Source organism: Ideonella benzenivorans, from assembly GCF_020387415.1.
In the GTDB taxonomy this organism is placed as follows: Bacteria; Pseudomonadota; Gammaproteobacteria; order Burkholderiales; family Burkholderiaceae_C; genus Ideonella; species Ideonella benzenivorans.
Map to the genome: position 1 here is coordinate 422,511 of NZ_JAGWCB010000008.1, position 55,882 is coordinate 478,392.

52 protein-coding genes and 1 tRNA gene (2 of these 53 only partly in view) are annotated in these 55,882 nt (G+C 68.1%); 26 read left to right on the top strand and 27 right to left on the bottom strand.

Translation table 11 applies throughout. The features are described 5' to 3' along the window. Nucleotides 1-8: the 5' portion of an ATP-binding protein gene (locus tag KGA65_RS07595; RefSeq protein ID WP_225862536.1), read on the bottom strand. It extends 883 nt beyond the left edge of the window; only the first 8 of its 891 coding nucleotides appear in the window; it begins with the start codon at nt 6-8; the stop codon falls past the left edge of the window. Between the two features lie 268 nt (nt 9-276). Between KGA65_RS07595 and KGA65_RS07600 the strand changes: the two genes are divergently transcribed. The 3 genes from KGA65_RS07600 to bioC all read left to right on the top strand — a co-directional run bounded on the left by KGA65_RS07600 (nt 277) and on the right by bioC (nt 4,912). Then, a complete protein-coding gene (locus tag KGA65_RS07600; RefSeq protein WP_225862537.1) occupies nt 277-2,571 on the top strand; it encodes a TonB-dependent receptor in 2,295 nt (764 codons plus the stop codon). Between the two features lie 31 nt (nt 2,572-2,602). Continuing rightward, nucleotides 2,603-3,292 carry a 2'-5' RNA ligase family protein gene (locus KGA65_RS07605; protein ID WP_225862538.1) on the top strand — a complete coding sequence of 230 codons (690 nt, stop codon included), beginning with the start codon at nt 2,603-2,605 and terminating at the stop codon, nt 3,290-3,292. 81 nt (nt 3,293-3,373) lie between these two features. Beyond that, nucleotides 3,374-4,912 (top strand): malonyl-ACP O-methyltransferase BioC, encoded by a 1,539-nt coding sequence (gene bioC / locus KGA65_RS07610; RefSeq protein WP_225862657.1) that lies wholly within the window; start codon nt 3,374-3,376, stop codon nt 4,910-4,912. A 9-nt stretch (nt 4,913-4,921) separates the two neighbouring features. Here the strand turns inward: bioC and KGA65_RS07615 are convergent, their stop codons facing one another. From KGA65_RS07615 to mltG, 7 genes are all read right to left on the bottom strand, one after another. Continuing rightward, a complete protein-coding gene (locus tag KGA65_RS07615) occupies nt 4,922-5,149 on the bottom strand; it encodes a hypothetical protein (protein WP_225862539.1) in 228 nt (75 codons plus the stop codon). A 150-nt stretch (nt 5,150-5,299) separates the two neighbouring features. Then, nucleotides 5,300-5,962: an ankyrin repeat domain-containing protein gene (locus tag KGA65_RS07620; protein WP_225862540.1), complete on the bottom strand. Its 663-nt coding sequence runs from the start codon at nt 5,960-5,962 to the stop codon at nt 5,300-5,302. Then, on the bottom strand, nt 5,959-6,765 hold the full coding sequence (locus tag KGA65_RS07625) for a TatD family hydrolase (protein ID WP_225862541.1): 807 nt from the start codon (nt 6,763-6,765) through the stop codon (nt 5,959-5,961). Before KGA65_RS07625 ends, KGA65_RS07620 begins: the two co-directional genes overlap by 4 nt. 28 nt (nt 6,766-6,793) lie before the next feature. After that, nucleotides 6,794-7,162 (bottom strand): PilZ domain-containing protein, encoded by a 369-nt coding sequence (locus KGA65_RS07630; protein WP_375142619.1) that lies wholly within the window; start codon nt 7,160-7,162, stop codon nt 6,794-6,796. 33 nt (nt 7,163-7,195) lie between these two features. Then, nucleotides 7,196-8,215: a DNA polymerase III delta subunit-related protein gene (locus KGA65_RS07635; RefSeq protein ID WP_225862543.1), complete on the bottom strand. Its 1,020-nt coding sequence runs from the start codon at nt 8,213-8,215 to the stop codon at nt 7,196-7,198. Further along, nucleotides 8,209-8,862, bottom strand: a complete 654-nt coding sequence (gene tmk / locus KGA65_RS07640; protein WP_225862544.1) for a dTMP kinase — start codon at nt 8,860-8,862, stop codon at nt 8,209-8,211. Before tmk ends, KGA65_RS07635 begins: the two co-directional genes overlap by 7 nt. Then, complete coding sequence (gene mltG, locus KGA65_RS07645) at nt 8,859-9,848, bottom strand: endolytic transglycosylase MltG (RefSeq protein WP_225862545.1); 990 nt, start codon at nt 9,846-9,848, stop codon at nt 8,859-8,861. The genes tmk and mltG overlap by 4 nt, the downstream gene beginning before the upstream one ends. A 70-nt stretch (nt 9,849-9,918) precedes the next feature. Here mltG and ygfZ point away from each other — a divergent pair, with 70 nt between their 5' ends. From ygfZ to KGA65_RS07660, 3 genes are read left to right on the top strand one after another with little or no spacing between them, the layout of a single operon-like run. Then, a complete protein-coding gene (ygfZ, locus tag KGA65_RS07650; protein ID WP_225862546.1) occupies nt 9,919-10,881 on the top strand; it encodes a CAF17-like 4Fe-4S cluster assembly/insertion protein YgfZ in 963 nt (320 codons plus the stop codon). Beyond that, nucleotides 10,878-11,237 (top strand): DUF4936 family protein, encoded by a 360-nt coding sequence (locus tag KGA65_RS07655; RefSeq protein WP_225862547.1) that lies wholly within the window; start codon nt 10,878-10,880, stop codon nt 11,235-11,237. The genes ygfZ and KGA65_RS07655 overlap by 4 nt, the downstream gene beginning before the upstream one ends. Beyond that, nucleotides 11,225-12,055 carry an NRDE family protein gene (locus KGA65_RS07660; protein ID WP_225862548.1) on the top strand — a complete coding sequence of 277 codons (831 nt, stop codon included), beginning with the start codon at nt 11,225-11,227 and terminating at the stop codon, nt 12,053-12,055. Before KGA65_RS07655 ends, KGA65_RS07660 begins: the two co-directional genes overlap by 13 nt. Before the next feature lie 15 nt (nt 12,056-12,070). Here the strand turns inward: KGA65_RS07660 and KGA65_RS07665 are convergent, their stop codons facing one another. Next, the gene (locus KGA65_RS07665; protein ID WP_225862658.1) at nt 12,071-12,985 is read right to left on the bottom strand and encodes an alpha/beta hydrolase; all 915 of its coding nucleotides are present in this window, start codon (nt 12,983-12,985) and stop codon (nt 12,071-12,073) included. 226 nt (nt 12,986-13,211) lie between these two features. Between KGA65_RS07665 and KGA65_RS07670 the strand changes: the two genes are divergently transcribed. Beyond that, nucleotides 13,212-14,549, top strand: a complete 1,338-nt coding sequence (locus tag KGA65_RS07670; RefSeq protein ID WP_445666954.1) for an ammonium transporter — start codon at nt 13,212-13,214, stop codon at nt 14,547-14,549. 54 nt (nt 14,550-14,603) lie between these two features. Further along, nucleotides 14,604-14,933 (top strand): hypothetical protein, encoded by a 330-nt coding sequence (locus KGA65_RS07675; protein WP_225862550.1) that lies wholly within the window; start codon nt 14,604-14,606, stop codon nt 14,931-14,933. Between the two features lie 90 nt (nt 14,934-15,023). Here the strand turns inward: KGA65_RS07675 and aceA are convergent, their stop codons facing one another. Next, entirely contained in the window at nt 15,024-16,340 is a 1,317-nt protein-coding gene (aceA, locus tag KGA65_RS07680) for an isocitrate lyase (RefSeq protein ID WP_225862551.1), read from the bottom strand. A gap of 333 nt (nt 16,341-16,673) precedes the next feature. Between aceA and speB the strand changes: the two genes are divergently transcribed. Both speB and KGA65_RS07690 read left to right on the top strand, forming a co-directional pair. Next, nucleotides 16,674-17,600, top strand: coding sequence for an agmatinase (gene speB / locus KGA65_RS07685; RefSeq protein WP_225862552.1), 927 nt, complete (start codon nt 16,674-16,676; stop codon nt 17,598-17,600). Nucleotides 17,601-17,693: 93 nt separating this feature from the next. After that, complete coding sequence (locus KGA65_RS07690) at nt 17,694-18,227, top strand: hemerythrin domain-containing protein (RefSeq protein ID WP_225862553.1); 534 nt, start codon at nt 17,694-17,696, stop codon at nt 18,225-18,227. 18 nt (nt 18,228-18,245) lie between these two features. On the opposite strand, the gene KGA65_RS07695 is transcribed toward KGA65_RS07690, so the two are convergent. Continuing rightward, on the bottom strand, nt 18,246-18,725 hold the full coding sequence (locus KGA65_RS07695; protein ID WP_225862554.1) for an Lrp/AsnC family transcriptional regulator: 480 nt from the start codon (nt 18,723-18,725) through the stop codon (nt 18,246-18,248). A 193-nt stretch (nt 18,726-18,918) separates the two neighbouring features. Here KGA65_RS07695 and KGA65_RS07700 point away from each other — a divergent pair, with 193 nt between their 5' ends. The 12 genes from KGA65_RS07700 to KGA65_RS07755 all read left to right on the top strand — a co-directional run bounded on the left by KGA65_RS07700 (nt 18,919) and on the right by KGA65_RS07755 (nt 32,885). After that, complete coding sequence (locus tag KGA65_RS07700; RefSeq protein ID WP_225862555.1) at nt 18,919-20,214, top strand: NAD(P)/FAD-dependent oxidoreductase; 1,296 nt, start codon at nt 18,919-18,921, stop codon at nt 20,212-20,214. 17 nt (nt 20,215-20,231) lie between these two features. Continuing rightward, a complete protein-coding gene (locus tag KGA65_RS07705; RefSeq protein ID WP_225862659.1) occupies nt 20,232-21,044 on the top strand; it encodes a gamma-glutamyl-gamma-aminobutyrate hydrolase family protein in 813 nt (270 codons plus the stop codon). A gap of 109 nt (nt 21,045-21,153) precedes the next feature. After that, entirely contained in the window at nt 21,154-22,521 is a 1,368-nt protein-coding gene (locus KGA65_RS07710; RefSeq protein ID WP_225862556.1) for a glutamine synthetase family protein, read from the top strand. Nucleotides 22,522-22,571: 50 nt separating this feature from the next. After that, complete coding sequence (locus KGA65_RS07715) at nt 22,572-23,987, top strand: aspartate aminotransferase family protein (protein ID WP_225862557.1); 1,416 nt, start codon at nt 22,572-22,574, stop codon at nt 23,985-23,987. A gap of 156 nt (nt 23,988-24,143) precedes the next feature. Beyond that, on the top strand, nt 24,144-25,265 hold the full coding sequence (locus tag KGA65_RS07720; RefSeq protein ID WP_225862558.1) for a polyamine ABC transporter substrate-binding protein: 1,122 nt from the start codon (nt 24,144-24,146) through the stop codon (nt 25,263-25,265). Nucleotides 25,266-25,281: 16 nt separating this feature from the next. Next, nucleotides 25,282-26,397 (top strand): ABC transporter ATP-binding protein, encoded by a 1,116-nt coding sequence (locus tag KGA65_RS07725; protein WP_225862559.1) that lies wholly within the window; start codon nt 25,282-25,284, stop codon nt 26,395-26,397. A 13-nt stretch (nt 26,398-26,410) separates the two neighbouring features. After that, a complete protein-coding gene (locus tag KGA65_RS07730) occupies nt 26,411-27,349 on the top strand; it encodes an ABC transporter permease (RefSeq protein ID WP_225862560.1) in 939 nt (312 codons plus the stop codon). Beyond that, nucleotides 27,349-28,194, top strand: coding sequence for an ABC transporter permease subunit (locus tag KGA65_RS07735; protein WP_225862561.1), 846 nt, complete (start codon nt 27,349-27,351; stop codon nt 28,192-28,194). Before KGA65_RS07730 ends, KGA65_RS07735 begins: the two co-directional genes overlap by 1 nt. 53 nt (nt 28,195-28,247) lie before the next feature. After that, complete coding sequence (locus KGA65_RS07740) at nt 28,248-29,615, top strand: DUF3138 family protein (protein ID WP_225862562.1); 1,368 nt, start codon at nt 28,248-28,250, stop codon at nt 29,613-29,615. A gap of 87 nt (nt 29,616-29,702) precedes the next feature. Then, complete coding sequence (locus KGA65_RS07745) at nt 29,703-31,193, top strand: aldehyde dehydrogenase (RefSeq protein WP_225862563.1); 1,491 nt, start codon at nt 29,703-29,705, stop codon at nt 31,191-31,193. A 10-nt stretch (nt 31,194-31,203) separates the two neighbouring features. Further along, nucleotides 31,204-32,559, top strand: a complete 1,356-nt coding sequence (gene glnT / locus KGA65_RS07750; RefSeq protein WP_225862564.1) for a type III glutamate--ammonia ligase — start codon at nt 31,204-31,206, stop codon at nt 32,557-32,559. 56 nt (nt 32,560-32,615) lie between these two features. Then, the gene (locus KGA65_RS07755; RefSeq protein WP_225862565.1) at nt 32,616-32,885 is read left to right on the top strand and encodes a hypothetical protein; all 270 of its coding nucleotides are present in this window, start codon (nt 32,616-32,618) and stop codon (nt 32,883-32,885) included. A 22-nt stretch (nt 32,886-32,907) separates the two neighbouring features. On the opposite strand, the gene KGA65_RS07760 is transcribed toward KGA65_RS07755, so the two are convergent. From KGA65_RS07760 to KGA65_RS07780, 5 genes are all read right to left on the bottom strand, one after another. Beyond that, a complete protein-coding gene (locus KGA65_RS07760; protein WP_225862566.1) occupies nt 32,908-33,297 on the bottom strand; it encodes a c-type cytochrome in 390 nt (129 codons plus the stop codon). Nucleotides 33,298-33,313: 16 nt separating this feature from the next. Further along, nucleotides 33,314-34,660, bottom strand: coding sequence for a cytochrome c1 protein (locus KGA65_RS07765; RefSeq protein ID WP_225862567.1), 1,347 nt, complete (start codon nt 34,658-34,660; stop codon nt 33,314-33,316). 52 nt (nt 34,661-34,712) lie between these two features. Next, complete coding sequence (locus KGA65_RS07770; protein ID WP_225862568.1) at nt 34,713-35,273, bottom strand: cytochrome b; 561 nt, start codon at nt 35,271-35,273, stop codon at nt 34,713-34,715. A 93-nt stretch (nt 35,274-35,366) separates the two neighbouring features. Continuing rightward, nucleotides 35,367-36,776, bottom strand: a complete 1,410-nt coding sequence (locus KGA65_RS07775) for a sensor histidine kinase (RefSeq protein ID WP_225862569.1) — start codon at nt 36,774-36,776, stop codon at nt 35,367-35,369. Then, entirely contained in the window at nt 36,773-37,444 is a 672-nt protein-coding gene (locus tag KGA65_RS07780) for a response regulator (protein WP_225862570.1), read from the bottom strand. Before KGA65_RS07780 ends, KGA65_RS07775 begins: the two co-directional genes overlap by 4 nt. 56 nt (nt 37,445-37,500) lie before the next feature. Here KGA65_RS07780 and KGA65_RS07785 point away from each other — a divergent pair, with 56 nt between their 5' ends. Continuing rightward, nucleotides 37,501-38,412, top strand: a complete 912-nt coding sequence (locus tag KGA65_RS07785; RefSeq protein ID WP_225862571.1) for a DMT family transporter — start codon at nt 37,501-37,503, stop codon at nt 38,410-38,412. A 20-nt stretch (nt 38,413-38,432) separates the two neighbouring features. Here KGA65_RS07785 and dusA read toward each other — a convergent pair whose 3' ends face one another. Continuing rightward, on the bottom strand, nt 38,433-39,491 hold the full coding sequence (gene dusA, locus KGA65_RS07790) for a tRNA dihydrouridine(20/20a) synthase DusA (protein ID WP_225862572.1): 1,059 nt from the start codon (nt 39,489-39,491) through the stop codon (nt 38,433-38,435). Nucleotides 39,492-39,622: 131 nt separating this feature from the next. Here dusA and KGA65_RS07795 point away from each other — a divergent pair, with 131 nt between their 5' ends. Next, nucleotides 39,623-41,719, top strand: a complete 2,097-nt coding sequence (locus tag KGA65_RS07795; RefSeq protein ID WP_225862573.1) for a phosphocholine-specific phospholipase C — start codon at nt 39,623-39,625, stop codon at nt 41,717-41,719. Between the two features lie 5 nt (nt 41,720-41,724). On the opposite strand, the gene KGA65_RS07800 is transcribed toward KGA65_RS07795, so the two are convergent. The 8 genes from KGA65_RS07800 to rimP form a co-directional block, all read right to left on the bottom strand. Beyond that, the gene (locus tag KGA65_RS07800) at nt 41,725-42,846 is read right to left on the bottom strand and encodes an enoyl-CoA hydratase/isomerase family protein (RefSeq protein ID WP_225862574.1); all 1,122 of its coding nucleotides are present in this window, start codon (nt 42,844-42,846) and stop codon (nt 41,725-41,727) included. Nucleotides 42,847-42,924: 78 nt separating this feature from the next. Continuing rightward, nucleotides 42,925-43,839 (bottom strand): DMT family transporter, encoded by a 915-nt coding sequence (locus tag KGA65_RS07805; RefSeq protein ID WP_225862575.1) that lies wholly within the window; start codon nt 43,837-43,839, stop codon nt 42,925-42,927. Further along, complete coding sequence (typA, locus tag KGA65_RS07810) at nt 43,836-45,665, bottom strand: translational GTPase TypA (RefSeq protein ID WP_225862576.1); 1,830 nt, start codon at nt 45,663-45,665, stop codon at nt 43,836-43,838. Before typA ends, KGA65_RS07805 begins: the two co-directional genes overlap by 4 nt. Then, on the bottom strand, nt 45,662-46,630 hold the full coding sequence (gene truB / locus KGA65_RS07815; protein ID WP_225862577.1) for a tRNA pseudouridine(55) synthase TruB: 969 nt from the start codon (nt 46,628-46,630) through the stop codon (nt 45,662-45,664). The genes typA and truB overlap by 4 nt, the downstream gene beginning before the upstream one ends. A gap of 7 nt (nt 46,631-46,637) precedes the next feature. Beyond that, a complete protein-coding gene (rbfA, locus tag KGA65_RS07820; protein ID WP_225862578.1) occupies nt 46,638-47,003 on the bottom strand; it encodes a 30S ribosome-binding factor RbfA in 366 nt (121 codons plus the stop codon). A gap of 86 nt (nt 47,004-47,089) precedes the next feature. Then, nucleotides 47,090-50,011 (bottom strand): translation initiation factor IF-2, encoded by a 2,922-nt coding sequence (gene infB / locus KGA65_RS07825; RefSeq protein ID WP_225862579.1) that lies wholly within the window; start codon nt 50,009-50,011, stop codon nt 47,090-47,092. Nucleotides 50,012-50,072: 61 nt separating this feature from the next. After that, nucleotides 50,073-51,551, bottom strand: a complete 1,479-nt coding sequence (nusA, locus tag KGA65_RS07830) for a transcription termination factor NusA (RefSeq protein ID WP_225862580.1) — start codon at nt 51,549-51,551, stop codon at nt 50,073-50,075. Beyond that, nucleotides 51,548-52,102, bottom strand: a complete 555-nt coding sequence (gene rimP / locus KGA65_RS07835) for a ribosome maturation factor RimP (protein WP_225862581.1) — start codon at nt 52,100-52,102, stop codon at nt 51,548-51,550. The genes nusA and rimP overlap by 4 nt, the downstream gene beginning before the upstream one ends. Nucleotides 52,103-52,292: 190 nt before the next feature. Here rimP and fabI point away from each other — a divergent pair, with 190 nt between their 5' ends. After that, a complete protein-coding gene (gene fabI / locus KGA65_RS07840; protein ID WP_225862582.1) occupies nt 52,293-53,093 on the top strand; it encodes an enoyl-ACP reductase FabI in 801 nt (266 codons plus the stop codon). Between the two features lie 59 nt (nt 53,094-53,152). On the opposite strand, the gene KGA65_RS07845 is transcribed toward fabI, so the two are convergent. Further along, entirely contained in the window at nt 53,153-55,411 is a 2,259-nt protein-coding gene (locus KGA65_RS07845) for an Orn/Lys/Arg family decarboxylase (RefSeq protein ID WP_225862583.1), read from the bottom strand. Nucleotides 55,412-55,598: 187 nt separating this feature from the next. Between KGA65_RS07845 and KGA65_RS07850 the strand changes: the two genes are divergently transcribed. Beyond that, nucleotides 55,599-55,689 (top strand) — tRNA-Ser (locus KGA65_RS07850). A 71-nt stretch (nt 55,690-55,760) separates the two neighbouring features. On the opposite strand, the gene KGA65_RS07855 is transcribed toward KGA65_RS07850, so the two are convergent. Continuing rightward, nucleotides 55,761-55,882, bottom strand: the 3' end of a protein-coding gene (locus tag KGA65_RS07855) for a Fur family transcriptional regulator (protein WP_225862584.1). 256 nt of this gene lie beyond the right edge of the window; the window shows 122 of its 378 coding nt (coding positions 257-378); the start codon falls outside the window, past its right edge — the gene reads right to left on this strand; its stop codon occupies nt 55,761-55,763.

The following is a 55,882-nucleotide window of genomic DNA, read 5'->3' on the forward strand; positions in this document are numbered from 1 at the left end:
GTGGTCATGGCGGCGTGTCGAAATAGACGGCCCTGGTTTCATTGCAAAGCACATGCCGCCGTCCGCCCCGCTCACCCCACGGTCCCCTGCCCCATCCTGGTACACGCCACCGGCCGATTGCGCCAGAAGGAGACAGCCGCTGGCTTTCCCGGAACGGGCAGACCCTGAGATCGTGGGACAGCGGGGCTGGGCCGGTGCCGGGAAGATTTCCCTGTTGCGCCGGCGGCCCCCTTGATAGCGTGCCCCACCATCAAAACCAGAACACGGAGACGTCCCATGCGCTTGTGTCCTTGGCCGCTCAGGCCCCTGGCCTGGGCCACCGGCCTGGCCTGCTGCCCGCTGGCGCAGGGCCAGGAGCCGCCCTCCTCGCCCCCCAGCCCCGCCGTCCAGACCCTGGTGGTCGTCGGCACCACCCCGGTGCCGGGTGGCGGGGTGCCCAAGGACCAGGTGCCGGCCCATGTGCAGACGCTGGACGCCAGCCAGTGGCGCCAAACTCAGAGCCTGAACCTGCCGGAGGCGCTGGCCACCCAGCTGCCCAGCGTCAGCGTCAACGAGACGCAGGGCAACCCCTATCAGCTGGCGCTCAATTTCCGCGGCTTCAGCGCCAGTCCCTTGTTGGGCACTCCGCAGGGCCTGTCGGTCTACCTGGACGGCGTGCGCGTCAACGAGCCGTTTGGCGATGTCGTCAACTGGGACATGATCCCGACCACCGCGCTGGCCGATCTGGCGCTGCTGCCGGGCTCCAACCCCTTGTTCGGCCTGAACACGCTGGGCGGCGCGCTGGTGCTGAACACCAAGAGCGGCGACACCGACCCCGGTGGTGAGTTGGAAGTGCAAGGCGGCTCGTTCGGGCGGCGCAGCACAGCGCTGAGCTACGGCCGTGCGCTGGGCGACCATGGCCACGTTTATGGCGCCTTCAGCAGCTTCGACGAGGATGGCTGGCGGGACGACTCCCCGTCCCGCGTGCGCCAGTGGTTCCTGAAGGGCGGTCAACGCTGGGGCGACGCCTCCTGGACGCTGAGCCTGAACCACGGCCAGAGCACGCTGATCGGCAATGGCCTGACCCCGGAAGCGATGCTCGCCCAGGACCGCCAGCAGATCTACACCCGCCCGGACCAGACGCAGAACCGCATGACCTTGCTGACCTTCAACGGCATGCGCCGCGGGGACGGCGGGCTCACGCTGAGCACCACGGCCTACCTGCGCCGCCTGCGCGCCTCGACCCTGAACGGGGACTTGAACGACGACCTGGACGAGGAGGACCCGAACACCGGCGTCGAGCACCGCACCCGAACCTGGGACCACAGCGAGGGCCTGTCCGCGCAGCTGGCGGGGTCCGTCGGGGCCCACGCGCTCACGCTGGGGGTGTCCTATGACCAGGCCCACAACCGCTTCGAGCAATCCAGCGCGGAGGGCATGCTGGACGCCAGCCGCGCCGTGAGCGAGCTGGAAGCCGCCGAGGTGGACGCCAAGATCCGCGGCAGCAGCCGCACCGCCAGCCTCTACGCCTCGGACCTGATCCACCTGGCGCCCGCGCTGCAGCTGACGCTGTCGGGCCGCTACAACCAGACCCGGGTGCGCACGATGGACGTCGGGCGCGCCACCCTGGGGCTGGACACGCAGCTGGACAGCCAGGGCCGCTACGTCAAGTTCAACCCCGCGGCGGGCCTGACCTGGCAGATCAGCCCGGCCCTGACGGCCTTCGGCGGCTTCAGCCAGGGCAACCGCGCGCCCAGCCCGATCGAGCTGGGCTGCTCCGACCCGGACCACCCCTGCGTGCTGCCCAATGCGTTGCAGAGCGACCCGCCGCTGCGGCAGGTGGTGGCCCGCACCTGGGAGACGGGTCTGCGCGGCCAGCTGTCGCCGGACCTGCACTGGAGCGCGGCCGCCTACCGCACGGACAACCGCGACGACATCCTGTTCATCAGCAACGGGCATGCCGCGGGCTATTTCGCCAATGTCGGCAACACGCGCCGGCAAGGGGTCGAGCTGACGCTGTCCCGCAAGAGCGATGTGCTGGACTGGCAGCTGGCCTACAGCTTTCTGGACGCCACCTTCCGCACGCCGGCCTGCCTGCTGTCCGAGTCCAACAGCAGCGCCGAAGCCAGCGCCGCCTGCACCGGAGAGGGCGAAATCGCCGTGCGGCCGGGCAAGCAGCTACCCGGCCTGCCCCGGCACAGCCTGAAGCTGACGCTGGAAGTGCGCCCCCTGCCCCGCTGGCGCGTGGGCACCCAGCTGGCCGCCTATTCCAGCCAATGGGTGCACGGCAATGAAAACCAGGCCCAGCAGGCCGACGGGGTGGCTTACTTCGGCTCTGGCAAGGTGGCGGGCTACACGCTGGTCAACCTGACGACGAACTACGAGATCGTCGACGGGCTGGAGCTCTTCGCCAAGGTCGCCAACCTGTTCAACCGCCAGTACGCCACCGGTGGGCAACTGGCCGTCAATGCCTTCGATGCCCACGGCAGCCTGCTGCCTGCCGCGGATTGGCACAACGCGCAGTTCGTCGCGCCGGGGGCGCCCCGGGCCCTATGGGTGGGCGCGCGCTGGCGGTTCGGCGGCGAACTCTGAGAGACTCCCCCTCTCCGCTCATCGCCACCCCATGCCCGCCCTGACCCTGCCCAGCCAGCAGCGTGACTTCATCGAATGGCACCGCGGCCGGCCCCATTTCGCCGTCTGGGCGGTTGCCCTGGACGCGCAGCCTGGTCTGGACCAGCGGCTGGCCCAGGTGCAGGCGGCGCTGGCCCCGTGGCTGCTGCCCGGCTACCGGCGGCAGCCCCACATCACGCTGCACATCTGCGGCTTTCCGGTGCGCCAGGCGCAGGCGCCCGACGACTTCGACCTGGCCCGGTTGCAGGCCCAGGCCAGCGCCTTGGCCGAGGCGCTGCCGGCCCCGTTCACCCTGCAGCTGGGCGGCGCCTTCAGCTTTGCCTCGGCGGCCTGCCTGGCGGTGCGCGACGACGCCAGCCACTTGGCCCGGCTGCGCCGCGCCCTGTCCGACGCCGTCCCCGAGGCCGACGCCACGCCCTACGTGCCCCATGTGACGGCGGGCCTGTACAACGGCGCCTGGCCTCTGGCGCAGGTCCATGAGCGGCTGGCGCCACTGTCCCTGGCCCCCGAGCTCGCGGTGACCGTGCGGGCGCTGAGCTGGATGTGCTACGACAGCGCGGTGGTGGGCGGGCCGTTGCGCCCTCTGCTGCAGGTGGCCTGCGGTCCCGGTCCAGCTGCGGTCGAGCACTCGGCGGCGCTGGCCGCGGTCTTCCAGCCGCCCTCCCCCGGCGCCGCGGGCTGAGCCTCAGCGCTTGGCCCTGGCTGCGGGCGTGCCTCCCGGCTTGGGGCACACTAGCGCGCCATGGCGTTGAAGGTGCACGTGATGGGCGACCCCGGGTCGCCCGCTTTGTTCTGTCTCCACGGATTTGCGGCCAATGCCCAGGTGTGGCGCCCCCTGGCCGAGTCCCTGGCGGGGCGGATGTGCGTCTACGCCGTCGATCTGCCCGGGTGCGGCGAGTCCCCCGCCCAGGAGGACCTGTCGCTGGAAGCCTTGATCGAGGCCCTGCTGGCGGTGGCGCCCCCATCGGCGCTCTGGGTGGGTTGGTCGCTGGGCGGCATGCTGGCCTTGCAGGCGGCCCAGCAGGCGGGGCCGGCGCGCGTGCGGAGCGTGGTGTCGGTCGCGGCCTCGCTCAAGTTCGTGGCCAGCCCGGACTGGCCCCACGGGGTGCCGCCCGCCGTGTTCGAGGGCTTTGTGGCCGGCACGGACGATGCCCCGGCCCTGCTGCGGCGTTTCGCCGCCCTGGAGCTGATGGGCGACCCCGCGCTGCGCCGTCATCTCAAATGGCTGCAGCAGGAAGCGCAGCAGCCGCAGCCCACCACCGGCACCTTGCGCCAGGAGCTGGCCTGGCTGGCGGCCCTGGATCTGCGGGCCACCGCCCCGGGGCTGGAGCAGCCGGTGCTGCACCTGCTGTCGGGCCAGGACGCCGTGCTGCCAGTGGCCTGCGCCGCCGCGCTGCGCCGCTGCTGCCCTTCGCAGCGTGTCGAGGTGCTGCCGCAGGCCTGCCATGCCAGTCCGCTGACCGAGCCCGCCGCGCTGGCCCAGGCCATCGCCACACTGGCGCGCCCTCGCGCGGCGGCCCTGCAGGCCAGCGTGGCCCGCGCCTTCAGTCGGGCGGCCACCGTCTATGAAGAGCGGGCCCTGCTGCAACGCCGCCTGGCCCAACGCCTGCTGGCGCGTCTGCCCACGGCGGCTGAGTCTGTCGACGCGGTGCTGGACCTGGGCTGCGGCACCGGCTACTGCCTGCCCGCGCTGCAGCAAGCCTATCCCGCCGCGCGGGTGACCGGGCTGGACCTGGCCCCCGGCATGCTGGCGCAGGCCCGACTGCAGCATGGCGAGCGTTATGAATGGGTCTGCGCGGCGGCGGAACAGATGCCGCTGCCCGATGCCAGCGTGGACCTGGTGTTCTCCAGCCTCGCCATCCAGTGGTGTGAGAGTTTCCCGGCCGTGCTGGCCGAGGTGCACCGGGTGCTGCGGCCGGGCGGCCGCTTCATCGTCAACACCCTGGCCGAGGGCACGCTGCAGGAAATTGCGGCGGCCTGGGCCCACGTGGACGACCGGGAGCATGTGCACCGCTTCCCGCCCGAAGCCCAGATGCGGGCCGAGGTGTCCGCCACGCAGTGGCAGATGGAATGGAGCGAGTGTTTCGACGAGGTGGATGCCCACCCGGACGTGCGCCGGCTGGTCGATTCCATCAAGGGCGTCGGGGCCCACCACATGCGCCAGGCGCGGGCGGGGCTGGGGGGACGCCGCGCGCTGCAGGCCTGGATGCAGGCCCTTGAGGCCTACCGCACGCCGGCCGGGCTGCCGGCCCGCTACCGGGTGCTGGCCCTGGGGCTGCGCAAGAAGCCTCAGGCCGCCTGAGCGGGGCGATCAGGCTTGGCTGTCGTCCAGGATGTCGTCCTCGGGCTCGCTGTCGATGGCGTCATCGTAGGCGCTCAGATCGGCCTGCTGGATCTTCGGGATCAGCGGGCGGTCCAGCGGGCGGCACACGCGCCGCTTCAGGCCATCCAGACGCTCCGAGCGTTCCACCGCCCGCAGGATCGAATCCGGCTGGGTCAGCATCAGGAAGGGATTGGCGATGACTTCTTGATGGCGCATGGTGTGGTCTCCGTCAGGAGGCTCCAGGTGTGGAACCCATGGCCTGTACTGTAGGCAGGCCCCCCGTGCGGCAGAAGTCGGCCCGGCGACAAGCCGCGTGTCAGAAGTTGCCTGACAACTGTGTCGGCGTGTGACCGCGGGGACGCCGGTTCAGTGGCCCTGCCAGCGCGCGGACTGCACCGCTTCGCGCAGCTCGTCGGCCAGCCCGTCCCGACCGGCGGACAGGGCGTAATCGGCCGCCTGCCGGTTGCCCTGGTTGCGCGGCCGCGGGTCCGCCCCGCGGCGCAACAGCAGCCGGGTGGTATCGATGGTGCCGAAACCGGCGGCCATCATCAGCGGCGTGTTGCCATTGGGCGCCACCGCCTCCAGGTCCGCGCCCTGGCTGAGCAGCAGCTCGATCGCCTCGGCCTGCCCGCCGGCGGCGGCATAGTGCAAGGGCGTCCAGCCGCGGCGATTCACCTGCGCGCCCATGGCCATCAGCTGGGCCATCAGCGCCACATGGCCCTTCATCGCCGCCATCATCAGCGGCGTCTCGCCGGCCGGGTTGGGCGCGTCGAAGGCAATGCCCGGCGCGGCCAGCAGCACCGCCGCGACCGCCAGCGAGCCCTCGCGCAGCGCCAGGTACAGGCCGCTCTGCCCGCGGGGGCTGAGGGTGTTCACGTCGAAGCCCTCGGCCAGCATCTGGCGCACATCCCGCGCCAGGTCCAGTTCGATGTAGCGGAACCAGTCCACCGTGTCGCCGGCCCGGGCGATGCCGGTCACGCCCCCGGTGACCAGCCACAGGCCGCCTTGCAGCAGGTGTCGGCGCTTCATGCGGCGGCCCCCTGCCCCGGGGTCGTCACCCCGAACAGGTCCTGGAAGTTGCGGGTGGTGGCCTCGGCCACGGCCGCCACGCTGATCCCGCGCTGCTTGGCCAGCTCGGCCGCCACATGCGGCACCAGGGCTGGCGTGTTGGTCTTGCCGCGGAACGGCACCGGAGCCAGATAGGGGCTGTCGGTCTCGATCAGGCAGCGGTCCAGCGGCACCAGCCGGGCCACCTCGCGCAAGGCCTCGGCATTGCGGAAGGTCAGGATGCCCGAAAAGGAGATCAGGAAACCCAGGTCCAGGGCGGCCCGGGCCACCTCGCGGGTTTCGGTGAAGCAGTGGAAGACGCCGCGCGGCGCCGGGCCGGAGCGGGCGGCCTCCCGCAGCAGGGCCAGCGTGTCCTCGCTCGCGCTGCGCGTGTGGATCACCAGCGGCAGGCCGCTGGCCTGCGACGCGCGGATGTGGACCTGGAAGCGTTCGCGCTGCCAGGCCATGTCGGCCACGGTCCGGCCTTCCAGCCGGTAGTAGTCCAGGCCGGTCTCGCCAATGGCGATCACCTTCGGGTGGGCCGCCCATTGCAGCAGGGCGGCCTCGCTGATCTCGGGCTCGTCTTCCGTCTCAGGGTGCACACCAGCGCTGGCCCACCAGGCCGGATCGGTCTCGGCCAGGGCCACCACGCCAGCGATTTCGTCGGCGCGGGTGCTGATGCACAACGCCGCCCCCACGTCCGCCTCCGCCATGGCATCGCGGATGCGCGGCAGATCCGCCAGCAGTTCAGGAAAGGTCAGATGGCAATGGGAATCGACGAACATGGTGCAGCGGCCCCCGGGCCGCGAAACGTCAAAGGGTCTGCGTGGGTTTGGATGACGACAGCGAGGTGCCCAGGATCTCTTCGATCCGGATCTTCAGCGCGCGGGTCTTCTCGTCCCCGGGAAAGCGCACGCCCACCCCTTGCGTCCGGCCGCCGGAGGCATTGGCCGGGGTGATCCAGCCCACCTTGCCGGCCACCGGATAGCGCTGCGGATCCCCCGGCAGCGACAGCAGCAGGTAGATGTCGTCGCCCAGCTCGTACTCCCGCGTGGTGGGCACGAACAGCCCTCCTTCGGTGAAGAACGGCATGTAGGCGGCGTAGAGAGCACCTTTCTCCCTGAACACCAGCTGGATCACGCTCGGGCGGCCAGACACGGCCGCGGGGGCGCCCAGCGGCATTCCGGTGCTTCGACTGTCGGAATCGCTCATGGATCAAGTGTAGCCACGCCGGCCTGCGGGCGGATGGATGGCCAGCCGCCCCTGGGTCAGCAGGGCTTCGATCAGCAAGGGGCCCTGCCAGGGATGGTCGGCATGGCGCTGCACCCGGGCCAGTTCACGGCTCCAGTCGGCCAATGCGCGCCAATCGGTCACCGGCGGCAGGCTGTCGGCCGGGAAGTAGCGCGGCGTCGCGCCGGTCGCGCTGGCCATCAGGTCGTGGCAGAGCTGCTGCAGCGCCCGCAGGGCCCGCGGCACCGGCCAAGTGGACAGCCAGCGGGCATCGGCCTGCAGCAGCTGCTGCGGCAAGCTGGCCCATTGCGCCCCGGTCACGCCCTCCTGCGCCAGTTCCTGCGCGGCCAGCGGCTCGCCCCCGGCGGCCTGCAACAGGGCCGCCCCGTCCTTCACGCCCTGCCGTTCCAGCCAGTCCAGCGCCTGCGGCGCCGAGGGCGGCACCAGGCGCAGTCGCTGACAGCGGCTGCGCAGCGTGGGCAGCAGATGCTCCGGGTCTTCGACCGCCAGGATGATGCGCATCCCCTGCCCCGGCTCCTCCAGCGTCTTCAGCAAGGCATTGGCCGACACGGTGTTCATCGCGTCGGCCGGGAAGAACACCAGCACCTTGCCGCGCCCGCGGCCGGAACTGCTGTGGGCCCAATCAATGGCCTGGCGCACCGCCTCGACCCGGATGTCGCGGCTGGCCTTCTTCTTCGACTTGCCTTCGCTGTCCGCCACCTCGCCGTCGCCGTCCTCGCCGCCCCACTGGAGCTTCTGGGCCCAGGCTTCCGGCAGCACGACCTTCAGATCGGGATGGGTGTGGGCCTGCGCCAGGTGGCAGCTGGGGCAGTGGTCACAGGGGCCGGGGGGTTGTTCGCACAGCCAGGCCTGGGCCAGGCGCAGCGACAGCTCGAACAGCCCGGAGCCCATGCCGCCGTGCAGGATCAGCGCATGGCCCCGCTGGCCATCACGCCAGGTGGCCAGTGGCTCGGCCAGCCAGGGCAGATCCTGCTCGGTCAGCATGGGCGGTCCCCGTCCCGGCCAGCAGCAGTCACCGAGCCCGCGCGCGCCAGCACCGTGGCCAGCACGGCCTCGCGCACGGTCTGCAGGCTGTGGCTGGCGTCAATGCGCGCGAAGCGCGTGGGCGCCGCCGCGGCACGGTCCGCGTAGCCGGCCCGCACCCGCTCAAAGAAGGCAATGTCTTCGCTTTCCAGCCGGTCGGGCGCACGGGCACCGGCCCGGCGCGCGGCGGCCACCTCGGGCGCCACGTCGAACCACAGCGTCAGGTCGGGCTGGCGGCCCTGCTGGACCCAGGCTTCCAGCTGACTCAGCACGGCCAGGTCAAAGCCGCGGCCCGCGCCCTGGTAGGCAAAGGTGGCGTCGGTGAAACGGTCGCACAGCACGGTGCGCCCCTCGGCCAGCGCGGGCTCGATGCAGCGCACCAGATGGTCGCGCCGGGCCGCGAAGACCAGCAAGGCCTCGGTCAGCGCATCCATGCGCTGGTGCAGGAACAGGTCCCGCAGTTGTTCGGCCAGTTCGGTGCCCCCCGGTTCGCGGGTACGCAGCAGCCGGTGGCCTGCACGTTCCAGCGCGTCGGCCACGGCCTCGATGTGCGAGGACTTGCCGGCGCCGTCGATGCCTTCGAAGGTGATGAAGCGGGCCGCGCTCACCAGCTGCCCCCACGTTGATACTGGTTCACCGCTCGATTATGGTCCGCCAGGTTGCTGCTGAAGGCGCTGCTGCCATCGCCCTTGGCCACGAAGTAGAGTGCAGCCGACTGGGCCGGCTGGGCGGCCGCCTGCAAGGCCTGCCGGCCCGGCATCGCGATGGGGGTGGGCGGCAGGCCGCGCCGCACATAGGTGTTCCAGGGGCTGTCGGCCTGCAGGTCCTCGCGCCGCAGGTTGCCGTCAAAACGCTCGCCCAGGCCATAGATCACCGTCGGGTCGGACTGCAGCGGCATGCCGATCCGCAAACGGTTGCTGAACACGGCCGCGATCATCGGCCGGTCCTCGGGCTTGCCGGTTTCCTTCTCGACCACCGAGGCCAGCACCAGCAGATCGGCAGGCGTCTTGAGCGGGGAGTTGGCAGCCCGCCCGTCCCAGGCCTGGGCCAGCATCTTCTGCATCGTCAGATGGGCGCGCCTGAGCACGGTGATGTCGCTCACGCCGGGGCTGTAGGCATAGGTGTCCGGAAACAGCCAGCCCTCGGCCGAGCGGCCCTCGATGCCCAGCAGCGCCGCCACCTGGGCGTCGCTCAGGGCGTCCACCGTGTGGCGCAGATGGGGCGCCTTGGCCAGGGCCTCGCGCACCTGGCGGAAGTTCCAGCCCTCGATCACCCGCAGCATCTGCAGGATCTGGTCGCCGCGCACCATGCGGTCCAGCAACCCAGCGGCGCTGACACCGGCCTCGATCTCATAGCTGCCGGCCTGGATGCGGCGGGCCTGGCCGGACCAGCGGAACCACTCATACAGCAGCCAGGGGGGGACATCCACACCGGCCTGGACCCACTGCCGGGCGATCTCGCGCGTCGGGGTGCCGGGCTCGATCGACAGTTCGACCCGCGCACTGCGCAGCGGCAGCGGCCGCTCGACCCACCAGAGGCCCAGCCCGGCCAGAACGGCCAGCCCCAGGACCAGCGACGTGACAACTCTCTTCATGAACGATGGCGGCGCTGGCCGCGAGACCCCGAAACCTGCTCAAGCATGGGCCGCGATCATAATCGGCCGCATGACTGCCACCACCGCCGCCGCAGCGTCCAGCGCCCCCGTCACCGCCAGTTTTTCCGGTGCCACGCCCCTGACCGATTGGGGCCTGATCCATGCGCGCGGCGCGGACACGATCACCTTTCTGCAAGGGCAGCTGACCAACGAGCTGGCCGCAGCCGGCGCCGGCGAAGCGCGGCTGGCCGGGTACTGCTCCGCCAAGGGCCGTTTGCTGGCCAGTTTCGTGGCCTGGCAGGCCCAGGGCGCCGAGGACTGGCTGCTGGCCTGCAGCGCCGATGTGCGGCCCGCGGTGCTCAAACGGCTGTCGATGTTCGTGATGCGGGCCCAATGCAAGCTCACGGCGGCCGATGAGGTGGTGCTGTGGGGCCTGGCGGGCCCTGCCGCGCAGGCCTGGCTGGGCGACGCCCTGCCCGCCCGCGCCTGGGCGGTCACCCGCCCGGCCGGGGCACAGGTCATCCGTCTGCCGGACGTGGCGGGCGCGGTGCGTTGCCTCTGGGCCGGCCCGGCGGACCAGGCCCCGGCCCAACTGCCCTTGCTGAGCGAAGAGGGCTGGCGCTGGCTGGAGGTCCGCAGCGGCGTGGCCCGCATCGTCGCCGCCACCAGTGAGGCCTTTGTGCCGCAGATGGTCAACTTCGAACTCGTGGGCGGCGTGAACTTCAAGAAGGGCTGCTATCCCGGCCAAGAGGTTGTGGCCCGCAGCCAGTACCGGGGCACCCTCAAGCGCCGCGCGGCGCTGCTGAGCAGCCCGGCGGCGATGCAGCCAGGGCAGGAGATCTTCCTCGCCGACGAGCCGACGCAACCGGCCGGCCAGGTGGTGTTGGCCGCCGCGCTGCCGGGCCAGCCGACGCTGGGGCTGGTGGAGGTCAAGCGGGCGGCCCTGGGCGGCGTGCTGCACCTGGGGGCCGCCGACGGCCCGACGCTGAGCGTGCAGCCCCTGCCCTACGACGTGCCCAGCGATGAGCCATGAATCCCGCGTCGGGACGATGCGCCGCGTCCGCGCCTGACGTCGCCCCGGAATGGTTCATCTATTATCAGATCGCCCCGCCTGACCTGCCGCGGGTGCAGGCGGCCGTGGTCGCGTTCCAGCAGCAGTTGCGCCAGGACTGGCCCGGCCTACAGGCACGCTTGTTGCTGCGCCCCACGGCACACGAAGGACGACTGACCCTGATGGAAATCTACCGGTTCGGGCCCTCCGCCCGGCCCTCCCAGCCTGCCAACATCGCCAGCCGGCTCACGCCTGCCATCGAGCAGGCCGCCCGCGGCATCGCCCCCTGGCTGCAGGGCGAACGCCATGTCGAGGTGTTTCAGCCATGTGCCTGGTAGCCCTGTCGCTGGGACAAAGCCGCCGCTATCCGCTGGTGATCGCGGCCAACCGGGACGAGTACCTGGACCGTCCCGCGGTTCCGCTGGACTGGTGGCAACCCTGGCTGGACGGCCCCCGGGTGCTGTCGGGGCAGGATCTGCAGGCCGGTGGCACCTGGATGGGCGCCACCGCCGAAGGCCGCGTGGCGCTGGTCACCAACGTGCGCCAGCCCTTCACGCCCGAGGCCCAGGCTCCCTCGCGGGGCACCATCGTGCTGAACTGGCTGCGCGGCGACCTGCCGGCCGAGCGCTTCTGGCCCCGGACGGCGCTGACCGGCTATGCCCCCTTCAACCTGCTGGCCGCCGATTTCCCGGCGGGCGAATTCTTCTGGACCAGCAACATGCAGCCCCACCCGCAGCGTCTGACGCCGGGTCTGTATGGCCTGAGCAATGCCGCACTGGACACCCCCTGGCCCAAGGTGCTGCGGCTCAAGCAGGCCCTGGGTCAGGCGGTCCGGCAGGAGGCCCCGCTGCCCGCATTCTGCGAGACCTTGTTTGCGGCGCTGGCCGATCCGACGCCGGCCGCCGATGTGGACCTGCCCTACACCGGGGTGCCCCAGGCCACCGAGCGCATGCTCTCCGCCGCCTTCATCCGCAGCCCGGATGGGCGCTACGGCACGCGCTGTTCCACGCTGCTGATCTGCGAGGCCCGCGCGGACGGTGTCGTGCTGCACATGCTCGAGCGTCAGCACCAACCTGAGGTGGCCCAGCGCAGCTTCCAGATGACCCCATGGCCGCCGGGCGGTCTCCCGCTCCCGGGCCTCGCCGCCCGCCGCTGACCGAGCCGCCCGGCCTCAGCCCAGCAGCGCCTCGCGCAGCACCTGGGCCGCCGCGGCCTGGGCCAGTTCCGATTCGGGCAGCACCCGCCCCAGCTTGATGAAGTCGTGGGTCACGCCACGGTAGAGCTCCAGATCGACGGGCACGCCCGCGGCCCGCAGCCGGTCCGCATAGGCCACACCTTCGTCCACGAGCGGATCGCACTCGGCCAGCACGAAGCAGGCCCGGGCCACGCCGTCCACGTCCGGGGCGAGCAGGGGGGCGAAGCGCCAGTCGGTGCGGTGGGCGACATCGATGTACTGGTCGAAGAACCAGCGGATGCTGTCGGATTCCAGCAGGAAGCCGTTGGCGAACACCTCGTGCGAGCGGGTGTCGCAATGGGCCGTGGTGCCCGGGGTGATCAACAGTTGCAGGGCCAGCGGCAGGCCGGCATCGCGCGCCAGCAGCGCACACACCGCCGACAGGGTGCCACCGGCACTGTCGCCGCCCACAGCCAGCCGACGGCCATCCAGCCCCAGTTGGGTCGCCCCCTCCCCCGCCAGCCATTGCAGGGCACCGAAACTGTCCTCCACGGCACAGGGAAAGCGGTGCTCCGGTGCCAGACGGTAATCGAGCGACAGCACGGCCACGCCGGCGCGCAGCGCGAACTGCCGGCACAGGCTGTCGTGCGTGTCCAACCCACCGATCACGAAGCCGCCGCCATGCAGGTACAGCATCACCGGCAGCCGCTCATGGGACGGGGCGTAGAGCCGCGCCGGGCAGTTCACCCCAGCCCCCACCGGCACCGTCACCGCCTGCACCCGTGCCAGCGGGGCCCGCGGGAAGTCCAGCACCTCGGCGGCCACACCATAGGCGGCCCGGGCCATCTCGGGCGAAAGCGTGTGGAACGGGGGGCGATGGGCACGACGGATGCGGTCGAGCAGCCCCGCCATCTGGGGCGTCAAGGAGGCAGAGGACACGGAAAGCGACTTCGGGTTCACAACAGGGCCCGACAGGATACCCCGCAGCGCCCAAGCGTCCGTCATGTTCCGTTATGGTGCAGAAAGCCCAACGCACGGCAGCCCCCGACGGGCCCGGAAATTGCAGCACATTCCCTTACGAACACAAGGACGTTGTATGGGACTGGCAGGACGGAAGTGGTGGCCGGGGGCCATCGGCATGATGTTGGGCGTGCCCGCTGCATCGGCCTGGGCGCAAACCGCGGCAAGTGCCAGCGCGGCCGCGTCTTCGGCGGCAGCGACCTCGGCCGCCGCCACGGGCCTGCCTGCCCTGGTGCCCACCAGCCAGATCAGCGCCGGTGACACCGCGTGGATGATCAGCGCCACCACCCTGGTGCTGCTGATGACGCTGCCAGGCCTGGCCCTGTTCTATGCCGGCATGGTGCGCAAGAAGAACATCCTCGGCACGATGGCCCAGGTGCTGGCGGTGTCCGCCCTGGTCACGCTGCTGTGGTTCGTGGCGGGCTACAGCCTGGCCTTCATGCCCGGCTCGGCCTGGCTGGGCGGCACCGAATCGATGTGGCTGGCCACGCTGCAGTTCGACAAGCTGCACAACCTGGTCTCCGTCCATCCGCTGGCTGCCACGGTGCCCGAGGCCGTGTTCAGCATGTTCCAGCTGAGCTTCGCCGTGATCACCCCGGCGCTGATCGTTGGCGCCTTCGCCGAGCGCATGCGCTTTGCCGGCCTGCTGTGGTTCATGGCGCTGTGGACCTTGCTGGTCTACGCCCCCGTGGCGCACTGGGTCTGGTCGCCCGACGGCTGGCTGGCCCAGCGCGGCGCGCTGGACTTTGCCGGCGGCACCGTGGTGCACATCAACGCGGGCGTGGCGGGCCTGGCCGCGGCCTTCATCCTGGGGCCCCGGCGCGGCTACGGGCAGGTGGCCCTGATGCCGGCCAACCTGGGCTACACCATGGCCGGCGCCTGCCTGCTGTGGGTGGGCTGGATGGGCTTCAACGGTGGCTCGGCCGCGGCGGCCGATGGCCGAGCCGGCATGGCCATGCTGGTGACCCAGTTGGCGGCGGCCGCGGCAGCGCTGAGCTGGATGCTGGCCGAATGGATCGTGCGCCGGACCCCCACCCTGCTGGGCCTGAGCAGTGGCGTGGTCGCTGGCCTGGTGGCCATCACCCCCGCCTCGGGTTTTGTGGGCCCGTCGTCCGCGGTGCTGATCGGCGTGGTGGCCGGGGTGGGCTGCTACTGGGGTGCCACCGGGCTCAAGCGCATGCTGGGCGTGGACGACTCGCTGGACGTCTTCGGCGTGCATGGCGTCGGTGGCGTCATCGGTGCGCTGATGACTGGCTGGCTGGCCGACCCGCGCATCGGCGGGGTGGAGGGCTCGGTGGCCACGCAGGCCCTGGCCGTGGTGGCCACGCTGCTCTACAGCGGCCTGGTGTCGGCGGTGATCCTGTGGGTGGTGGATTTCGTGATCGGCCTGCGCATCACCGACAAGCAGGAGCAGGAAGGTCTGGATCTGAGCCAGCACGGCGAGCGGGTGGAGTGAGCCCGCGCCAAGTTGGCGCACGGTGACGATGTCGTTGGAACTGGAGGTGTGGAGATGCTGGAAAGCGAAAAGCTGGCCGTGGCCGCTCACCTGCATGTGGTGATGCGGCGCAAGATCGGCCGGGTCACGGATGTCGAGTGGATGATCCGCAGCCCGGAATACGCCCGCGAAGTGATCCGCCTGGCCCTGGCCGAGGCCGCCCACCCCGAACTGGTGGAGTGGGGGCAACGGCTGCAAGCGGTGCTGTTCCCGGCCCTGGCCGCCCCAGGGGCGGCTCCGGCTGCCGCCAGCGACAAAGGGCCGCACTCGGGCTTCGAAGACAGCCGCCTGGGACGCACTGCGGCGCGCCCAGCGTCGGCGCGCTACGTCAGCAGCCTGCGCTGACCACGACCGTCCAGAAAAAAGGCCCGACCGCTTGTGGCGGCCGGGCCTGGCTTGCTCCGCAGGTCACGCGGAGCAGGGCCGATTCGGGGATCAGTGGAACTGTTCTTCTTCGGTCGAGCCGGTCAGGGCCTTCACGCTGGAAGAGCCGCCCTGGATCACGGTGGTCACATCGTCGAAGTAGCCGGCGCCGACTTCCTGCTGGTGCGACACGAAGGTGTAGCCCTGCTCGCGCGCCTTGAATTCCGGTTCCTGGACCATCTCGGTGTAGTGCTTCATGCCTTCGCCGCGGGCGTAGGCGTGGGCGAACTGGAAGGTGTTGAACCAGTTGATGTGGATGCCGGCCAGCGTGATGAACTGGTACTTGTAGCCCAGCGCCGAGAGATCGTCCTGGAAGCGCGCGATGGTGCGGTCGTCCAGGTTCTTCTTCCAGTTGAAGGACGGCGAGCAGTTGTAGCTCAGCAGCTTGCCCGGGCAGGCGGCGTGCACGGCCTGCGCGAACTCACGGGCGAAGCCCAGGTCCGGCGTGCCGGTTTCGCACCACACCAGGTCGGCGTAAGGCGCATAGGCCACGCCACGGCTGATGGCCTGCTCCAGACCGTTCTTGACGCGGTAGAAGCCTTCCTGGGTGCGCTCGCCGGTGCAGAAGGGCTTGTCGTTGGCGTCGTGGTCGCTGGTCAGCAGGTTGGCGGCTTCAGCGTCGGTGCGGGCAAGGATCAGGGTGGACACACCCATGGTGTCGGCGGCGAAACGCGCGGCGATCAGCTTCTCGATGGCTTCCTGGGTCGGCACCAGCACCTTGCCACCCATGTGGCCGCACTTCTTCACGGCGGCCAGTTGGTCTTCGAAGTGCACACCCGCGGCGCCGGCGGCGATCATGTTCTTCATCAGTTCGAAGGCGTTCAGCACGCCGCCGAAACCGGCTTCCGCATCGGCCACGATGGGCAGGAAGTAGTCGATGAAGCCTTCGTCACCGGGGTTCACGCCACGCGACCACTGGATCTCGTCGGCGCGCTTGAAGGTGTTGTTGATGCGGCGGACCATGGTCGGCACCGAGTCGTAGGCGTACAGCGACTGGTCGGGGTACATGGTTTCGGAGGTGTTGCCGTCGGCGGCGACCTGCCAGCCCGACAGGTACACGGCCTCCAGGCCGGCCTTGGCCTGCTGCATGGCCTGACCGGCGGTGATCGCGCCGAAGGCGTTCACGTAGCCCTTCTTGGCGCCGCCGTTGACCTTCTCCCACAGCTTCTGGGCACCGGCCTGGGCCAGGGTGTATTCAGGCTGCAGGCTACCGCGCAGACGCACCACGTCGGCGGCGCTGTAGCCGCGCTTCACGCTCTTCCAGCGGGGGTTCTCAGCCCAGTCCTTTTCGAGGGCGGCGATTTGCTGTTCGCGGGTCAGTCGGGTCATCTCAAGCTCCTTTAAAAGCAATCCAGGAAGGGGACACGTTGGGATGAAGCGTACGCCCGTGCTCTGCGCCGAGGAAGACTTATGTCTTATATAAGACTAAAATCTTTATCAAAGAAATTCAACGGGTTACGAACAACTTTTCTCAATGCGGTAAGGCGTTTTCCGTGATGAAAAATTTTGCTGCACTGCACGACACCCTCTTTCCACGATGTGGTCAAGCGCTTTCGTGTTGCGAAAAACAAGGGCTTCGACGCCCCCACCGCCGCCGCTAACATCGCGCCCGCGCAGCCCGCCTCAGGATGGCCAAGGCGCTGCGCCCTCCCGGAGACGCCCATGTCCGGATTCCCCTATCTCACCCAGAGCGGCTTCATCGGTGCCGCCCCCGCCCACCAGCAACCCTTCGCCATTGCCGGCATTGCCTGGGACGGTTCGGTCACGAACCGCCCCGGGGCCCGCTTCGGCCCGCGCGCGATCCGCCAGGCCAGCCAGATGCTGTGCGACGCCACCCATCCCTGGTTCGATGTCTCGCCCACGGCCCAGCTGGGCGACGCTGGCGACCTGGAGCTGCCCAACACCAGCCTGGAAGCCATGCGCGCGGCCCTGATGCCGCAGATCGCCCCCCTGCTGGCCCGCCACCACATGGTGTGGCTGGGCGGCGACCACTCCATCACCCTGCCCTTGCTGCGCGCCTACCGGGAACATCTGGGTGAACCGCTGGCCGTCATCCACTTCGACGCGCACTGCGACACCTGGGAAGACCATTTCGGCGAGCCCAGCGGCCACGGCACCTGGGTCTACGAGGCGCTGCAGGAAGGCCTGGCCCGTCCGGAGTGCTTCATCCAGATCGGCATCCGTTCCTCCGGCGTGCGGGAAGCCCGCGACCACGTGCGCGAACAGGGCGGCGAGATCTTCACGGCCCGTGCGCTGCGGGGGCTGGAAAGCCCGACCCAGCTGGCCCCCGTGCTGGGCGCCATCCGGGATCGGCTGGCGGCCCACGGCAACCCGCCCGTCTACCTGAGCCTGGACATCGACTGCCTGGACCCGGCCTTTGCCCCCGGCACCGGCACCCCAGAGCCCGCCGGCCTGAGCAGCGCCCAGGTGTTCACCCTGCTGGAGGAGCTGGCCGATCTGCCCTTCGTCGGCATGGACTGCGTGGAAGTGGCCCCCCCCTACGACCATGCCGAGCTGACCAGCCTGGTGGCCGCGCAACTGGTCTGGACCTACCTCTGTGGCCGGCTGAGCCCCTCGGCCGCTGGATGACGGCCCAGGCAGGCGCTTGATCCGTCGCAAGGACGGCGGGGGCGGCATGAGAACAATGAACCTGTCCTCACCACATCCTGGAAGGAGGTTTCCATGGCCCGTCCCCTCTCCTTGCGCGCGGATCGCGCCCTGCCCCCATTCGAACGGCTGGAAGGCACCCATCAGCGCATGATGCTGGCCCTGCAACAGCTTGATGAGTTGCTGCAGCGACTGGACAGTCTGGGCGTGGACGACAGGGCCCAGACCATGGCGCTGGATGCCCACCGTTTCTTCGAAGGGGTGGGGCGAACCCACCATGAAGACGAAGAACGCCATGTCTTTCCGGTGCTGCTGGCCAGCGGTGATGAGCCCCTGGCCGAACAGGTGGCCCAGTTGCGCCAGGACCATGGCTGGATCGAGCAGAACTGGCGCGAACTGAGCCCGCTGCTGGATGCCCTGGCCCATGGCCACACCTGGGTGGATGTGGACCTGCTGCGATCGATGATCGAGGTCTTCGCGCAGATGCACCACGCACACATCGCGCTGGAGGAATCCATGGCCTACCCGGAGGCCCGCAGACGCGAAGCCGAAGCCCTGGCCCAAACGGCCCAGCGCCGCGCACACTGGGTGCAGGAAGCGGCCGCCTGAAGCGAGGCGGGCTGTCCCTCAAAGGGGCAGTTTGGTGGTCTTCTTCACCGTGCGCAGCACCAGAATGGAATTGGAACGCTCCACGCCGGGCAACCGCATCAGCACCTCGGTGTGGAAACGCTCCAGGTCCTCGGCATCCCGGTAGGTGAAGCGGATCAGGTAGTCGTTCGCACCGGCCACGTAGTAGCAGTCCAGCACTGACGGTTCGGCCCGCACCGCCTGCTCGAAGGCCTCAAGCAGGGTGTTGTTCATCGACTCCAGGTTCACGATGGTGAAGCTGGTGCCGTGCTGCCCCACCGCCTTGGCATTCAGCAAAGCCACGTACTGCGCGATCACCCCCTCGTCCTCAAGCTGCTTGACCCGGCGCAGGCAGGCCGACGGCGACAGATGGACCCGCTGGGCCAGTTCCACATTGGACAGACGGCCATCCTGCTGAAGCTCATCCAGGATGGAACGGTCAATCGCATCCAATTGCGGTGTTTTGGCAGTTGTTCGCATAATGTTCACAAGAACAGAGTAGAAGCAATACGAAATTGCGTAAATCAGGGTTCCCCCCGCACGAAGGCGCAAGCACATTGCGCGCCCGCCTGGGTAGACTCATTCCCCAAGACGCACACCAACACAACACAGCGTCATCTCTACCGCTCGATCTGAACCTGTCTGTCCCGAGGAACTGCCTAGCGACCACCGTATGAGCTTTTTGAGCGTCGACCAAGATCTCGCCCGTGATTCCTATTACGCTGCCACGGCGTCGCGCACCCAGCGCTTCGCGCCGCTTCAAGGCAGCATCGATTGCGATGTCGCCGTCGTCGGCGGCGGCCTCGCCGGGCTGACCGCCGCGCTGGATCTGGCCGCCAAGGGCCACCAGGTGACGCTGCTGGAAGCCAAGCAGGTGGGCTGGGGTGCCAGTGGCCGCAACGGCGGTCAGGCCATCCACGGCCTGGCCTGCGACCAGTCGGTCATCGAAGACCAACTGGGCCTGGACGATGCCCGCCGCGTCTGGGGCATGTCGCTGGAAGCACTGGACCTGCTGCGCCAGCGGATCCACGCCTACCAGATCGATGCCGAGTGGCGCGACGGCTACATCGGTGTGGCCACCAACGCCCGCAAGGGAGCCGAGCTGATGCAGTGGGCCGACCGCATGGCCCGCCTCTACCAGGCCGAGTTCACCCGCATCCCCGCGGCGGACATGCCCCGCTGGGTGGCCAGCCCGCGCTACCACAGCGGTCTCTACGATCCGAACTCGGGCCATCTGCACCCGCTCAAGTACGCGCTGGGCATCGCCCGTGCGGCCGCCGCGGCCGGTGTGCGCATCCACGAAGAATCGCCCGTCACCGCGCTGGAAAGCGGTGCCACGATCACGCTGCGCACGGCCCAGGGCCAGGTTCGCGCCAAGCAGGTGCTGCTGGCTGGCAATGTCTACCTGCAGGGGCTGGCCGAGCACCTGGAACGCCGCATCATGCCGGTGGGCACCTACATTGTGTGTTCCGAAGCCATGGACCCGGCGCTGGCCGACAGCCTGATCCCGACACGCTCGGCGGTGTGCGACACCAACTTCGTGCTGGATTACCTGCGCACCACCAACGACCACCGCATGCTCTACGGCGGCCGGGTCAGCTACAGCACCGTGACGCCCCTCCACCTGGCCGAGAGCATGCGCCGGCGCATGGTGCAAACCTTCCCGCAGCTCAAGGACGTGAAGGTGCAGTACGCCTGGGGCGGTTTCGTCGACATCACGATGAACCGGGCGCCCGACTTCGGTCGCCTGCGCGACAACCTCTATTACCTGCAAGGCTTCTCCGGCCACGGCCTGGCGCTGACCGGCCTGGCGGGCCGGCTGGTGGCCGAGGCCATGCACGGCGACGCCAGCCGCTTCGACGTCTTCGCCCGCCTGAAGCACCACGACTTCCCGGGCGGCAAGCTGCTGCGCATGCCGGCCCTGGTGCTGGGCACGACCTGGTACCGCCTGCGCGACCTGCTCGGATGAACCTCACCATGAACGACATGACCCAAGCCGCTTCCATCGCCGCCGAAGATGCCACCCGCGCCAAGCCCCTGGTGCTGGTGCCGGCCTGCAACCGCCTGCTGGGCGAGCATCCCTTCTACATCGCCGGCAAGAAATACCTTGATGCCGTGCGCCTGGCCGGCGCCATGCCGCTGATCGTCCCCTCGGCCGACGCTGCCGAGATCGACGTGCTGCTGGACATGGCCGACGGTGTGCTGCTCACCGGCTCACCGTCCAATGTGCACCCCAGCCACTACGGCGAGGCGGTTCACAACCCGGCCCTGCCGCTGGACCCGGTGCGCGACAGCTGGACGCTGCCGCTGATCCGACGTGCCCTGGCGCGCGGCATCCCCTTGTTCGGCATCTGCCGGGGCACCCAGGAAACCAATGTCGCGCTGGGGGGCTCGCTGTTCCAGGCTGTGCAGGATGTCGAGGGCCATGACGACCACCGGGCGCCCGAGGGCCAACCGGCTGCCGTGCAGTACGGCCCGGCCCATGCGGTGGATGTGGCGCCCGGTGGCCTCCTTGAACAACTGCTCGGCCCGGGCACCTTCCAGGTGAACTCGGTGCACGGCCAGGCCGTGAACCGCCTGGCCCCGGGCCTGCGGGTGGAGGCCCGCGCGCCGGACGGACTGGTCGAGGCCTTCTCCGTGGCCGCGGCCCCCGGCTTCAGCCTGTGCGTGCAGTGGCACCCGGAATGGCTGGCCGCAGACAACCCCCAGTCGGTCGCCATGCTCACCGCGTTTGGTCAGGCCTGCCGCCGCTACCAGACCGAACGCCATCAGGAGGGCCATCAGGCTCCGCACCGCTGAGGTGGACGGAGCCTTCCGGCAGCAGGCCGGAATCCCCCGGGGCCCGCGCGGCCCGGCGCCCGACCGCAGGGCGGCAATCCGCGCGTCACGTCTCAGAAGCAGGTGCCCCATGGCCAGCAAAGAACACTTCAATTTCCTTGAGCTGGAGAACTGGCTCAACCAACACCACGTCACCGAGATCGAATGCCTGGTGCCCGACCTGACGGGCGTGGCCCGCGGCAAGATCCTGCCACGCGAGAAGTTCACCGAGGACCGCGGCATGCGTCTGCCCGAGGCGGTCGTGGCGATGGGCGTGACGGGCGAATTCCCGGAAGAAGGCCCCTACTACGACGTGATCAGCCCGATGGATCACGACATGCACCTGCGCCCCGACCCGGCCACCGTGCGCATCGTGCCCTGGGCCACCGACCCCACGGCCCAGGTGGTGCATGACTGCTACGACCGCGACGGCAATCTGGTGCCCTTCGCCCCCCGCTCGGTGCTGCGCCGCGTCTGCGACCTGTATGCCGCCGAAGGCTGGGAACCGGTGGTGGCCCCGGAGCTGGAGTTCTATCTGGTCGCCCGCAACACCGACCCGGACATGCCGCTCAAGCCGCCGGTGGGCCGCAGTGGCCGCTCCGAGACCTCGCGCCAGGCCTACTCCATCGACGCGGTCAACGAGTTCGACCCGCTGTTCGAAGACATCTACGACTACTGCGACAAGATGGAGCTGAACGTGGACACGCTGATCCACGAAATCGGCGCCGGCCAGATGGAGATCAACTTCTTCCACGCCCATCCGCTGGGCCTGGCCGACGAGGTCTTCTTCTTCAAGCGCACGGTGCGCGAGGCCGCGCTGCGCCACGACATGTTCGCCACCTTCATGGCCAAGCCGATTGCCGGCGAGCCGGGCAGCGCCATGCACATCCACCAGAGCGTGGTGAACACCAAGACCGGCCGCAACCTCTTCAGCAACGAGGACGGCAGCCCGAGCCAGGAGTTCTACTGGTACATCGGCGGCCTGCAGAAATACATCCCCGCGGCCATGGCCCTGTTCGCCCCCTATGTGAACAGCTACCGCCGTCTGGCCCGCTTCACCGCCGCGCCGATCAACATCCAGTGGGGCATCGACAACCGCACCGTGGGCATCCGCTCGCCGATCTCGTCGCCGGCCGCACGCCGCATCGAGAACCGGGTGATCGGCGCCGACGCCAACCCGTACGTGGCCCTGGCGGCCACCATGGCCTGCGGCTACCTGGGCATCAAGAACAAGGTCCAGCCCTCGGCCGAGTGCAAGGGCGATGCCTACCTGGGGGACTACCAGCTGCCGCGCAGCCTGGGTGAAGCCCTGGAACTGCTGCGCGCCGAAAAGGACCTGGCCAGCGTGCTGGGCGAAGCCTTCGTCACGGTCTACACCGAGGTGAAGGAGATCGAGCACGCCGAATTCATGAAGGTGATCTCGCCCTGGGAACGCGAGCACCTGCTGCTGCACGTCTGATCCCCTGCCGGCCCCACGAGGACCGCTGCCTGACCATTCAAGGAACCACCATGCAACAAGACAACATCGTCATCCAGGCTCCCGCACAAGCCACCCGCCGCAGCACCCGTGAGTGGCAGCAGGCCGACGCGGACCACTTCATCCACCCGTTCACCGACACCGCGGCGCTGGCCACCAAGGGGGCCCGCATCATCACCAAGGCCGAGAACATCTACCTCTGGGACAGCGAGGGCAAGAAGATTCTCGATGGCATGAGCGGCCTGTGGTGCGTGAACACCGGCTACAGCCAACCGGCCCTGGTGGAGGCGGCCACCCGCCAGCTGAAGGAACTGCCCTACTACAACGCCTTCTTCCAGACCTCGACGATCCCCGCGATCGAACTGGCCGAGCTGTTGTCGCAGGTCACCCCGCCGCAGTTCAACCATGTCTTCTACGGCAGCTCTGGCTCCGAAAGCAACGACACCGTGGTGCGGTTGGTGCGGCACTACTGGGCCCTGCAAGGCCAGCCGGAACGCCAGGTCATCATCGCGCGCAAGAACGGCTACCACGGCTCCACGATGGCCGGTGCCTCGCTGAGCGGCATGGCCTACATGCATGCCCAGGGTGGCCTGCCGATTCCCAACATCACCCACATCGAGCAGCCCTTCTGGTACGAACTGGGTGGCGACATGAGCCCCGACGAGTTCGGCAAGGTGGCAGCGAACTGGCTGGAGGAGAAGATCCTCGAAGTGGGCCCGGACAAGGTGGCCGCCTTCATCGGTGAACCCGTGCAGGGGGCCGGCGGCGTGATCGTGCCGCCCAAGACCTACTGGCCGGAGATCCAACGCATCTGCGACAAGTACGGCATCCTGCTGGTGTCCGACGAGGTGATCTGCGGCTTTGGCCGCACCGGCAACTGGTTCGGCTGCGAGACCATGGGCACCAAGCCCGATCTGATGACCTTCGCCAAGGGCGTCACCGCCGGCTATGTGCCGCTGGGTGGCGTGATGATCAGCGACCGCGTGGCCAAGGTGCTGATCGAGAAAGGGGGCGAGTTCGAACACGGCTACACGTATTCGGGTCACCCGGTGGCTTGCGCCGTGGCCGTGGCCAACATCAAGCTGATGCAACAGCTCAAGCTGATCGAGCATGTGCGCGAGGATGTCGGCCCGTATCTTGCACAGCAATTCGCGACGCTGCACGACCATCCGCTGGTGGGCGAAGCAGTCAGCTGTGGATTGATGGGCGCGATTCAACTCGTGAAGGACAAGGCGAAACGGCAGCTCTTCCCGTCCTCCCTGGAGGTCGGCATGCTCTGTCGGGGCCACTGCTTCGGCAATGGCCTGGTGATGCGCGCCGTGGGTGACCGCATGGTCATCGCCCCGCCGCTGGTCATCACCCGCGCCCAGGTCGACGAGATGATGACGCTGATCCGCCGCTGTCTGGATCTCACGCTGGCAGATGTCAAGGCCAAGGGCTGGCTCTGAAATCAGCCTTCTGTCCCAGCGTTCTTCATGGCTTGCACCATTTTGGATCTCCTGAAATCGCCCCAGAATGGGTCGAGCCAAAGTGGTGCAATCCGGCGCTCTTCATGCATTCACCCAACTTCTCTCCCCAACATCCGTGACCTTGGAGGTTTCTTCATGAAGTTCAACTCAGTGCGTTCGGTTCTTTCACTGGCTGTGGCGGCCCTGGCGGTGGCCGGCGCTGCCAGCAGCGCCCAGGCCGAGGAAGAGGAAAAGGTCCTCAACATCTACAACTGGTCCGACTACATCGCCGAAGACACCATCAAGAACTTCGAGAAGGAAACCGGCATCAAGGTCCGGTACGACAACTTCGACAACAACGAGATCGTTCACGCCAAGCTGGTGGCCGGCAAGACAGGCTACGACATCGTCGTGCCCTCGTCGAACTGGGCCAAGCTGCAGGCTGAAGGCGGCCTGCTGCGCAAGCTCGACAAATCCCAACTTCCGAACTGGAAGCACCTCGACCCGGTCGTCCTGAAGCAGCTCGCGAGCCTGGACCCGGGCAACCAGTACATGGTGGACTGGCTGTGGGGCTACACCACCGTCGGCATCAACGTCGACAAGGTGAAGGCTGCGTTGGGCAGCACCCCGATGCCGGACAACGTCTGGGATCTGGTCTTCAAGCCCGAGTACATCTCGAAGATGAAGTCCTGCGGTGTGTCCTTCCTGGATTCCGCCTCAGAAGTGGTGCCGGCCGCCCTGCACTACCTGGGCAAGCCGCCTGAGAGCAAGGTGCCGGGCGACTACGCCAAGGCCGCCCAGCTGCTGAAGTCGGTGCGGCCCTATGTGACGCTGTTCAGCTCCTCGGGCTACATCAACGACATGGCCAACGGCTCCGTCTGTCTGGCGCTGGGCTGGTCCGGTGACATCAACATCGCCCGCCAGCGCGCCATCGATGGCAAGACGGGTCAGAAGATCGAAGCGCTGATCCCGAAGACCGGGGGCGTGCTGTTCTTTGACACCATGGTCATCCCGGCCGATGCGCCCCACCCGGAAAACGCGCACAAGTGGATCAACTACATCCTGCGCCCGGAGGTTCATGCCAGCCTGACCAACAAGGTGTTCTACGCCAACCCGAACAAGGACTCGATCAAGTTCGTGAAGCCTGAAGTGGCCCACAACCCGACGGTGTTCCTGTCGGCTTCGGACATGGCCAAGATGGTGGCGCCGGACTCGTTGAACAACGACCTGCGCCGCCTGCAGACCCGAACCTACACCTCGTTCAAGACCGGCCTGTAAGGAGCAGGCACGCATCATGACGCAATCCCCCGCCAGCACCGCCCGTGACGACAGTGCCTTCCTCCAGATCCGCAATGTGGTGAAGGACTTCGGAGGCTACAAGGCCGTCAACAACGTCAGTCTCGACATCGCCAAGGGCGAAATCTTCGCCCTGCTGGGGTCGTCGGGCTGCGGCAAGACGACCCTCCTGCGGATGTTGGCGGGCTTCGAGACCCCGACCTCGGGCAGCATCGTGCTCAATGGCCAGGACCTGGCCGGCCTTCCGCCGTACGACCGGCCGTTGAACATGATGTTCCAGTCCTATGCGCTGTTTCCCCACCTGACGGTGTGGGACAACATCGCCTTCGGATTGCGTCGTGATGGCATGGCCCGGGAGGCGGTGACCGACCGCGTCGAGGCCATGCTCAAACTGGTGCAGCTGAGCAAGTACGCCAAGCGCAAGCCGCACCAGCTCTCCGGCGGTCAGCAGCAGCGGGTGGCCCTGGCCCGCAGCCTGGCCAAGCAACCCCAGCTGCTGCTGCTGGATGAACCGCTGGGCGCGCTGGACAAGAAGCTGCGCGAACAGACCCAGATCGAGCTGGTGAACATCATCGAGCAGGTCGGCGTGACCTGTGTGATGGTGACCCACGACCAGGAAGAAGCCATGACCATGGCCAGCCGCATCGCGGTGATGAGCGAGGGTCGCTTCCTGCAGGTGGGCTCGCCCAGCGAGATCTATGAAACCCCGCAGACCCGCTTCGTGGCCGACTTCATCGGCAACGTCAACATGATGGATGGCACGGTGGAGGTCGACGAGAACGACCACGTGGTCATCGCCGGCGAGGACTGCAAACACTACGTGGGCCATGGCATCACCGGCACGCAAGGCATGCCGGTCACGGTGGCCCTGCGTCCCGAGAAGATCCACCTGACCCGCAATCCACCGACGGACCCCTTCAACTGCACCGAAGGCGTGATCGAGGAGATGTCCTACTTCGGCAGCTTCACGGTCTACCGTCTCAAGCTGGCCAGTGGCGCCACGCTCAAGGTGAGCATGGCCAACACCGTGCGCCAGCGCGAAGACGAACTGACCTGGGGCGACAAGGTCTGGGCCCACTGGTCCCGTTCCGCCCACGTGGTGCTGACGCAATGAGGACGGAACCGTCATGGAACGCCTGATCCGCCTCTTCACCAGGAAGCCCGGTTGGCTGCGCGGCCGCCTCGCGGTCATCGGCCTGCCCTATGCTTGGCTGCTCATCTTCTTCCTCTTCCCGTTCCTGATCCTGGCCAAGATCAGCATCTCGGAAATGGACGCGGTGGTCGTCAAGAACATCCTGTCCTATGCCGATGGCGTGATCACGATGGTGGTCAAGCTGGGCAACTACAGCTTCCTGGCCAGCGATGACCTCTACTGGATGACGTACGTCGCCAGCCTGAAGTACGCCGCGGCCACCACGGTGCTGTGCCTGTTCATCGGCTACCCCTTTGCCTACTTCATGGCGCGGGCCAAGGCCACCGTGCAGCCCGCCTTGCTGATGCTGGTGATGCTGCCGTTCTGGACCTCCTTCCTGCTGCGCGTCTATGCCTGGAAGGGCCTGCTGAGCGAGCACGGCTGGGTGGCCGACCTGCTGATCGCCACCGGCCTGGACCAGGTGCTGCTGGCACTGGGCCTGATCTCCGCCCCCGGCAAGTTCATGAACACGCATTTCTCGCTGGTGCTGGGCATGACCTACACCTACCTGCCGTTCATGATCCTGCCGCTGTACTCCAACCTTTCCAAGATGGACATGCGCCTGCTGGAAGCCGCCGCCGACCTGGGCTCCACCCCGTGGGTCGCCTTCTGGAAGATCACCGTGCCGCTGTCCAAGGCCGGGATCATCGCCGGCGCCATGCTGGTGTTCATCCCCTGCGTCGGCGAGTACGTCATTCCCGAACTGCTGGGGGGGCCGGAAACGCTGATGATCGGCCGCGTGGTCTGGGACGAGTTCTTCTCGAACAACGACTGGCCGATGGCCGCCACCGTCGCCGTGGTGATGATCCTGCTGATCATCGTGCCGCTGGCCATCTTCAACAAATACCAGGCTGAAGCCCAGGAGGCCCGCTGATGTTGCGCCTGTCCCCCGCCTTCAACCGCGGCTTCAGCAAGGCCTGGCTGCTGGGCGGCTTTGTCTTCCTGTACCTGCCCATCATTGCGCTGGTGGTGTATTCCTTCAACGACTCGCCGCTGGCCAACGTCTGGCGCGGCTTCACGCTGAAGTGGTACGCCGCCCTGACCAAGGACACCGAGATGCTGGGCGGCCTGTGGCTGTCCATGAAGGTCGCCTTCTTCTCGGCCACCGGCTCGGTGGTGCTGGGCACCTTTGCCGCCTTCGCGCTGGTCAAGTACAAGCGCTTCTGGGGCCGCACCATGTTCTCGGGCATGGTCAACGCCCCGCTGGTGATGCCGGAAGTGGTCATCGGCCTGTCGCTGCTGCTGATGCTGGTCGAGATCCAGCGCCTCACCGGCTACCCGGAACGCGGCGCACTGACCATCTGGCTGGGCCACCTGCTGCTGGGCATGTCCTACGCCACCGTGGTGGTGCAGGCCCGCCTGCAGGAGCTCAACCCCAGCCTGGAAGAAGCGGCGATGGACCTGGGGGCCAAGCCCCGCGCCGTGTTCTTCCTGATCACGCTGCCGATGATCTCGCAGGCCATGATGTCGGCCTGGCTGCTGACCTTCACGCTGTCGCTCGACGACGTGGTGGTTTCCGCCTTCCTGTCGGGCCCGGGCTCGACCACCATGCCGCTGGTCATCTTCTCGCGTGCCCGGCTGGGGCTGAACCCGACTGTGAACGCGATGGCCACCCTGATCGTGCTGGCCGTGTCGATCGGCGTCATCGTCACCAGCTACCTGGTGGCTCGCAACGAACGCCGTCGCCAGCAGGAGATGGCCGAGGCCGCCCGCCATTGATCCTTGGTCTCTGACCGCCCACCACTGCACCACTGCAACAGAAGGAACCCGCAATGAAGTATCTGAGCCCCACCCTGCTGGCCGTCGCCTTGACGGCCGCGTTCCCGGCGGCCGCCCAGTCCAATACCGAACTGCTCAAGGAACTCCAGGCCCTCAAGCAGCGCGTCACGGATCTGGAGGCCAAGCTCAAGGCCGGTACCCCCGAAGGATCGGATCAGCCTCAATGGGGCATGACGCCGGAGCAGGCCGCCGAGTTCAATCGCATCGCGGCCAAGACCGAAGCCACCGAAGACAACCTGCTGGCCCAGGGTCTCAAGGGCCTGAAGATTTCCGGCTACATCGAGCCGACCTTCATCTACAACCAGCGCCAGAACCGCGCCGGCTTCCAGTTTCTGAACCAGCAGTCCGACGGCTACTACTACGACACGTCCTTCATGGGCGCGGCCTCGCTGGACCTTCTCAAGGAAACCGACAGCGGCACGATCTGGCACCTGACGCTCACCCCCAACCGCGGCGTGGGGGCCGCGATCGATGGCGCGAGCATCATCCAGGAAGCCTCGGTGTCGGTGCCCCTGACCGACGACAACACCCGCCTGATCGCGGGTCAGATCCCCGACTGGTCGGGCTACGAGTACCAGCAGCCGACGCTCAACCCCTTCACCAGCCACAACCTGCTGTATGACTTCACGCTGCCGGTGGCTTACACCGGTGTGGGTCTGGACCTGAAGCAAGGTCCGTGGTGGATCCGAACCGCGATCGCCAACGTCAATGCGACCATCAAGGCCTCGGCCGAGAAGACCCCTTCCTGGGCCTTTCGCGCCGACTACGCCAAGGGCGAATACAGCGGCTGGGGCTTCGCCAGCCTGATCGGCAAGACAGCCAACTTCAACACCGGCAAAAACACCCTGGCCATCCTGGCCGAGGCCGATGGCTACTTCACCCGTGGCGACACGACCCTGCAAGGCCAGGTCAGCTACGGCCGGCAGAAGCAGGGCGCCATCACCCCGGATGCCGACGGCAACTGGCGTGACTCGCAGTGGTGGGGTGTCTCCGGCCTGGCCGGCTACATGTTCACCCCGCGGCTGCAGGGTCTGATCCGCGCCGACTACATCTACAACCGCAAGAACGGCGGCGGCCTGTTCGCCTACAACGGCTACACCACCACCGACGAGGGCGGCGCCCTGGTGTATGGCAACGACGACCGCAACGGCATTGGCCCGGACCTGAACGGCAACGTGAACCAGGGGGCCAACCGCTATGCGATCAGCCTGGGTGGCAAGTACACCTGGAACGAGAACACCACGGTCAAGCTCGAATACCGTCTGGACGGCGCCGACAAGGCCGTCTTCTACGACGTGAAGAAGGACGAGTACAAGAAGATCAACCAGATGCTGGCGACCTCGCTGGTCGTCGCGTTCTGATCCCGGGCGGCACCTGAGGCCGCCCCACACCGACCGGGGCCGTTCGCGCTGCCGCGACGGCCCTTTTTTTGCCCCTGGAGACACACCATGCCCCACCACGTGAACTGGACTGAACGCGCCCAGGCCCTGAAGGCCGATGGCCGTGCCGTGATCGACGGCCAACGCGTGGCGGCCGTCGACGGCCAGACCTTTGCCAAGCATTCGCCGGTGGACGGCCGCTTCCTGACCGATGTGGTCCGCGGCCAGCGCGCCGACATCGACGCCGCCGTACGCAGCGCCCGCGCTGCCTTTGATGACCGCCGCTGGGCCGGTCAGGCACCGGCCGCGCGCAAGAAGGTGCTGCAGCGCTTTGCCGAGAAGATCCTGGCCGCCAAGGAAGAACTGGCCCTGCTCGAGACCCTGGACATGGGCAAGCCCATCCAGTACTCGATGGGCGTGGATGTGACCGCCACCGCCCGCTGCATCGCCTGGTATGGCGAGGCTGTGGACAAGATCTACGACGAGATCGCCCCCACCGGCGACCACGCCCTGGCCATGATCACCCGCGAGCCCATGGGCGTGATCGGCGCCATCGTGCCCTGGAACTACCCGATGATCATGGCCGCCTGGAAGCTGGGCCCGGCCCTGGCCGCCGGCAACTCCGTGGTCCTCAAGCCCAGCGAAAAGAGCCCGCTGACCGCCTGCCGCCTGGCCGAGCTGGCCGTCGAAGCCGGCCTGCCCCCGGGCGTCTTCAACGTGGTGCCCGGCTATGGCCACGAGGCCGGCGAGGCCCTGGCCCTGCACATGGACGTGGACGCCATCGGCTTCACCGGTTCCACCCGCGTGGGCCGCCGCATGCTGGACTACGCCGGCCAGTCCAACCTCAAGCGCGTCTACAACGAGCTGGGCGGCAAGTCGGCCTTCCTGGTCTTCGAGGACTACGGCGACATCGCCCGCGCCGCCCAGACCCTGGCCGGCAGCATGTTCTTCAACCAGGGCGAGAGTTGCAACGCGCCCTCGCGCGTGCTGGTGCAGGACAGCATCGCCGACGAGTTCATCCAGCGGCTGGCCGCCGAGGCGCCCAAGTACGCCCCGGCCGACCCGCTGCACCCCGACACCGTGCTGGGCGCGCTGGTGGACGAGACCCAACTCAAGACGGTGCTGGGCTACATCGACGCCGGCCACAGCGAAGGCGCGCAGTGCGTGGCCGGTGGCCGCCAGGCCCGCGCCGAGAGCGGCGGCTACTACGTGGAGCCCACCGTGTTCGCCGGCGTCAGCAACGAGATGAAGATCGCCCGCGAGGAGATCTTCGGCCCGGTCACCAGCGTGATCCGCTTCAAGACCGAGGAAGAGGCCGTCGCCATCGCCAACGCTTCCACCTATGGCCTGCAGGCCAGCGTCTGGAGCCTCAACGTCAACCGCGCCCACCGCGTCGCTCGCGCCCTGCGGGCCGGCACGGTGCACGTCAACCAGTACGACGAGGACGACATGACCGTGCCCTTCGGTGGCTACAAGCAGAGCGGCAACGGGCGCGACAAGTCCCTGCATGCCTTCGACAAGTACACCGAGCTGAAGACCACCTGGCTGCGGCTGGACTGAAGGGAAACGCATGAGCGACACGCAGCGTGAGTCATTGCAAGCCCGGGGCGTGCACACGCTGCTGGCCCAGTTCACCGACCTGCACGGTGTGGCCAAGGGCAAGTACCTGCCCCTGGCTCAGTTGGACGAGTTGATCGAGACCGGCGCCGGCTTTGCCGGCCCCTCGATCTGGGGCACCGGCCTGCCGCGCACCGGCCCCCGGGCCGAGTACTACGCCCGGGCCGACCTGGCGCACCCCATCGACCCCCTGCCCTGGCAGCCCGGCTACGCCCGCGTGGTCTGCGACGGTTTCGTGGCGGGTCAGCCCTTCGAGGCCTGCCCGCGCCAGGTGCTCAAGCGCGCCACCGCCCGCCTGGCCGAACGCGGCTGGCAGCTCAAGACCGGCATCGAGCCCGAGTTCTTCCTGCTGCAAAGGCAGGAGGGCCGCTGGGGGCCGGCCGACGATGGCGACCGGCTGGACAAGCCCAGCTACGACCTGAAGTCGCTGCCGCGCAAGGCCGCCTTTCTGCATGGTTTGCAGGAGACCTTGAGCGGCTGGGGCCGCCAGGTGCTGCAGCTGGACCATGAGGACGCCCACGGCCAGTACGAGGTCAACTTCGCCTACGACGAAGCCCTGGCCAGCGCCGACCATCTGATGGGCTTCAAGCTGGCGGCCCAGGCGCTGGCCGAGCGCGAAGGCTGGGTGTTCTCGATGATGCCCAAGCCCTTTGCCAACCAGCCCGGCAGCGGCCTGCACTTCCATGTCTCGCTGTGGGACCTGAAGGACCCGGCCCACGGCAAGGGCCTCTTCAGCCCCACGGCCGACGACCGCGCGCAAGGCCACGACCTCTCCGTGCTGGGTCGGCAGTTCATCGCCGGCGTGCTGGCCCACGCGCCCGCCTTGTGTGCGCTGGCCGCCCCCACGGTCAACAGCTACAAGCGCCTGGTGGTGGGGGAATCGCTCTCGGGCACCACCTGGGCCCCGGCCTATGTGGCCCATGGCCCCAACAACCGCACCGCCACGGTCCGCACCCTGCCGGGCCGCTTCGAGTGGCGGCTGCCGGACGCCAGCGCCAACCCCTACCTGGCCACCGCGGTGCTGATCGCCGCCGGCCTGGATGGCATCGACCGCGGTCTGGACCCGGGCCCGGCCTGCACCGAGGACCTGTTCGCCCTGTCCCTGGGCGAGATCCACCGGCGCGGCATCACGCTGCTGCCCCAGTCGCTGGCCGAGGCCTGCGACGCCCTGGCCGCCGACGAGGTGGTCGCCGCGGCGCTGGGGCCGGTCTTGCACGGCGAGTTCCTGCGCCTCAAGCGCGACGAATGGCTGGGCTACGCCCGCCACGTCAGCACTTGGGAGCTAGACCGCTATGCCGCCACCTTCTGAGCGCCGCCGCACCTGCTTGAAAGCGGCCCGCGCTCGCCCGGGCCCAGTCCGAACCCGTGGCCAAGGGCCGCGAGGTGATCCGCCTGGGCCAGTCGGCGCCCATTTCCGGGGCGGCCCAGCACCTGGGCATCGAGTACCAACGCGGCCTGCAGCTGGCGATCCAGGCGGCCAGCGGCGGACCCGCGCCGGAGTACGTCTCGCTGGAGGGCTGGGCGGCCGGCTGGGACGCCGGCGGCCTGGTTCTGCAATGGGATGCCCAGCGCCGTCAGGCCGTCTCGGTGGTGGCCATGACGGTGCTGGACCGCGAAGGCCGACCGATCCGCTGAGGACGGGTCGCCTTCGCCACCGTCACTTCAGCGTCGCCAGGTAGGCGATGACATCGGCCCGCGCCTTGGCGTCGGGCAGCCCGTCGAACTTCATCTTGCCGCCGAGGATCGCCTTCTTGGGCAGCGTCAGGTAGGCGTCCAGCTGATCGGCCGTCCAGACCTTGCCGCTGGCCTTCAAGGCATCGGAATAGGCGAAGTCGCCGATCGCACCGGCCTTGCGGCCGAAGCTGGCAAAGAGCGACGGGCCCTTCTTGTTCTTGCCTTCCTTGGTGCTGTGGCACTCGGCGCAGTTCTCGGCGTAGACGCCGGCGCCCACCTTGGCGTCGCCGGCCGCATGGGCCGGATGGGTGCCGGCCGCCAGCGCCAGCAGCGCCAGGCTGCCGCAGCTCAGCAGGTGTTTCGGGGAACGCATGGTGATTCCTTCGGGGTCAGAAGCTGGTCCAGGCAAACAGGAACAGCGTGTTGTTGTCGGACGCCTTGCGGCCACTGCCGTCGTAGTTGCGGAAGGCGCCGTTGTACTGGTTGTAGGCGGTGTACTGCAGGCCCAGGCGCAGGTTGGCCCAGGGTGACAGCCACGAGCCTTCCTTGCCCCAGGGCGTCCAGTCGGCCTGGAAGACCGTGCCGCGCGTGTTGGGCACCAGCGCCGTGTTGCCACCGTAGAGCACGCTGTCGCGGTCCCCGGTGGTGACGAAACGGCCCAGGCTGAAGCCATAGGTCTGCAGGTAGTTGTAGGAGGCGTTCAGGCGCGTCTCGCGCAGGTAGCCGCGGGCGTGGTCGGCGCCACCGGAGGCCAGCAGCGCATCGCGGTTCTGGCGTTCCCAGATGGTGCTGCCCTGCACGGTGAACATGTGCTCACGCGTGCCCAGGAACTGGTACTGGCCGTCGATGCCGAGGTCGTGGTAGCGGTTGGTGGGCCCGCCCGACTGGCGGTCCGGCTGGATGGCGGCGTTGAAGCCGAACAGCCCCAGCGAGTAGGCCTGGCTGTGGCGGTCCTGGAACCAGGCCAGGCGCCAGTAGCCGGCGTTCGAGACCCGCCCCGGGTCATCGGCCGTGCCCAGGCTCATCCGTTCCTGCAGCGTGCGCGACATGTCCCGGTAGGCGCCCAGTTCGGCGTACCAGCTGTTGTCATAGAAGCCATAGCCACTCAGCCCCAGCACGTGCTGCTCCAGCCCGCCGTTGATCAGGGTGGCGGTTTCCGGGCCGCTGAAGCCCAGCGCCGAGCCCACGTACGGATAGCCCCAGACCGGCAGGGTGTTGAACGGGTCCTGCACGCCGGGGTTGTTGTTGAGTGACAGGCCCAGCGTCAGGTCCTTGCCGGCCAGCTCGGTGGCGTGGGCAAAGCGCACGTCCATCTGGTCCATCGAGGTGGACTTGCCGATGCCGTCATAGGTGATCTGCGTGAAGGTGCCCAACTGGTCGGCCAGACGGCCGGCGATGAACAGCGAGGCCTCGTCCAGGGTCTTGTTGTTGTTCAGCTTGGCGCCATCGGCCGGCGGCTCGGCCTGGTCCTTGGCGGTGCGGGTCATCGACGCCACCAGCATGCCCGACAAGGGCAGCTTGCCCGGCTGGCCATCGGTGTCGGTGTAGCCGCCCAGCTTGAACTTGACGCCAAACGGCGTCAGTTGCGGGCCGTAGCCGCCCACGTGGCACGCCACGCAGTCCTGGCCGGTCTGGCGGGCGTAGCTGGGCACGGCGTGGCTGGGCCCGGCGGCCATCAGGCCGCCCAGCAGCGCCGCGAGGGCGCCCCAGCCGCGGGTGAAACGGGTCAAGGTCATGCAGTCTCCTGTCGGAAAGCGGGTTGGGAATTCGTGTGGGGGCGGTGGCGGCTCAACGGGCCGGCGGCCACATGGCGGCCAGCACGCCATCCCGACGCACCCAGTGGTGCCACAGCGCGGCCGCAGCGTGCAGGCCGATCAGCCCGGCCAGCGTCCAGGCCAGCTTCACGTGCCAGTCCTCCAGCGTGTCGGCCAGGTCGGGGTCCGGGCCCATCAGCGCGGGCAGGCTGCCGCCCCAGGGCAGGTTCACGGTCTGGCCCTGGGCGCTGCTCAGCACCCAGCCCAGCACGGGCAAGGTCAGCAACAGCAGGTACAACAAGGCGTGGGTGCCGGACGCAATCCAGCGCTGCCAGGCGGGGTCCTCGGTCGCGGTCTCCGCCAGGTGCCAACGGGTGCGCAGCACCAGACGCGTGAGGGCCAGCAGGCCGATGCCCAGCCCGGCCCAGCGGTGGAACACCAGCAAGGCGTGGCTCAGGGCCTCGCCGTCCACCCAGTCGCGCCCCAGGATCAGGGCGAAAGCGGACAGCAGGACCAGCACGGTCAGCCAGTGGGCCGCGACGATCGGCCGCGGATGCCACGCACGGGACGTGGCCAGGGATTCGGAGGAAGCCATGGTTGCTCTTGGAGCATGGAACATGGCGTCAGCCTAGAAGCGGCCGACCTTCAAAAGCCTGACAGTGCCGCGCCGCCCGGCGCAACGCGCGGCTCAGCGCAGCGCGGTGTCGCGGCTGTCTCGGGCCGGGAAGGTGACGCGCACCAGCAGGCCCCGCCCGGCCCCGCCGGCCTGCAGCTGGACGGCGGCGTGGTGACGCTCGGCCACCTCCCGCACGATGGACAGCCCCAGTCCGCTGCCCCCGGGCGCGGCGTCCGGGGTCTGGAAGAAGCGGTCGAAGACCTTGTCGCGCAGGGCGGGCGGAATGCCCGGCCCTTCGTCCTCGACCTCCAGCCAGGCGCCGCCCGGCGCGGCCGTGCCGCAGCGCACGGTGACGTGGTCGCCCCGGGCGCTGTGGCGGATGGCGTTGTGGATCAGGTTGCCCAGCAGCTCGTGCAGCATCCAGTCGGAGCCCCGCACCACCGCCGGCGCGGTCTCGAACCCCAGGTCCACCCCTGCGGCCAGGGCCGGGTCCAGCCACAGAGAGGCGCCCTCTTCCAGCAGCAGCGCCAGGTCCACGTCGTGCAGCGTCTCTGCCGCCACCGCCTGCGGGCCGGAACGGGCCAGCGCCAGCATCTGGTGGGTGGAGCGGGTCATGCGCTGCAGCGCCGCCTGCATGGCCGCCAGCCGTTCGCGCTGCGGCCCCTCGGCGGTGCGGGCGGCCAGCTCGATCTGGTTGATCACCCCGGCCAGCGGCGTGCGCAGCTGGTGGGCGGCATTCGACAGAAAGGCCTGCTGCGCCTGCGCCGCTTCGCGCAGATGGCCCATCAGGCGGTTCAGGGCGCCGACCAGCGGCTTGAGCTCGCTGGGCAGGGGCGACTCGGGCATGGCACTGAGGTCGTCCGGCGCCCGCTCGCCCACCTGCTCGCTCAGGCGGTCCAGCGGCCCGAGCGCCAGGTTCACGCCCAACCAGACCAGCCCCAGGGCCAGCAGCAGCAGGACCAGGTTGGGCACGACGGTGTCCACCAGCACATGGTGGGTCTGCGCCACCCGGCGCTCGGTGGTCTCTGCCACGACCACCGTCACCGGCCCGACCGGGGAATGGTGTGGCAGCACCACCACCCGCACGTCCTCACCCGCCCAATGGGTGTCGGTGAACTCGGCCCAGTCTGCCCGGGGCGGCGGCACCAGGGCCAGCAGGCGCGCATCGCCACCCAGCACCGCCCCGTGTCCGTCAGCCACCGCGAAGTAGAGCTGGTCGCGCCCGTCGGCGCGCTGCATGGCCTGCACCGTGCGCTGCAGATGGGGCCCCAGGTCATCGTCGTGGGCGTCGTCGGCATCCACATCCAGCCGCGTGGCCAGTGCGATGGCGATGCGCGAGAGTGCCAGGTCCTGGTTCGCGCGGGCCCGGTCGGACCACTGCAGGTAGTCGTACACGGCGCTCAACACCAGCACGGCCAGCAGCGGCCACCACAGCAGGCGCAGCAGCCGGCCACGCAGCGAGGGCGGGTCCTTCAGGGTCATGCGGTCTCGATGTCCAGCCGGTAGCCGATGCCCCGCACGGTGCGGATGGTCACCCCGCTGTCGGCCAGCTTGCCACGCACCCGGGAGACATAGATCTCGATCGCGTTGTCGGTGATCTCCTTGTCCCAGCGGCTCAGGCTGTCGGCCAGCTTGCGCTTGGCCAGCACCTTGGGCATGGCCAGCACCAGGGCCAGCAGCAGATCCCATTCACGACCGGTGAGGCCCAGGGGCTGGCCGGCCAGTTCGGCCTCGTGGCTGGCGATGTCCATCACCAGCGGACCGGCGGCCACGCGGGAACTGGCGGCCGACTGGCTGCGGCGGATCAGCGCTTGCACCCGGGCCAGCAACTCCGGCAACAGAAAGGGTTTGATCAGGTAGTCGTCCGCGCCTTCGTTGAGGCCCCGCACCCGGTCATCCAGCCCGTCACGGGCGGTCAGCATCAGCACCGGCACCTTGTTGCCGCCCGCCCGCAGGCGACGCACCAGGCTCAACCCATCCATGCCCGGCAGGCCGATGTCGACGATCGCCAGGTCGTGCATGCCGTGCGCCAACACGTCCAGCGCCGGTTCGGCCGCGCACAGCACGTCCAGCGCCAGACCGGCCTCGGCCAGGGCGCTGGCCAGGGCCTTCTGCAGCAGCTCGTCGTCTTCCACCAGCAGAATGCGCATGCCGGCATCGTACCGCCCCGCCAACCCGGGCTGGATGCGCTAACCTGTCCGGCTTCATGTCGTCCCCCACCTCGTCCCGCGGGCTGGCCTATGCCAGCCTGGCCGCCAGCATGGCGCTGGTCGGCAGCTATGTCGGCCTGTCCAAGCTCCTGGTGGCCGTGTTTCCCATCTTCCTGCTGGCCTGGCTGCGCTTTGGCATGGCGGCGGTGGCCATGGTCCGCTGGGTGCAGCGCACGCCGGGCGAGGCCCCGCTGGCCCCGGCCGACCGCAGGCTGCTGTTCCTGGAAAGCTTCCTGGGCAACTTCCTGTTCTCGATCTGCATGCTGTTCGGCGTGGCCGCCACCTCGGCCGTCGCGGCCGGCGTGATCATGGCGGGCATTCCGGCAGCGGTCGCGCTGCTGTCGCGGTTGTGGCTCAAGGAGCCGCTGCGGCCCCGGGTGCTGGCCGGCGTGGCCTGCGCGGTCGCGGGCATCGTGCTGCTGGCCTTGAGCCGCCACAACGGCGCCGGCAGCCAACCGGCCCCTTGGTGGGGCTACGCGCTGCTGCTGGGTGCGGTGTTCTGCGAGGCCTGCTACATGGTGATCGGCAAGAAGCTGACCGCCCAGGTCTCGCCACGGCGCATCAGCGCGCTGATCAACCTCTGGGGCCTGGCCCTGGTGACGCCGCTGGGCCTGTGGCAGGCGCTGCAGTTCGATTTCGGCCAGACCCGGCCGACCGATTGGGGCCTGCTCGCCTTCTACGCGCTGGCCGCCAGCGTGATCACCGTCTGGCTGTGGATGAAGGGCCTGCGCCATGTGCCGGCACAGCAGGCCGGGGTGTTCAGCGTCATGCTGCCGCTGTCAGCCACCGCCGTCGGCGTGCTGTTCCTGGGGGAATCGCTGGCCCTGGCCCAGGTGCTGGCGCTGGGCCTGGCCCTGGCCGGCCTGCTGCTGGCCACCTGGCCGCAGCGCACGCCCGTGGCGGCCTGAGGCCGCGGGCCACGCCGCCCTCAGGCGGCTGTCGCCGGGGCGGCGTCGCGGCGGTGGGCCTGCTGGTACACCGCCTCGGGCGTGGCCTCTTTCAGCCGGTGGTCGGACCAAACCTGCCGCCAGCGGCGTGCGCCCGACAGGCCGTTGTGCAGCCCCAGCATGTGGCGGGCGATGTGGGCCCAGGGTGTTCCCGCGGCGGCTTGCCGCTCGGCCATGTAGCGCACCATTGCCTGCTCGACCGCATCGCGCTCGGTCGCGGGGTCGGCTTCAGCCCCCCAGAAGCGGCTGTCCCAGTCGGCCATCAGCCAGGGGTTGTGATAGGCCTCACGGCCGACCATCACCCCGTCCACCTGCGCCAGGTGCTGGGCGATCTCCGCATTCGTCTTGACGCCCCCGTTCAGCACGATGGTCAGCTGCGGAAACTCGCGCTTGAGCTGGTAGACCAGCTCGTAGCGCAGCGGCGGCACCTCGCGGTTCTCCTTCGGGCTCAAGCCCTTGAGCCAGGCGTTGCGGGCATGGACGATGAAGACCTCGCAGCCGGCCTCGGCCACGGTGCCGACGAAGTCACGCACGAAGGCATAGCTCTCCTCCCGGTCGATGCCGATGCGGTGCTTGACCGTCACCGGCAGCGCTGCCTGGCCGGCCTGTGAGGGCTCGGCGGCGTCCCGCATCGCGCGCACGCAATCGGCCACCAGCGGCGCCTCGGCCATCAGGCAGGCGCCGAAGGCCCCGCGCTGCACCCGCTCGCTGGGGCAGCCGCAGTTCAGGTTCACCTCGTCATAACCCCATTGCCGGGCCAGCCGGGTGGCATGGGCCAGGTCCTCGGGCTCGCTCCCCCCTAATTGCAGGGCCAGCGGATGCTCCTCGTCGCCATAGTCCAAATGGCGTGCCTGGTCACCAAACCGCAATGCGCCGGTGGTCACCATCTCGGTGTAGAGCCGGGTCTGGCGGGTGAGCTGGCGATGGAAGTGCCGGCAATGGCGATCGGTCCAGTCCAGCATGGGCGCCACGCTCAGACGCCAGGGCGAGAGCGGGACGGAAACGGCGGGGACGGTGGGGAGGGCGGCGGGATTCGTCACCCCCGAATTATCGGCGCAGGCCGTCACACGGTGTCACAGCCTGGGCCGCAGACGTCACGCCGCCGACACCACCGTGTCAAACCCGGTTTCTAGCGTGTGAAGCCTTCCCCACTCGCCCCTGAGGTCCCCTCATGACCGATCCCCGCCGCCGCCAGTTCCTGCAATGGGCCAGCGCCACCAGCGCCGCCGCCGGCCTGCACCCCAGCATCGCCCGTGCCCTCGAGATTCCGGCCCACCACCGCACCGGCACGCTGGCCGACGTCGAGCATGTGGTGATCCTGATGCAGGAGAACCGCTCCTTCGACCACCTGTTCGGCACGCTGCGCGGCGTGCGCGGCTTTGCCGATCCACGGGCGGTCACGCTGCCCTCGGGTCAGCCGGTCTGGTACCAGATGAACGGCGCCCAGCTGGTGCTGCCCTTCCGTCCGCCGGTGGAGAACCTGGGCCTGACCTTCCTGCCCGACCCGCCGCACGGCTGGACCGACACCCATGCGGCCTGGAACCAGGGCCGCCACGACCAGTGGGTCCCCAACAAGGGCCTGTCGGCCATGACCTACCACCAGCGCGCGGACATCCCCTTCCACTACGCGCTGGCCGATGCCTTCACCGTCTGCGACGCCTACCACTGCTCGCTGCTGGGCCCGACCGATCCGAACCGCTACCACCTGTGGACGGGCTGGGTCGGCAACGACGGCAAGGCCGGTGGCCCGGTCATCACCAACGCCGAAGCCGGCTACGACTGGAAGACCTACCCGGAACGCCTGCAGGCCGCCGGCGTGAGCTGGAAGATCTACCAGGACACCGGCACCGGCCTGACCGCCGACGGCTACTGGGGCTGGACCAGCGACCCCTACATCGGCAACTACGGCGACAACTCGCTGCTGTACTTTCACCAGTACCAGAACGCCGTGCCCGGCACCCCGCTGGCCGACAAGGCCAAGACCGGCACCGCCATCGTCAACAGCAACCGGGATCCGAACGGGCTGGTGGCCCAGTTCCGCCAGGACGTGGCCAACAACGCGCTGCCGCAGGTCTCCTGGATCGTCGCCCCAGAAGCCTACAGCGAGCACCCCAACCACCCGGCCGACTACGGTGCCTGGTTCGTCTCCCAGTTCCTGGACGCCCTGACCGCCAACCCGGCCGTCTGGAGCAAGACGGTGCTGCTGGTCAACTACGACGAGGAAGGCGGCTTCTTCGACCACATGGTGCCACCCACCCCGCCGGCCCATGCCAGCCTGGGCGCCTCCACCGTGAAGACCACGAACGAGCTCTATGCCGGTGACGCCAGCCACCCGGCCGGCCCCTACGGCCTGGGCATGCGGGTGCCGATGCTGGTGATCTCGCCCTGGAGCAAGGGCGGCTGGGTCAACTCCCAGGTCTTCGACCACACCTCGGTGATCCGCTTCCTGGAGGCCCGTTTCGGCGTGACCGAGAGCAACATCACCCCGTGGCGCCGCGCCGTCGCCGGCGACCTGACCACCGCCTTCAACTTCGCCACACCGAACGCCAAGGTGCCAACCCTGCCCAGCACCTCGGCCTACTTCCCGCCCGACCTGGTGCGCCACGCCGACTACGTGGTGGTGGCACCGGCCAACCCGCAGCTGCCGGTGCAGGAAACCGGCGTGCGCCGTGCCCGTGCCCTGCCCTATGCGCTGCAGGCCAACGGTCACCTGAAGGTCGACAAGGGCCTGTATGTGCTGGAATTCCTGAACGAAGGTGCGGCCACCGCCGTGTTCCAGGTCCACAGCGCCACCACGCTGGACGCGCCACGCTGCTACACCGTCGAGCCGGGTCGCTCGCTCAAGGGCCAGTGGAATCTGCTGGCCGCCGGGGTGAGCCAGTACGACCTGTCGGTCTCGGGCCCCAACGGCTTCCTGCGCCGCCAGCGCGGGGGCGTGGCCAAGAGCAGCACGCGCGTCGAAACCAGCACGGTCTACAGCCCGGTGGCCGGCGACGAGGCCATCACCGTGACCTTCCACAACGCCGGCAAGGCGGCCGTGACCCTGAAACTCAGCGACCAGTACAGCGGCAAGTCCCAGACCTTGACGCTGGCCGTCGGCGATGCGCAGTCGCTGACCTGGTCTCTGCACCGGACCTTTGGCTGGTATGACCTGCAGGTCACCACGGCCAGCGATGCCGGCTTCCTGACCCGACTGGCCGGCCATGTGGAAACCGGCAAGCCCAGCGTCAGCGACCCGATGATGGGCGGCCTGAAACTGAAGGGCTGAGCCCGTCAGTCCAGCGCGCGCAGCGGGTGCACCACGGCGGGCCAGGGGCTGGCGAAAAAGCCGGCCACCAGGTCCGGCGTCACATCCTCCACGCGCGCGGGGTTCCAGCGCGGCTGGTGGTCCTTGTCGACCACCAGTGCGCGGATGCCCTCCACCGTCTCGCTGGCCGTCCCCGGCCGCAGGTGGAAGCAGTGACGCACCAGGTCGCGCTCCATGCGCAGATCGTCGGCCAGGCTCATCTGCCGGGCGCGGCGCACCTGTTCCAACGTCACCGCCATCATCAGCGGTGAGCGCTTGCGCAGCCCGGCCAGCGTGTGCTGCGCCCAGGCGCTGTCATCACGCCCCAGCGAGGCCACGATGGCGGCCAGCGAGGCGGCGCTGAAGTGCTGGTCGATCTGCGCCTGCAACGCAGCCAGGCGACTCTCCCCGGGGGCCTCGGCCCGGGCCCGCACCGCGGCTTCCAACTGGCCCCCGGTGCCGGCCGAGCCATCGGCCAGGCTTTCGACCACCGCCGGCAGCCTGGCCGATGGCAGCATCACGTCCGCCAGACCGACGGCCAGGGCATCGGCCGCGCCCAGCACCTCACCGGTCAGCGCCAGGTACTCGCCCACATGGCCCGGGCAACGGGCCAGGAACCAGCCACCACCCACATCCGGGAACAGACCGATGTTGGTCTCCGGCATGGCCAGCTTGCTCAGCTCGGTCACCACCCGCAGCGACGCGCCCTGGCTGATGCCCATGCCGCCCCCCATGCACACCCCGTCCATCAGCGCGATGTAGGGCTTGGGGTACCGGTGGATCAGGTGGTTGAGGGCGTACTCCTCGGTGAAGAAGTCTTCCAGTCGCGGGTCACCGGCCAGGGCCGCCTGGTGAAAGAAGCGGATGTCACCGCCCGCGCAGAAGGCCGGGGGTTTGCCCTCCCGGCCGGCGCCCTGCACCAGCACGCCCTTCACGGCGGGGTCGTCGCGCCACTGCAGCAGCACGGTGGTCAGGTCGCGCACCATCGCCAGCGAGAGCGCATTGAGCGCCCCGGCCCGGTTCAGGGTGATCAGGCCCAGGGGGCCACGACGTTGCGCGAGGATGTGCCCGCCGGCACACAGCGGCGGCACAAAGGAATCCGAGGTCATGCGGGGATGTCTCCTGCCGGTCGACAGGCCGGCTCTGGTCGCATTGTGCCGTCGCCCAGGCGCCTCTCGGGGGCGGGATCAGCGCGCCGCCGCCAGCCGGGTGCGCCAGAGGGCAAGCCCCTCATTGGCCGTCAACGCCCCCAGCACCAGCAGGCCACCGCCCAGCACTGCCGGCGTGGGGGCCTCGGCCGTGCCCAGCCAGGTCCAGGCCACGCCGAACACGATCTCCAGCTGGCCCAGCAGCGAGGCCTCCGGCGCTTTCAGCACCCGCCCCGCGGCAACCGCCATCACACACGGGATGGCCAGCTGCACCACCCCCAGCAGGCTCAGCAGGCGCATGTCGTGCCCGGAGGCCTGCAGCGGCCAGGCCAGCGGCAAAGAGACAGCAGCCGACAGCACGGCCCCGATCAGCACCGCGGCCGAGAGATCCTGCTGCGCTGCCCCACGCCGGGCGTTCACCTGCATCATCACCCACACCAGCGCGCTGCACACCGGCACCAGCAAGGCCAGGGCCGTGCCCAGCAGGTGGCGCAGATCGCCCCCCACCACATGGGACACATGCATCCAGGCAATGCCGCCGCTGGCCATGGCGATGGCCACCCAGGTGCGCACCGGCAGCCGCTGCTTCAGCGCGAAGCGGGCGATCAGGGCCGTGAGCAGCGGCGACAGGGCCTCGGTGATCAGCACGTTGGCCACGCTGGTCAGCGTCAGCGCCACCATGAAGGCGGTGTACATGACACCCCAGCCCAGGCCGGACCACCACAGCGTGGCCCCGCCCTGGCGCAGCTGCGCCCACAGCGTGCGCGGCCCCATCTGCCAGCTCAGCAGCACGGCCATCGCGACCGTGTTCGAGGCACTGCGCCAGAAGGTCACCTCAAAGGAAGCGGCCGAATCCAGGTGCCGGGTCACGACCCCGGCAATGCTCCACAGCAGCGTGGCCAGCACCATGGTGGCCACCGCGCGGCGGTGGCTCATCATGGGCGCGGCGCTCATGCGCCTTCGCGGGCGGCCTTGCGGCGTTCGTGCTCGGTCAGGAAGCGCTTGCGCAGGCGGATCGACTTGGGCGTGATCTCGACCAGCTCATCGTCCTCGATGAACTCGACGCCGTATTCCAGCGTCAGCTCGATCGGGGGGGTGACCTTGATCGCGTCTTCCTTGCCGCTGACGCGGAAGTTGGTCAGCTGCTTGGTGCGGGTGGCGTTGACCACCAGGTCGTTCTCACGGCTGTGGATGCCGACGATCATGCCTTCGTAGACCGGGTCGTTCGGCTTGACGAACATGCGACCGCGGTCGTCGAGCTTGCCCAGGGCGTAGGTGAAGATTTCACCGGCATCCATCGAGATCAGCACACCGTTCTTGCGGCCGGCGATGTCACCCTTGTGGGGCTCGTAGCCGTCGAAGATGTTGGAGATCAGACCCGAGCCACGGGTCAGGTTCAGGAATTCGTTGGAGAAGCCGATCAGACCGCGGGCCGGGATGCGGTATTCCAGGCGCACGCGGCCACGGCCGTCCGGCTCCATGTTGACCAGCTCGCCCTTGCGCTCACCCAGGGCCTGCATCACGCCGCCCTGGTGCTGCTCTTCCACGTCGGCGGTGACCAGCTCGATCGGCTCGCACTTGACGCCGTCGATGTCGCGGAACACCACGCGCGGCTTGCCCACGGCCAGTTCATAGCCCTCGCGGCGCATGTTTTCCAGCAGGATGGTCAGGTGCAGTTCGCCCCGGCCCATCACCTCGAAGACACCGTCCTCGCTGGTTTCGGACACGCGCAGCGCCACGTTGCTCTGCAGTTCCTTCTGCAGCCGGTCCCAGATCTGGCGGCTGGTGACGAACTTGCCTTCCCGGCCGGCCAGCGGCGAGGTGTTGACGCAGAAGTTCATCGTCAGCGTCGGCTCGTCCACCTTCAGCATCGGCAGCGGGGCGGGGTCGCTGGGGCTGGTCAGCGTCACGCCGATGCCGATGTCCTCGATGCCGTTGATCAGCACGATGTCGCCCGGGCCGGCTTCGGTGACCTGCACGCGGTCCAGCCCCTGGAAGGTCAGCACCTGGTTGACGCGGCCCTTGAAGCTCTTGCCATCCGGGCCTTCCATCACCAGCACGTCCATCGACGGCTTCAAGGTGCCCTGGCTGATGCGGCCCACACCAATGCGGCCCACGAAGGTCGAGTAGTCCAGCGCGGAGATCTGCAGCTGCAGCGGCGCTTCCGGATCACCCTGGTGCGAGGGCACATGCTTCAGGATGGTGTTGAACAGGGCCGACATGTCGGGGCCCCACTGCTCACCGGGCGCGCCCTCTTCCAGCGAGGTCCAGCCGTTGATGCCCGAGGCGTAGACCACCGGGAAGTCCAGTTGCTCGTCGGTGGCGCCCAGCTTGTCGAACAGGTCGAAGGCGGCGTTGATGACAGCATCGGGCTTGGCACCCGGCTTGTCCACCTTGTTGACCACGACGATGGGCTTCAGGCCCAGGGCCAGCGCCTTCTTGGTCACGAAGCGGGTCTGCGGCATCGGGCCTTCCTGGGCGTCGATCAGCAGCACCACGCCGTCCACCATGGACAGGGCGCGCTCCACCTCGCCGCCGAAGTCCGCGTGTCCCGGGGTGTCGACGATGTTGATGTGGGTGCCTTCCCAGCTGACCGCGCAGTTCTTGGCCAGGATGGTGATGCCGCGCTCACGTTCGATGGCGTTGTTGTCCATCACGGTGTCGACCACCTTCTCGTGTTCGGCGAAGGTGCCCGACTGGCGCAGCAGCTGGTCGACCATGGTGGTTTTGCCATGGTCCACGTGGGCGATGATGGCGATGTTGCGAATCTGTCGGCTCATGGTGTTTCTTTCTGGTTGACCAGCAGGGCCTGCACCTCGATGGGGCTGAGCAGGCGGTCGGGTATCAATTCACCGGCGGTGACATGGGCACTGCCCAGGAAGGTGGACGGGTTGGGTCCGTAGACGCGCACCGCCGGCATGTCGGGCGCCTTCACCTTGCGGCGCATTCCGGTCAGGAAGCGCCCCGCATCGTCCATGGACAGGCACAACGCCGGCCAGTCGGCCAGCATGCAGTCGGGGCCGCGCAGCAATGCGTCGCGACCTGCCTCGTCCAGTTCGGCCAGGCGGTCCAGAGAGACCGCCTCGGCCACGTTCAATCCGCCGCTGTGCGTGCGCCGCAGTCCGGCCAGGTGGGCCCCACAGCCCAACGCCTCACCGATGTCTTCAGCCAGGGTGCGGATGTAGGTGCCCTTGCTGCAGCGCACGGCCAACTGCACGCTGCAGGCCGCAGCATCCCAGCCCAGGATGTCGATGGCGTGAATGCGCACCTGGCGCGGCTCGCGTTCCACCTCGATCCCGGCGCGGGCGTACTCGTACAACGCCTTGCCGTCCTTCTTCAGGGCCGAATGCATCGGCGGCATCTGTGAGATCAGCCCGGTGAAGCGTGCGCAGGCGGCTTCGATGTCCGCCATCGTCACCTGCACCGGACGCACCTGCACGATCTCGCCCTCCATGTCGCCGCCCACCCGGGTCTGGCCCAGGCGCAACGTCGCCGCGTAGGCCTTGTCAGCCTCCAGGCTGGCTTGCGAGAACTTGGTGGCCGCGCCAAAGCACAGCGGCAGCAGACCGGACGCCAAGGGGTCCAGCGTGCCGGTGTGGCCGGCCTTCTCGGCGCGGAACAGGCGCTTGGCCTTCTGCAGCGCGTCGTTGCTCGACAGGCCCACCGGCTTGTCGAGCAACAGCACGCCATGCACCGGCCGCCGCACGATGCGGGGGCGCGGTGCCGTCACGGGGGATTCGCTCATGACCAGCTCAGTCATCCTTGGCTCGCGTGGCGTTGGCCTGCTGGATCAGCGAATTCAGCTCGGCCGCACGCTCGGTGGTCTGGTCGAACTTGAAGTGCAGCGTGGGCACGGTGTGGATGGACAGGCGCTTGAACAGCCCATTGCGCACGAAGCCGGCCGCCTCGTTCAGGGCCGCCTCGGTGGCGACCGGGTCGCCCACCAGCAGCGAGAACAGCACCTTGGCGTGCGCGTAGTCGGGCGTCACCTCGACGGCATTGATCGTGACCATGCCAATCCGGGGGTCCTTCAGCTCGCGGATCAGCTCGGCCACATCGCGCTGGATCTGGTCGGCCACCCGGAAACTGCGGTTGGGGAGACTTTGTTTGTGTCGCATGGAGAAGCTCCTTGCAGGTCGGGCCACTCAAGCAAAAACCCCGCCGGGTTTCGGCGGGGTCGTGCTGGCGAGCAGCGCCACCCTGTTTACAGCGTGCGTGCCACTTCCTTGATCTCGAAGATCTCGAGCTGGTCGCCTTCCTTGATGTCGGTGTAGTTCTTGAGCTTGATACCGCACTCGAAGCCTTCCTTGACCTCGCGCACGTCGTCCTTCTCGCGCCGAATCGATTCGACATCGCCCGTGTAGATCACGATGTTGTCGCGCAGCAGGCGGAACTTCGCGTTGCGACGCACCACCCCGGAGGTGACCATCGAACCCGCGATCGTGCCGATCTTGGTCGCCACGAACACCTTGCGGATCTCGGCCATGCCGATGATCTCTTCCTTCTGCTCGGGCGCCAGCATGCCGGCCATCGCCGCCTTCACCTCGTCCACCGCGTCGTAGATGACGTTGTAGTAGCGGATGTCCACGCCATTGCCATCGGCCACCCGACGGGCGTTGGCGTCCGCACGGGTGTTGAAACCGATGATGACGGCCTTGGAGGCGATCGCCAGGTTGACGTCGGACTCGCTGATGCCACCAACCGCCGCATGCACCACCTGCACCCGGACCTCGTCGGTCGAGAGCTTGAGCAGCGAGGAGACCAGGGCTTCTTGCGAGCCTTGCACGTCGGCCTTGACGATCAACGGCAGCACCTGGGCCTGGCCTTCGCCCATGTTCTCGAACATGGACTCCAGCTTGGCGGCCTGTTGCTTGGCCAGCTTGACGTCGCGGTACTTGCCTTGGCGGAAGGTCGCGATTTCACGGGCGCGGCGCTCATCGGCCAGCACCATGAAGTCGTCACCGGCCTGCGGCACCTCGGTCAGACCCTGGATCTCCACCGGAATGGAGGGGCCGGCCTCGGCGGTGTTGTGGCCATCCTCGTCCAGCATGGCACGCACGCGGCCATAGCTGGCACCCGCCAACACCACGTCGCCACGCTTGAGCGTGCCGGTCTGCACCAGCACCGTGGCCACGGGGCCGCGGCCCTTGTCCAGGCGGGCTTCGATCACGATGCCCTTGGCCATCGCGTCGACCGGCGCCTTCAACTCCAGCACCTCGGCCTGCAGCAACACCTGCTCCAGCAGCTCGTCGACGCCCTGACCGGTCTTGGAGGACACGCCCACGAAGGGGCTGTCGCCACCGAAGTCTTCCGGCACCACTTCCTCGGCCACCAGCTCGCTCTTGACGCGATCCGGGTTGGCTTCGGGCTTGTCGATCTTGGTCATCGCGACCACGATCGGCACGCCGGCCGCCTTGGCATGGCTGATGGCTTCCTTGGTCTGCGGCATGACGCCGTCGTCGGCCGCCACCACCAGGATCACGATGTCGGTGGCCTTGGCACCGCGAGCCCGCATGGCCGTGAAGGCCTCGTGACCCGGGGTGTCCAGGAAGGTGATCATGCCGCGCTTGGTCTGGACGTGGTACGCGCCGATGTGCTGCGTGATGCCGCCGGCTTCGCCTGCGGCCACACGGCTGCGGCGGATGTAGTCCAGCAGCGAGGTCTTGCCGTGGTCGACGTGACCCATCACGGTCACCACCGGGGCACGCGGCAGTGCGTCGCCGCTGGCGGCGGCCTCTTCCTCCTCGGAGAAGGCTTCCGGGTCGTCCAGCTTGGCGGCAAACGCCTTGTGGCCCATTTCCTCGACCACGATCATGGCCGTTTCCTGGTCCAGCTGCTGGTTGATGGTCACCATCTGGCCCAGCAGCATCATCTTCTTGATGACTTCGCTGGCCTTGACCGACATCTTGTGAGCCAGGTCCGCGACCGAGATGGTCTCGGGCACGTAGACCTCTTGCACCACCGGTTCGGTCGGCGCCTGGAAGGTGCTGGAACGATCGGTGTCGCGGTGGTCACCGCGGCGACCGCCGCGCGGCGCGCGCCAACCCGGCCGGTTGCTCGACATGTCGGTCCGGGGCTTGCCAGCCACACCGCGTTTCTTCGCGTCATCGGCCCAGCTGGACGACAGCTTCTCCGACTTGACCGACTTCTTGTCGCCAGGCTTGGCCGCAGACGGCGATGCCGTGGTCGGGGCCGGGGCACCGGTCTTGGTCTTGTGGATGGTGCCCTTGATGCCTTCCTTGCTCACTTCGGCAGGCTTGGGCTCTTCCGGCTTCTTGGCCACCATGACCTTGGACTTGCGGGCCATCATGTCGCGGATGGCGGCAGCTTCGGCCTCCGCCTTGCGGCGGCGCTCGGTCAGGTCGGCCAGACGCTTGGCTTCCTCGGCATCCTGCCCGACCGCCGACGCCTTGACCACGCGCAGCGCAGGCTTGGGGGCGGGAGCGGGGGCCGCGGGTGCAGCAGGTGCGGGCGCAGCCACGGCGGCGGCCGGCGCTCGCGAGGCCGGCGCAGCGTGGGTCGACGCTTCCGCCGCCTTTTCCGCAGCCTTCTTGGCCTTGACCGCTGCGGCAGCGGCCTCTTCCGCGGCCTTGGCCGCAGCCGCTTCGGCAGCAGCCTTCGCGGCAGCGGCTTCGGCAGCCGCCTTGGCCGCGGCTTCGCGTTCCAGGCGTTCCTGTTCCTCGCGCTGACGGCGCTTTTCGGCCAGCTCTTCTTCCTGCTGGCGGATCAGCTCCGCCTGGCGGCGGGCTTCTTCCTCACGGCGGGTGAGCTCAGCTTCCTCGGCAGCCGCTTCCTCTTCAGGACTGGCGCCGGCCGGCAGGTCGTCACGCTTGACGAAGGTGCGCTTCTTGCGCACTTCCACCTGGATGGTACGGGCCTTGCCGCTGGCATCAGCCTGCTTGATTTCGCTGGTCGATTTGCGGGTCAGGGTGATCTTCTTGCGTTCGCCACTCGTGCCCATGCCATGCGCATTGCGCAGATGATCGAGCAGGCGCTCCTTGTCGGACTCGCTCAGCGAGTCGTCGGGCGAGTTCTTGGCGACGCCGGCCGACTTCAGCTGCTCCAGCAGCGTCGCGGCGGGCCTGTTCAGCTCCGCGGCGAGTTGGGCGACGGTGGTCACTGCCATTCTGGGATTCCTTGTCTGGGTACCGTGTGCGTGGATGCTCGTATGAGGCCTCTGTCGGGTGTCAGGCGTTGAACCAATGTTCACGTGCCTTCATGATCAATGCCTTGGCCTCGGTCTCGTCCACGCCGGTCATATCGACCAGTTCGTCGACGGCCAGGTCCGCCAGGTCGTCACGGGAATTGACGCCTCCGGCAGCCAGCTTGGCGATCAGATCGGGGTTCAACCCCTCCAGGTCGCGCAGGTCCTGGGACACACCGCCCACGCCCTCCTCGCGCACGATTTCCATGGTCAGCAGCGCATCCTTGGCTCGGTTGCGCAGCTCGGTGACGGTGTCTTCGTCGAAGCCCTCGATCTCCAGCATTTCCTGCAGCGGCACGTAGGCCACTTCTTCCAGGCTGGTGAAGCCTTCGGCGATCAGGATGTCGGCGACTTCCTCGTCCACATCCAGCTTCTCGACAAACAGGCGGCGCACGACGTCGGATTCCTGCGCCTGCTTGGCCGCCGATTCCTCGGCCGTCATGATGTTGATGCGCCAGCCGGTCAGCTCCGAGGCCAGGCGCACATTCTGGCCACCGCGGCCGATGGCGATCGCCAGGTTCTCCTCGTCGACCACCACGTCCATCGCATGCCTTTCCTCGTCGACGACGATGGACTGCACGTTGGCCGGGGCCAGGGCGCCGATCACGAACTGGGCCGGATCCTCCGACCACAGCACGATGTCCACCCGTTCGCCAGCCAGCTCATTGGTCACGGCGGTGACGCGCGAACCCCGCACGCCGACGCAGGTGCCGATCGGGTCGACCCGCTTGTCGTGCGAGACGACGGCGATCTTGGCGCGGCTGCCCGGGTCGCGGGCGCAGCTCTTGATCTCCAGCAGGCCTTGCTCGATCTCCGGCACCTCCTGGGCGAACAGCTCGACCATGAACCCCGGCGCCGAGCGCGACAGCAGGATCTGCGGACCGCGCGCGGTCGGATCCACGCCGCTGATGAAAGCCCGCACGCGGTCCCCCGTGCGCAGGTTTTCCTTCGGGATCATCTCGTTGCGCTTGAGGCGGCCTTCGACACGGCCGGACTCGACGATGATGTCGCCCTTGTCCAGGCGCTTGACGGTGCCGACGAAGATCTTCTCGCCGCGGGCCAGGAAGTCCTGCAGCAGTTGCTCGCGCTCGGCGTCACGGATCTTCTGCAGGATGACCTGCTTGGCGGCCTGGGCGCCGATGCGACCGATCGGCACCGATTCGATCGGCTCCTCGATGTAGTCGTCCACCTCGATGTCGGCGATCTGCTCCTTGGCCTCGAACAGCAGGATCTCGGCGTCGGGAATCTGCAGACCAGCCTCGTCGGGCACCACATGCCAACGGCGGAAGGTCTCGTATTCGCCCGTGTCGCGGTCGATGGCGACGCGGATGTCCACCTCGCCACCGTGCAGCTTCTTGGTGGCGGAGGCCAGGGCCAATTCAACCGCGCCGAACACCACATCGCGGTCCACGCCCTTTTCGCGCGAGATCGCATCCACCAACATCAGCATTTCGCGGTTCATTCTTGTTGACCTCCGTCGTTTGTCTCGTCGCCCGGAGCGGGCTGGGCGGCTGGGGCCGCCTTGGTGCGACGGCCCTTGAAATCGAGCACCGGCACCAACCGGGCTTCACGCACCTCGTCCAGGCTGAAGTCCAGAACCTGGTCGACCTTGCCATCGTTGAAGACCAGTTGCCAGCCTTCACCGCTTTCAGTGGCCTGCAGCAGGCCTTCGTATTTTTTGCGTCCTTGGAAGGGGAGCTTCAAGGTGACCTGCACCTGCTGCCCCGCGAAACGGGCATAGTGTTCGGGCGTCTTCAGCGGCCGATCCAGCCCCGGCGAGGAGACCTCGAGCCGGGCGTAGTCGACGTTCTCGACCTCCAGCACATACTGCAGCTGGCGGGTCACCACCTCGCAGTCCTCGACCGTCACGAACTCCTGCCCACCGGTCGGATACACCTTGCCGGGCACGCGGTCGATATAGACGCGCAACAACCCGCCGGTCGATCGTTCGACATCGACGAGTTCATAACCCAAACCTGTCACCGTCTTCTCGACGGCCTGGCTCCAGCTCATCAGGGTGCGAGTACCTTTCTGCGAAATTGCCCCAGCACGAACGCCAACGCAAAAAAAATGGGCAGAGATGAATCCGCCCACTTCGTTAGCTATCGGCATTCTAGCGAAGTTCGAATTATAGCCCGAGCCCTGTCTCACAGCAAGTTGCCCGTGTCAAAATCACGCTGGACCACAACACTCCGGAGACCGCATGGGATTCCTCGCCGGCAAGCGCCTGCTCATCACGGGCCTGCTTTCGAACCGCTCCATCGCCTACGGCATCGCCAAGGCCTGCCACCGCGAAGGTGCCGAACTGGCTTTCAGCTATGTCGGCGACCGCTTCAAGGACCGCATCACCGAATTCGCCGCCGAATTCGATTCCAAACTGGTGTTTGACTGCGACGTGGGCGACGACGCCGCCATCGAGCGCCTGTTCACCGACCTCAAGGCCGCCTGGCCCGAGGGCTTCGACGGCTTCGTGCACTCGATCGGCTTCGCGCCGCGCGAGGCCATTGCCGGTGATTTCCTGGATGGTCTGTCGCGCGAAGGCTTCCGCGTCGCGCACGACATCTCGGCCTACAGCTTCCCGGCGCTGGCCAAGGCGGCCCTGCCCTCGCTGCGCGACAACGCCGCACTGTTGACCCTGTCCTACCTGGGCGCCATCCGCTACGTGCCGGCCTACAACACCATGGGGCTGGCCAAGGCTTCGCTGGAAGCCAGTGTGCGCTACCTGGCCGCCAGCCTCGGCCCCAAGGGCATCCGGGTCAACGGCATCTCGGCCGGCCCGATCAAGACCCTGGCGGCCTCGGGCATCAAGGGGTTCGGCAAGCTGCTGGACATCTTCTCGCGCAATGCCCCGCTGCGTCGCAACGTGACGATCGAGGATGTCGGCAACGTCGCCGCCTTCCTGCTGTCCGACCTGGCGGCCGGCATGACCAGCGAGATCACCTACGTCGACGGCGGCTTCAGCCACGTGATGGTGGGCGGCATGCCCAGCGAGGACGAGGCCTGAGCCGCCTCCCCTCCCATCGCAACCCTCGCCTCGGCGAGGGTTTTTTGTGCCCAGCAAACTCAGTCGCGCACGCAATCGACGTAATAGCGGCGCTCGCCACCCGGCCCTTCCTCGGTCACCAGGCCATGCACATCGGTCTCGAAGCCCGGGAAGGTCTTGTTGAAGTCCCGCACAAAGCGCAGGTAGTCCACGATCCGACGGTTGAAGCGCTCCCCAGGGATCAACAGCGGAATGCCCGGCGGATACGGCGTCAACAGCGAGGTGGTGATGCGCCCTTCCAGTTCCTCGACCGGCACCCGCTCGGTCCGGCGGTTGGCGATGTAGGCAAACGCCTCGGTCGGCTTCATCGCCGGCTGCAGATCCGACAGGTACATCTCGGTGGTCAGCCGGGCGATGTCCCCCTTGGCATACATCTGGTGGATGCCATGGCTGAGGTCGTGCAGGCCCATGCGCTCATAGCGCGGATGCGCGGCGCAAAACTCCGGCAGGATGCGCCAGAGCGGCTGGTTGCGGTCGTAGTCGTCCTTGAACTGCTGCAACGCCGTCAGCAGCGTGTTCCACCGGCCCTTGGTGATGCCGATCGTGAACATGATGAAGAACGAATACAGCCCCGTTTTCTCGACCACCACGCCATGCTCGGCCAAGAACTTGGTGACGATGGAGGCCGGAATGCCGCTCGCGGCAAACTGCCCCGACACATCCAGGCCCGGGGTGATGATGGTGGACTTGATCGGGTCCAGCATGTTGAAGCCGGCGGCCAGGTTGCCGAAGCCGTGCCAGGTCTCGTTGGCCTTGAGCACCCAGTCGTCCTGGCGGCCAATGCCCTCTTCGGCCAGCCGGTCCGGACCCCAGACCTGGAACCACCAGTCTTCACCGTACTCCTCGTCCACCTTGCGCATCGCGCGGCGGAAGTCCAGCGCTTCCTTGATGCTCTCTTCCACCAGCGCGGTGCCACCCGGCGGCTCCATCATCGCCGCGGCCACGTCACAGGACGCGATGATCGCGTACTGCGGCGAGGTGGAGGTGTGCATCAGATAGGCCTCGTTGAACAGCGGACGGTCCAGCTGGGTGCTCTGCGAATCCTGCACCAGCACCTGTGACGCCTGACTGATGCCAGCCAGCAGCTTGTGGGTGGACTGGGTGGCATAGACCACCGCCTGCTGCGGGCGCTTGCGGCCCTTGCCCATGGCGTGGAAGGTGCCGTAGAACTTGTGGAAGGCCGCGTGCGGCAACCAGGCTTCGTCGAAGTGGATGGTGTCGACCCAACCGTCGAGCGCGGACTTGATGTACTCGGTGTTGTAGAGCACGCCGTCGTAGGTGCTCTGGGTCACCGTGAGGATCTTGGGCCGCACCGTTTCCGGGTCCACGTCCTGCAGCAGCGGGTGCTGAGCGATCTTGCGCCGGATCGATTCCTTGCTGAACTCGCTCTCCGGGATCGGGCCGATGATGCCGTAGTGGTTGCGGGTCGGCGTCAGGAAGACCGGCACCGCGCCGGTCATGATGATGCTGTGCAGGATGGATTTGTGGCAGTTGCGGTCCACCAGCACCACATCCCCCGGGGCCACGTTGTGGTGCCAGACGATCTTGTTCGAGGTGGACGTGCCGTTCGTGACGAAGAAGCAGTGGTCCGCGTTGAAGATGCGCGCCGCGTTCTTCTCGCTGGCAGCCACCGGGCCGGTGTGGTCCAGCAGTTGCCCCAGTTCCTCAACCGCGTTGCAAACGTCCGCGCGCAGCATGTTCTCGCCAAAGAACTGGTGGAACATGCGGCCGATCGGGCTCTTCAGGAAGGCCACGCCGCCGGAGTGCCCCGGGCAGTGCCAGGAATAGGAACCGTCGTGCGCATAGTCCATCAGCGCCCGGAAGAACGGTGGCGCCAGGCCATCCAGATAGCTCTTGGCCTCACGGATGATGTGACGCGCCACGAACTCGGGCGTGTCTTCGAACATGTGGATGAAGCCGTGCAACTCCCGCAGGATGTCGTTCGGGATGTGCTGCGAGGTGCGGGTCTCGCCATACAGGTAGATCGGGATGTCCGCGTTGCGAAAGCGGATCTCGCTGATGAAGGCGCGCAGGTTCACCACCGCCGGGTCCAGCTCGGGGCCGGGCGTGAATTCCTCGTCGTCGATCGACAGAATGAAAGCGCTGGCCCGGCTTTGCTGCTGCGCGAACTGCGACAGATCACCGTAGCTGGTCACGCCCACCACCTCGAAGCCCTCCTTCTCGATGGCTTCGGCCAGGGCACGGATGCCCAGACCCGAGGTGTTCTCGGAACGGAAGTCCTCGTCAATGATGACAACCGGAAAGTGAAAGCCCTGCATGGCGGCTCCTGAAACACGGCGGGCGAGCCCGAAAATGGAAGGGCGAAGTGTAGGCCCGAACGATGACGGGGTTGCGGCCGCAGGCCACGAAGATGGCGATGCCGGTCCGGATCGTCTGGCGGAGAAAAATTTCAACGACACTGGTGACATCGGCTTTCGATGCGCTATCATGGCGGGCTTATCCCACGGAGGGATGGATGAGCGGTTTAAGTCGCACGCCTGGAAAGCGTGTGTGGGTTAATAGCCCACCGCGGGTTCGAATCCCGCTCCCTCCGCCAAGACAAAGATGAACGCCCCGCAGCCTTGTGCTCTGGGGCGTTTTTCTTTGCCCAGATGGTCCAGCGCCAGATCAGGTCGAGCCGCGGCAGTCGGCACACAGGCCATACAACGTCAGGTCATGGGCCTCGACCGAAAACCCCGGCGGCGCGAGCCGCTGCAGATCCCCCGGGCAGGCATGGATGTCGAACACCC

Coding starts and splice junctions, on each gene's coding strand:
- fabI (WP_225862582.1), top strand. CDS start 52,293: ATGGGATTCCTCGCCGGCAAGCGCCTGCTCATCACGGGCCTGCTTTCG.
- KGA65_RS07770 (WP_225862568.1), bottom strand. CDS start 35,273: ATGGCTTCCTCCGAATCCCTGGCCACGTCCCGTGCGTGGCATCCGCGG.
- rbfA (WP_225862578.1), bottom strand. CDS start 47,003: ATGCGACACAAACAAAGTCTCCCCAACCGCAGTTTCCGGGTGGCCGAC.
- KGA65_RS07620 (WP_225862540.1), bottom strand. CDS start 5,962: ATGAAGCGCCGACACCTGCTGCAAGGCGGCCTGTGGCTGGTCACCGGG.
- nusA (WP_225862580.1), bottom strand. CDS start 51,551: ATGAACCGCGAAATGCTGATGTTGGTGGATGCGATCTCGCGCGAAAAG.
- KGA65_RS07600 (WP_225862537.1), top strand. CDS start 277: ATGCGCTTGTGTCCTTGGCCGCTCAGGCCCCTGGCCTGGGCCACCGGC.
- KGA65_RS07695 (WP_225862554.1), bottom strand. CDS start 18,725: ATGCGAACAACTGCCAAAACACCGCAATTGGATGCGATTGACCGTTCC.
- ygfZ (WP_225862546.1), top strand. CDS start 9,919: ATGACTGCCACCACCGCCGCCGCAGCGTCCAGCGCCCCCGTCACCGCC.
- mltG (WP_225862545.1), bottom strand. CDS start 9,848: ATGAAGAGAGTTGTCACGTCGCTGGTCCTGGGGCTGGCCGTTCTGGCC.
- truB (WP_225862577.1), bottom strand. CDS start 46,630: ATGAGCGAATCCCCCGTGACGGCACCGCGCCCCCGCATCGTGCGGCGG.
- KGA65_RS07655 (WP_225862547.1), top strand. CDS start 10,878: ATGAATCCCGCGTCGGGACGATGCGCCGCGTCCGCGCCTGACGTCGCC.
- typA (WP_225862576.1), bottom strand. CDS start 45,665: ATGAGCCGACAGATTCGCAACATCGCCATCATCGCCCACGTGGACCAT.
- KGA65_RS07690 (WP_225862553.1), top strand. CDS start 17,694: ATGGCCCGTCCCCTCTCCTTGCGCGCGGATCGCGCCCTGCCCCCATTC.
- KGA65_RS07765 (WP_225862567.1), bottom strand. CDS start 34,660: ATGACCTTGACCCGTTTCACCCGCGGCTGGGGCGCCCTCGCGGCGCTG.
- KGA65_RS07740 (WP_225862562.1), top strand. CDS start 28,248: ATGAAGTATCTGAGCCCCACCCTGCTGGCCGTCGCCTTGACGGCCGCG.
- KGA65_RS07675 (WP_225862550.1), top strand. CDS start 14,604: ATGCTGGAAAGCGAAAAGCTGGCCGTGGCCGCTCACCTGCATGTGGTG.
- KGA65_RS07700 (WP_225862555.1), top strand. CDS start 18,919: ATGAGCTTTTTGAGCGTCGACCAAGATCTCGCCCGTGATTCCTATTAC.
- glnT (WP_225862564.1), top strand. CDS start 31,204: ATGAGCGACACGCAGCGTGAGTCATTGCAAGCCCGGGGCGTGCACACG.
- KGA65_RS07670 (WP_445666954.1), top strand. CDS start 13,212: ATGATGTTGGGCGTGCCCGCTGCATCGGCCTGGGCGCAAACCGCGGCA.
- KGA65_RS07715 (WP_225862557.1), top strand. CDS start 22,572: ATGCAACAAGACAACATCGTCATCCAGGCTCCCGCACAAGCCACCCGC.
- KGA65_RS07800 (WP_225862574.1), bottom strand. CDS start 42,846: ATGACCTCGGATTCCTTTGTGCCGCCGCTGTGTGCCGGCGGGCACATC.
- KGA65_RS07760 (WP_225862566.1), bottom strand. CDS start 33,297: ATGCGTTCCCCGAAACACCTGCTGAGCTGCGGCAGCCTGGCGCTGCTG.
- KGA65_RS07705 (WP_225862659.1), top strand. CDS start 20,232: ATGACCCAAGCCGCTTCCATCGCCGCCGAAGATGCCACCCGCGCCAAG.
- KGA65_RS07660 (WP_225862548.1), top strand. CDS start 11,225: ATGTGCCTGGTAGCCCTGTCGCTGGGACAAAGCCGCCGCTATCCGCTG.
- speB (WP_225862552.1), top strand. CDS start 16,674: ATGTCCGGATTCCCCTATCTCACCCAGAGCGGCTTCATCGGTGCCGCC.
- KGA65_RS07665 (WP_225862658.1), bottom strand. CDS start 12,985: ATGGCGGGGCTGCTCGACCGCATCCGTCGTGCCCATCGCCCCCCGTTC.
- KGA65_RS07725 (WP_225862559.1), top strand. CDS start 25,282: ATGACGCAATCCCCCGCCAGCACCGCCCGTGACGACAGTGCCTTCCTC.
- KGA65_RS07630 (WP_375142619.1), bottom strand. CDS start 7,162: ATGCCGCTGGGCGCCCCCGCGGCCGTGTCTGGCCGCCCGAGCGTGATC.
- KGA65_RS07805 (WP_225862575.1), bottom strand. CDS start 43,839: ATGAGCGCCGCGCCCATGATGAGCCACCGCCGCGCGGTGGCCACCATG.
- KGA65_RS07795 (WP_225862573.1), top strand. CDS start 39,623: ATGACCGATCCCCGCCGCCGCCAGTTCCTGCAATGGGCCAGCGCCACC.
- KGA65_RS07625 (WP_225862541.1), bottom strand. CDS start 6,765: ATGTTCGTCGATTCCCATTGCCATCTGACCTTTCCTGAACTGCTGGCG.
- aceA (WP_225862551.1), bottom strand. CDS start 16,340: ATGACCCGACTGACCCGCGAACAGCAAATCGCCGCCCTCGAAAAGGAC.
- infB (WP_225862579.1), bottom strand. CDS start 50,011: ATGGCAGTGACCACCGTCGCCCAACTCGCCGCGGAGCTGAACAGGCCC.
- KGA65_RS07605 (WP_225862538.1), top strand. CDS start 2,603: ATGCCCGCCCTGACCCTGCCCAGCCAGCAGCGTGACTTCATCGAATGG.
- KGA65_RS07745 (WP_225862563.1), top strand. CDS start 29,703: ATGCCCCACCACGTGAACTGGACTGAACGCGCCCAGGCCCTGAAGGCC.
- KGA65_RS07615 (WP_225862539.1), bottom strand. CDS start 5,149: ATGCGCCATCAAGAAGTCATCGCCAATCCCTTCCTGATGCTGACCCAG.
- KGA65_RS07735 (WP_225862561.1), top strand. CDS start 27,349: ATGTTGCGCCTGTCCCCCGCCTTCAACCGCGGCTTCAGCAAGGCCTGG.
- rimP (WP_225862581.1), bottom strand. CDS start 52,102: ATGAGCTGGAGCCAGGCCGTCGAGAAGACGGTGACAGGTTTGGGTTAT.
- KGA65_RS07785 (WP_225862571.1), top strand. CDS start 37,501: ATGTCGTCCCCCACCTCGTCCCGCGGGCTGGCCTATGCCAGCCTGGCC.
- KGA65_RS07635 (WP_225862543.1), bottom strand. CDS start 8,215: ATGCTGACCGAGCAGGATCTGCCCTGGCTGGCCGAGCCACTGGCCACC.
- KGA65_RS07845 (WP_225862583.1), bottom strand. CDS start 55,411: ATGCAGGGCTTTCACTTTCCGGTTGTCATCATTGACGAGGACTTCCGT.
- KGA65_RS07710 (WP_225862556.1), top strand. CDS start 21,154: ATGGCCAGCAAAGAACACTTCAATTTCCTTGAGCTGGAGAACTGGCTC.
- KGA65_RS07720 (WP_225862558.1), top strand. CDS start 24,144: ATGAAGTTCAACTCAGTGCGTTCGGTTCTTTCACTGGCTGTGGCGGCC.
- KGA65_RS07730 (WP_225862560.1), top strand. CDS start 26,411: ATGGAACGCCTGATCCGCCTCTTCACCAGGAAGCCCGGTTGGCTGCGC.
- bioC (WP_225862657.1), top strand. CDS start 3,374: ATGGGCGACCCCGGGTCGCCCGCTTTGTTCTGTCTCCACGGATTTGCG.
- KGA65_RS07775 (WP_225862569.1), bottom strand. CDS start 36,776: ATGACCCTGAAGGACCCGCCCTCGCTGCGTGGCCGGCTGCTGCGCCTG.
- KGA65_RS07780 (WP_225862570.1), bottom strand. CDS start 37,444: ATGCGCATTCTGCTGGTGGAAGACGACGAGCTGCTGCAGAAGGCCCTG.